Annotated in this window: 49 protein-coding genes and 2 tRNA genes (1 of these 51 only partly in view); 32 read left to right on the forward strand and 19 right to left on the reverse strand. The window is 63.5% G+C overall.

All coding sequences use genetic code 11. The features are described from left to right. Window positions 1–7 precede the first annotated feature (7 nt). A complete protein-coding gene (locus tag A9K66_RS26405) occupies window positions 8–505 on the forward strand; it encodes a MaoC family dehydratase (RefSeq protein WP_066999871.1) in 498 nt (165 codons plus the stop codon). Here A9K66_RS26405 and A9K66_RS26410 read toward each other — a convergent pair. Further along, window positions 502–1,947 (reverse strand): PLP-dependent aminotransferase family protein, encoded by a 1,446-nt coding sequence (locus A9K66_RS26410; protein ID WP_067329459.1) that lies wholly within the window; start codon window positions 1,945–1,947, stop codon window positions 502–504. The genes A9K66_RS26405 and A9K66_RS26410 overlap by 4 nt on opposite strands. A 102-nt stretch (window positions 1,948–2,049) precedes the next feature. On the opposite strand from A9K66_RS26410, the gene A9K66_RS26415 reads away from it, so the two are divergent. Further along, entirely contained in the window at window positions 2,050–2,913 is an 864-nt protein-coding gene (locus A9K66_RS26415; protein WP_067329640.1) for a DMT family transporter, read from the forward strand. A 9-nt stretch (window positions 2,914–2,922) separates the two neighbouring features. Here the strand turns inward: A9K66_RS26415 and A9K66_RS26420 are convergent, their stop codons facing one another. From A9K66_RS26420 to A9K66_RS26435, 4 genes are read right to left on the reverse strand one after another with little or no spacing between them, the layout of a single operon-like run. Next, on the reverse strand, window positions 2,923–3,963 hold the full coding sequence (locus A9K66_RS26420; RefSeq protein ID WP_067329463.1) for a zinc-dependent alcohol dehydrogenase family protein: 1,041 nt from the start codon (window positions 3,961–3,963) through the stop codon (window positions 2,923–2,925). Window positions 3,964–4,019: 56 nt separating this feature from the next. Then, a complete protein-coding gene (locus A9K66_RS26425) occupies window positions 4,020–4,499 on the reverse strand; it encodes a DUF4262 domain-containing protein (protein ID WP_067329465.1) in 480 nt (159 codons plus the stop codon). Next, window positions 4,489–5,139 (reverse strand): maleylacetoacetate isomerase, encoded by a 651-nt coding sequence (maiA, locus tag A9K66_RS26430; RefSeq protein ID WP_067329469.1) that lies wholly within the window; start codon window positions 5,137–5,139, stop codon window positions 4,489–4,491. Before maiA ends, A9K66_RS26425 begins: the two co-directional genes overlap by 11 nt. Beyond that, window positions 5,136–5,834 carry a fumarylacetoacetate hydrolase family protein gene (locus A9K66_RS26435; protein WP_067329472.1) on the reverse strand — a complete coding sequence of 233 codons (699 nt, stop codon included), beginning with the start codon at window positions 5,832–5,834 and terminating at the stop codon, window positions 5,136–5,138. The genes maiA and A9K66_RS26435 overlap by 4 nt, the downstream gene beginning before the upstream one ends. Before the next feature lie 292 nt (window positions 5,835–6,126). On the opposite strand from A9K66_RS26435, the gene A9K66_RS26440 reads away from it, so the two are divergent. Further along, the gene (locus tag A9K66_RS26440) at window positions 6,127–7,149 is read left to right on the forward strand and encodes an acyltransferase (protein ID WP_067329475.1); all 1,023 of its coding nucleotides are present in this window, start codon (window positions 6,127–6,129) and stop codon (window positions 7,147–7,149) included. Between the two features lie 5 nt (window positions 7,150–7,154). Here A9K66_RS26440 and A9K66_RS26445 read toward each other — a convergent pair whose 3' ends face one another. From A9K66_RS26445 to A9K66_RS26460, 4 genes are all read right to left on the reverse strand, one after another. After that, complete coding sequence (locus A9K66_RS26445; RefSeq protein WP_067329478.1) at window positions 7,155–7,643, reverse strand: SRPBCC family protein; 489 nt, start codon at window positions 7,641–7,643, stop codon at window positions 7,155–7,157. A gap of 125 nt (window positions 7,644–7,768) precedes the next feature. Then, entirely contained in the window at window positions 7,769–8,263 is a 495-nt protein-coding gene (locus A9K66_RS26450) for a GNAT family N-acetyltransferase (RefSeq protein ID WP_067329643.1), read from the reverse strand. A gap of 14 nt (window positions 8,264–8,277) precedes the next feature. Then, on the reverse strand, window positions 8,278–9,036 hold the full coding sequence (locus tag A9K66_RS26455) for a copper homeostasis protein CutC (protein WP_067329646.1): 759 nt from the start codon (window positions 9,034–9,036) through the stop codon (window positions 8,278–8,280). Window positions 9,037–9,221: 185 nt separating this feature from the next. Further along, a complete protein-coding gene (locus A9K66_RS26460) occupies window positions 9,222–9,653 on the reverse strand; it encodes a cupin domain-containing protein (RefSeq protein WP_067329481.1) in 432 nt (143 codons plus the stop codon). Between the two features lie 545 nt (window positions 9,654–10,198). Here A9K66_RS26460 and A9K66_RS30875 point away from each other — a divergent pair. Then, complete coding sequence (locus A9K66_RS30875; RefSeq protein ID WP_067329484.1) at window positions 10,199–10,558, forward strand: hypothetical protein; 360 nt, start codon at window positions 10,199–10,201, stop codon at window positions 10,556–10,558. A 77-nt stretch (window positions 10,559–10,635) separates the two neighbouring features. Here the strand turns inward: A9K66_RS30875 and A9K66_RS26470 are convergent, their stop codons facing one another. The 3 genes from A9K66_RS26470 to A9K66_RS26480 all read right to left on the reverse strand — a co-directional run bounded on the left by A9K66_RS26470 (window position 10,636) and on the right by A9K66_RS26480 (window position 14,429). Beyond that, window positions 10,636–12,846 (reverse strand): hypothetical protein, encoded by a 2,211-nt coding sequence (locus tag A9K66_RS26470; RefSeq protein WP_067329487.1) that lies wholly within the window; start codon window positions 12,844–12,846, stop codon window positions 10,636–10,638. Between the two features lie 441 nt (window positions 12,847–13,287). Continuing rightward, window positions 13,288–14,022, reverse strand: coding sequence for an isoprenylcysteine carboxylmethyltransferase family protein (locus A9K66_RS26475; protein WP_245307695.1), 735 nt, complete (start codon window positions 14,020–14,022; stop codon window positions 13,288–13,290). Continuing rightward, a complete protein-coding gene (locus A9K66_RS26480) occupies window positions 14,019–14,429 on the reverse strand; it encodes a hypothetical protein (protein WP_156751155.1) in 411 nt (136 codons plus the stop codon). The genes A9K66_RS26475 and A9K66_RS26480 overlap by 4 nt, the downstream gene beginning before the upstream one ends. A 699-nt stretch (window positions 14,430–15,128) precedes the next feature. On the opposite strand from A9K66_RS26480, the gene A9K66_RS26485 reads away from it, so the two are divergent. Further along, window positions 15,129–15,593, forward strand: a complete 465-nt coding sequence (locus tag A9K66_RS26485; RefSeq protein WP_067329496.1) for a hypothetical protein — start codon at window positions 15,129–15,131, stop codon at window positions 15,591–15,593. A gap of 153 nt (window positions 15,594–15,746) precedes the next feature. Here A9K66_RS26485 and A9K66_RS26490 read toward each other — a convergent pair whose 3' ends face one another. Further along, window positions 15,747–17,054: a hypothetical protein gene (locus tag A9K66_RS26490; protein ID WP_245307697.1), complete on the reverse strand. Its 1,308-nt coding sequence runs from the start codon at window positions 17,052–17,054 to the stop codon at window positions 15,747–15,749. A gap of 440 nt (window positions 17,055–17,494) precedes the next feature. Between A9K66_RS26490 and A9K66_RS26495 the strand changes: the two genes are divergently transcribed. The 4 genes from A9K66_RS26495 to A9K66_RS26510 all read left to right on the forward strand — a co-directional run bounded on the left by A9K66_RS26495 (window position 17,495) and on the right by A9K66_RS26510 (window position 26,567). Then, the gene (locus A9K66_RS26495; protein ID WP_067329499.1) at window positions 17,495–20,599 is read left to right on the forward strand and encodes an efflux RND transporter permease subunit; all 3,105 of its coding nucleotides are present in this window, start codon (window positions 17,495–17,497) and stop codon (window positions 20,597–20,599) included. Further along, window positions 20,586–21,464 (forward strand): hypothetical protein, encoded by an 879-nt coding sequence (locus tag A9K66_RS26500; protein ID WP_127214972.1) that lies wholly within the window; start codon window positions 20,586–20,588, stop codon window positions 21,462–21,464. The genes A9K66_RS26495 and A9K66_RS26500 overlap by 14 nt, the downstream gene beginning before the upstream one ends. A gap of 78 nt (window positions 21,465–21,542) precedes the next feature. After that, window positions 21,543–24,689, forward strand: a complete 3,147-nt coding sequence (locus tag A9K66_RS26505) for an efflux RND transporter permease subunit (protein ID WP_067329506.1) — start codon at window positions 21,543–21,545, stop codon at window positions 24,687–24,689. 987 nt (window positions 24,690–25,676) lie between these two features. Continuing rightward, window positions 25,677–26,567, forward strand: a complete 891-nt coding sequence (locus tag A9K66_RS26510) for an FHA domain-containing protein (protein WP_197507524.1) — start codon at window positions 25,677–25,679, stop codon at window positions 26,565–26,567. A gap of 92 nt (window positions 26,568–26,659) precedes the next feature. Here A9K66_RS26510 and A9K66_RS26515 read toward each other — a convergent pair. Further along, window positions 26,660–26,734 (reverse strand) — tRNA-Asn (locus A9K66_RS26515). A 14-nt stretch (window positions 26,735–26,748) separates the two neighbouring features. On the opposite strand from A9K66_RS26515, the gene A9K66_RS30590 reads away from it, so the two are divergent. The 10 genes from A9K66_RS30590 (at window position 26,749) to A9K66_RS26560 (ending at window position 38,326) form a co-directional block, all read left to right on the forward strand. Beyond that, window positions 26,749–26,949, forward strand: coding sequence for a hypothetical protein (locus A9K66_RS30590; protein ID WP_095780750.1), 201 nt, complete (start codon window positions 26,749–26,751; stop codon window positions 26,947–26,949). Then, the gene (locus tag A9K66_RS26520) at window positions 26,950–27,210 is read left to right on the forward strand and encodes a hypothetical protein (protein WP_066999931.1); all 261 of its coding nucleotides are present in this window, start codon (window positions 26,950–26,952) and stop codon (window positions 27,208–27,210) included. It abuts the gene before it with no gap. 177 nt (window positions 27,211–27,387) lie between these two features. Further along, a tRNA-Cys gene (locus tag A9K66_RS26525) sits at window positions 27,388–27,461 on the forward strand. Between the two features lie 126 nt (window positions 27,462–27,587). Next, window positions 27,588–28,262, forward strand: coding sequence for a protein-L-isoaspartate O-methyltransferase (locus tag A9K66_RS26530; protein WP_067329513.1), 675 nt, complete (start codon window positions 27,588–27,590; stop codon window positions 28,260–28,262). 181 nt (window positions 28,263–28,443) lie between these two features. After that, entirely contained in the window at window positions 28,444–29,838 is a 1,395-nt protein-coding gene (locus tag A9K66_RS26535) for a TolC family outer membrane protein (RefSeq protein ID WP_067329516.1), read from the forward strand. 233 nt (window positions 29,839–30,071) lie between these two features. Further along, the gene (locus tag A9K66_RS26540) at window positions 30,072–30,878 is read left to right on the forward strand and encodes a PopZ family protein (RefSeq protein ID WP_067329653.1); all 807 of its coding nucleotides are present in this window, start codon (window positions 30,072–30,074) and stop codon (window positions 30,876–30,878) included. Between the two features lie 218 nt (window positions 30,879–31,096). Then, a complete protein-coding gene (locus A9K66_RS26545) occupies window positions 31,097–33,880 on the forward strand; it encodes a valine--tRNA ligase (protein WP_067329519.1) in 2,784 nt (927 codons plus the stop codon). Window positions 33,881–34,241: 361 nt separating this feature from the next. Next, a complete protein-coding gene (locus A9K66_RS26550; protein ID WP_067329523.1) occupies window positions 34,242–35,519 on the forward strand; it encodes an OmpP1/FadL family transporter in 1,278 nt (425 codons plus the stop codon). Window positions 35,520–35,787: 268 nt separating this feature from the next. After that, window positions 35,788–37,512 (forward strand): dihydroxy-acid dehydratase, encoded by a 1,725-nt coding sequence (gene ilvD / locus A9K66_RS26555; RefSeq protein ID WP_067329526.1) that lies wholly within the window; start codon window positions 35,788–35,790, stop codon window positions 37,510–37,512. Continuing rightward, complete coding sequence (locus tag A9K66_RS26560) at window positions 37,499–38,326, forward strand: tetratricopeptide repeat protein (RefSeq protein ID WP_066999951.1); 828 nt, start codon at window positions 37,499–37,501, stop codon at window positions 38,324–38,326. Before ilvD ends, A9K66_RS26560 begins: the two co-directional genes overlap by 14 nt. Window positions 38,327–38,341: 15 nt before the next feature. On the opposite strand, the gene A9K66_RS26565 is transcribed toward A9K66_RS26560, so the two are convergent. The 4 genes from A9K66_RS26565 to erpA all read right to left on the reverse strand — a co-directional run bounded on the left by A9K66_RS26565 (window position 38,342) and on the right by erpA (window position 40,248). Beyond that, on the reverse strand, window positions 38,342–38,617 hold the full coding sequence (locus A9K66_RS26565; protein ID WP_066999955.1) for a hypothetical protein: 276 nt from the start codon (window positions 38,615–38,617) through the stop codon (window positions 38,342–38,344). Window positions 38,618–38,696: 79 nt separating this feature from the next. Continuing rightward, window positions 38,697–39,491: an exodeoxyribonuclease III gene (xth, locus tag A9K66_RS26570; RefSeq protein WP_067329529.1), complete on the reverse strand. Its 795-nt coding sequence runs from the start codon at window positions 39,489–39,491 to the stop codon at window positions 38,697–38,699. A 7-nt stretch (window positions 39,492–39,498) separates the two neighbouring features. Beyond that, on the reverse strand, window positions 39,499–39,891 hold the full coding sequence (locus A9K66_RS26575) for a VOC family protein (protein ID WP_067329532.1): 393 nt from the start codon (window positions 39,889–39,891) through the stop codon (window positions 39,499–39,501). 9 nt (window positions 39,892–39,900) lie between these two features. Continuing rightward, the gene (erpA, locus tag A9K66_RS26580; RefSeq protein WP_067329535.1) at window positions 39,901–40,248 is read right to left on the reverse strand and encodes an iron-sulfur cluster insertion protein ErpA; all 348 of its coding nucleotides are present in this window, start codon (window positions 40,246–40,248) and stop codon (window positions 39,901–39,903) included. Between the two features lie 70 nt (window positions 40,249–40,318). On the opposite strand from erpA, the gene A9K66_RS26585 reads away from it, so the two are divergent. The 12 genes from A9K66_RS26585 to A9K66_RS26640 all read left to right on the forward strand — a co-directional run bounded on the left by A9K66_RS26585 (window position 40,319) and on the right by A9K66_RS26640 (window position 55,089). Then, entirely contained in the window at window positions 40,319–41,536 is a 1,218-nt protein-coding gene (locus tag A9K66_RS26585) for a deoxyguanosinetriphosphate triphosphohydrolase (protein WP_067329538.1), read from the forward strand. Between the two features lie 60 nt (window positions 41,537–41,596). Continuing rightward, complete coding sequence (gene argS / locus A9K66_RS26590; protein ID WP_067329540.1) at window positions 41,597–43,354, forward strand: arginine--tRNA ligase; 1,758 nt, start codon at window positions 41,597–41,599, stop codon at window positions 43,352–43,354. Between the two features lie 103 nt (window positions 43,355–43,457). After that, a complete protein-coding gene (locus tag A9K66_RS26595; RefSeq protein WP_067329543.1) occupies window positions 43,458–47,306 on the forward strand; it encodes an SPOR domain-containing protein in 3,849 nt (1,282 codons plus the stop codon). Window positions 47,307–47,536: 230 nt separating this feature from the next. After that, window positions 47,537–48,556: a beta-N-acetylhexosaminidase gene (gene nagZ, locus A9K66_RS26600; protein WP_066999978.1), complete on the forward strand. Its 1,020-nt coding sequence runs from the start codon at window positions 47,537–47,539 to the stop codon at window positions 48,554–48,556. 63 nt (window positions 48,557–48,619) lie between these two features. Then, complete coding sequence (locus A9K66_RS26605; RefSeq protein ID WP_067329546.1) at window positions 48,620–49,420, forward strand: ScpA family protein; 801 nt, start codon at window positions 48,620–48,622, stop codon at window positions 49,418–49,420. Continuing rightward, complete coding sequence (gene scpB / locus A9K66_RS26610; protein WP_067329549.1) at window positions 49,417–50,172, forward strand: SMC-Scp complex subunit ScpB; 756 nt, start codon at window positions 49,417–49,419, stop codon at window positions 50,170–50,172. The genes A9K66_RS26605 and scpB overlap by 4 nt, the downstream gene beginning before the upstream one ends. Before the next feature lie 179 nt (window positions 50,173–50,351). Next, window positions 50,352–50,570 (forward strand): twin-arginine translocase TatA/TatE family subunit, encoded by a 219-nt coding sequence (locus A9K66_RS26615; RefSeq protein WP_066999984.1) that lies wholly within the window; start codon window positions 50,352–50,354, stop codon window positions 50,568–50,570. A gap of 83 nt (window positions 50,571–50,653) precedes the next feature. Then, window positions 50,654–51,397 (forward strand): Sec-independent protein translocase protein TatB, encoded by a 744-nt coding sequence (gene tatB / locus A9K66_RS26620; protein ID WP_067329552.1) that lies wholly within the window; start codon window positions 50,654–50,656, stop codon window positions 51,395–51,397. Beyond that, on the forward strand, window positions 51,394–52,281 hold the full coding sequence (gene tatC / locus A9K66_RS26625; protein WP_067329556.1) for a twin-arginine translocase subunit TatC: 888 nt from the start codon (window positions 51,394–51,396) through the stop codon (window positions 52,279–52,281). Before tatB ends, tatC begins: the two co-directional genes overlap by 4 nt. Window positions 52,282–52,371: 90 nt before the next feature. Continuing rightward, a complete protein-coding gene (serS, locus tag A9K66_RS26630) occupies window positions 52,372–53,676 on the forward strand; it encodes a serine--tRNA ligase (RefSeq protein WP_067329559.1) in 1,305 nt (434 codons plus the stop codon). A 4-nt stretch (window positions 53,677–53,680) separates the two neighbouring features. Next, complete coding sequence (surE, locus tag A9K66_RS26635; RefSeq protein WP_067329562.1) at window positions 53,681–54,439, forward strand: 5'/3'-nucleotidase SurE; 759 nt, start codon at window positions 53,681–53,683, stop codon at window positions 54,437–54,439. Continuing rightward, the gene (locus A9K66_RS26640) at window positions 54,436–55,089 is read left to right on the forward strand and encodes a protein-L-isoaspartate(D-aspartate) O-methyltransferase (RefSeq protein ID WP_067329565.1); all 654 of its coding nucleotides are present in this window, start codon (window positions 54,436–54,438) and stop codon (window positions 55,087–55,089) included. Before surE ends, A9K66_RS26640 begins: the two co-directional genes overlap by 4 nt. 60 nt (window positions 55,090–55,149) lie before the next feature. Here A9K66_RS26640 and A9K66_RS30595 read toward each other — a convergent pair whose 3' ends face one another. Next, the gene (locus A9K66_RS30595; protein WP_156751157.1) at window positions 55,150–55,341 is read right to left on the reverse strand and encodes a hypothetical protein; all 192 of its coding nucleotides are present in this window, start codon (window positions 55,339–55,341) and stop codon (window positions 55,150–55,152) included. Window positions 55,342–55,740: 399 nt separating this feature from the next. Here A9K66_RS30595 and A9K66_RS26645 point away from each other — a divergent pair, with 399 nt between their 5' ends. After that, window positions 55,741–57,149 carry the 5' portion of a LysM peptidoglycan-binding domain-containing M23 family metallopeptidase gene (locus tag A9K66_RS26645; RefSeq protein ID WP_067329568.1) on the forward strand. It continues 115 nt past the right edge of the window, so only the first 1,409 of its 1,524 coding nucleotides appear in the window; its start codon is at window positions 55,741–55,743; the stop codon falls past the right edge of the window.

A 57,149-nucleotide genomic window follows, 5' to 3' on the forward strand; every position in this document is an offset into this window, starting at 1 on the left:
AGCAGGAATGACGGAAAATCGGCCGAGGACGCCGCCGACCTTCGAACAGTTGCGGACAATGGCCGGCCAGGAGATCGGCGTGTCGGACTGGACGACGGTCGACCAGCAGCGCATCGACCAGTTCGCCCAATGCACGGGCGACCACCAGTGGATACATGTCGATCCGGAGCGCGCGAAGCGGCAGAGCCCGTTCCGCACTACGATCGCGCATGGCTATCTGACGCTGTCGATCATCGGCGCGCTGGCGCTGGAGATGGGCATCGTGCCGGAAAACACGCAAGCCGCCTTCAACTATGGCTTCGACAAAGTGCGCTTCCTGGCGCCGGTGAAGTCCGGCGCACGTATCCGGCTGCGCACGACGCTGCTCACCATGGAAGACCGCGGCCCCGGCCAATATCTGATGAAGGCCGCGAACACCGTCGAGATCGAGGGCGAGCAGAAGCCGGCGCTGACTGCCGAGACGCTGGTGATGATGTATGAGCGCCGCAAGCGGGCAGGCGCCTAAGCTCTGCCGCTGCCGGGCTGCGACGCGCCTTTGCGGCGGGACGCGGCCATTGCCCTTTCAAGCACTCTGAAGTTGCGCTTATCGGCGCATTGGGCGACGTTGAAACGCATGAAGCGGCCGGCGGAGTGCGACAGGCTGAAGGCGTTGCCGGGCGCCAGCACGACATTATCCGCCAGCGCATGGCGGGCGACATCGGCGGCGTCGATGGCGTCGGGCAGGCGGCACCACAGGAACATGCCGGCCCCCTGATCGATCCAGGGCATAACGTCCATTGCTTTCAGCCTGCCGGCTGTTTCGGCCATTGCGCGCGACAGGCGGGTGCGCAACTGCTCGACATGCTTGCGGTAGCTGCCGTCCTTCAGCAGAGTCAGCACCAGTTCCGAGGAGAGCCTCCCGCCGCCGAAAGTCGTGGCGATCTTGAGGTCAATCAGCCGTTCCATCCAGTCGCGGGGCGCGGCGATGAAGCCGCATCGCACCGAAGCCGACAGCGTCTTGGAGAAGGAACCGATCTGGACGACGCGGCCGAGGCCATCGAAGGCCGCCAGCCGCGGCGCCGGCGCGTGCTCGAAATCGGCGAAGATGTCATCCTCGACGATGGCGAGATCCGATTGATCGGCAAGCTTGAGCAGCCGGTGCGCTATAACCGGCGAGAGCACCGCGCCGGTTGGGTTGTGAAGCGCGGAATTGGTGATGTAGAGGCGCGGCCGGTGCTCGGCGAGCGCTTGCGCGAAGAGGTCGATATCGGGCCCCGAGGGTGTCATCGCGACACCGACCACTTTGGCGCGATGCGCGCGCAGCAGCGCATGGAAGTTGAAATAGCAGGGATCGTCGACCAGCACCGCATCGCCCGGCTCGAGGAGCAAGCGGCACAGCAGGTCGATCGCCTGCGTCCCGGACTCGGTGAGCATGATCTGGTCCGGCGAAGCCTCGACGCCGTGCGCCGACAGGCGGCGGGCAAGCAGCTGCCGCAGTGCCGGCAGGCCGAGCGGCGTGCCGTAGTCGGCAAGCGTCGCATCGTCGGCTCGGGCGGCGCCGCGCAGTGCTTGCCGCAACGCGGCCTGAGGCATCCAGGAAGCCGGCAGCCAGCCGCAGCCCGGTTTCAGCATATCGTCGCCTGCCTCCAGCGCTTGCCGCGAGACCCAGAGCGGGTCGACGGCGCGGTCGAGCCGCGGGCCGATCTCGGCCAGCGACAGCGGCGCAAGCGGGCCGGCAGCAAAGAAGCCGGAGCCCGGCCGCGAGCGGATCGTGCCTTCCGCCGCAAGCCGCTCATAGGCCTCGACCACGGTAGACTTCGACACCTGCATCGTGCCGGCGAAGGCGCGGATCGAAGGCAAGCGCGCGCCCGGCGTCAGGATGCGCGCGGCGATCCGCTGCCGGATTGCCGACATGACGGCTTCGACGAGCGTTCCGGCATTCGTGGCTTTCGGGTCGGGCGTGTCCATCTGTACTTCCCTGTCGACCAATACAGTTTTACGGAATTGTACCCCATTGTCTCTGGCAATGCCATGCGCTCTGCCGGTACAGAAGCGCAAACGGAGCGGATGATGGATAAGAGTTTCAACGGCTGGCTCAACGGCTTCATCGGCGTGCTGATCTTCAGCGGCTCGCTGCCGGCGACGCGCGTGGCCGTGGTTGATTTCGACCCGACCTTCCTGACGTCGGCCCGTGCGGCGATGGCCGGTCTGCTCGGCATCGCGGTGCTGTTCCTGTTCCGCGAGAAGCGCCCGGATCGCGGCGATCTGGTCTCGCTGGTCGTCGTTGCGCTAGGCGTCGTGGTCGGCTTTCCCCTGCTGACGGCGCTGGCGCTCAAACATGTCACGGCGGCGCATTCCATCATCTTTGTCGGCCTGCTGCCGCTGGCGACGGCGATCTTCGGTGTGCTGCGCGGCGGCGACCGTCCGCGCCCGGCCTTCTGGCTGTTTTCCTGCCTGGGCAGCACGCTAGTCGCGGGTTTCGCGCTGTCGCAAGGCGTGACCGCCTCACCGGTCGGCGACGGGTTGATGCTCGCAGCCATCATCGCTTGCGGGCTGGGCTATGCGGAAGGTGCGGCGCTGTCGCGCAAGCTCGGCGGCTGGCAGGTGATCTGCTGGGCCTTGGCGCTGTCGCTGCCGGTCATGTTAGCGCTGAGCTTTGCGACCCTGCCGCCGTCTTTTGCCGCTGTCGGCTCCGGCGCATGGATCGGCCTCGGCTATGTCTCGCTGTTCAGCATGCTGATCGGCTTCGTGTTCTGGTATCGCGGCCTGGCGCAGGGCGGCATCGCCGCGGTCGGGCAATTGCAACTGCTGCAGCCCTTCTTCGGCCTGGCGCTCGCGGCGAGTCTGCTGCACGAGCAGGTCAGCCCGCTGATGGTGGTGGTCACGCTCGGCGTGGTGGCCTGCGTGTTCGGGGCGAAGAAGTTCGCCAGGTAGGGAGCCTACTCAAAACTTCGTCACCACGCCGATGCCGATGCCCTCGAAGCCGCCCATCGCCATCAATGCGGCTGGCGCCTCATCGAGGCTGATCCTTTTGCCGACCAACAGTTCGGGCTTCAGCTTGCCGGTGCGAATCATGTCCATCATGGCGGAATAGCGGTAGGCCTGCATGCCGTGGCTGCCGAGGATTTCGAGCTCGAAGGCGATGACCTTGTCCATCGGCACTTGCGGGCGGGCATGGTCGCCCAGCATCAGCCCGACCTGAACATGGCGACCGCGCCGGCGCAGATTGGCGATCGAGTTGAAGCACGTGGTTGGATGGCCGAGCGCGTCCATCGACATATGCGCGCCGCCGTTGGTGATCTGCTTGACGGCCTTGACGACATTGGGCGTGGTCGAAGCGTTGATGGTCGCGACCGCCCCGATCCTTTTCGCAAACTCCAGCTTCTCGTCGGTGAGGTCGATGGCGATGACATTGGCGCCCATGGCGCTGGCGATCATGATCGCCGAGAGACCGACACCGCCGCAGCCATGCACCGCCACCCACTCGCCGGGCGTAACCCGGCCCTGGTCGACGATGGCGCGGAAGGAGGTGACGAAGCGGCAGCCGAGGCTGGCGGCAGTGGCGAACTCCATCTCGTCCGGCAGGCGTACGAGATTGGTGTCGGCATGCTCGATGCCGACATATTCGGCGAACGAGCCCCAGCCCGTGAAGCCAGGTTGGGTCTGGTGCTCGCAGACCTGATGGTTGCCGGAGTTGCATTCGAAGCAGCGGCCGCAGCCGACGGCGAAAGGCACGGTGACGCGGTCGCCGGCCTTCCAGCGGCTCACCTGCTTGCCGGCGGCGACGACGACGCCCGCCAGTTCATGGCCGGGGACATGCGGCAGCGTGATGCCGTCGTCATGACCCATCCAGCCATGCCAGTCGCTGCGGCAAAGACCGGTCGCCTCGACCTTGATGACGACGCCATCCCCCGCCGGCTTGGGGTCAGGCACGGTCTGGATCGTGGGAGCTTCGCCGAATTTTTCGAAGACGACAGCTTTCATGGGAGTGCTTTCTATCCAGTTCAAAGGCAGTGCGGTTTTGGGTAGTAGGTCCCAAGCTAGGTCGGCAATGGTGGTTGGTCGAGCGATGGTTGCCGCTTGCAAAACCACTCGCCGGCTTCGGCATCCCATGGCCAAACACCGGAGGTTGTCGGAAAGATAAGCTGCATAATCCGGAAAACGGGCCCGTCGTAAAACCATATGCCCCAACCGAAATATTCAGGGTAGTGGGCGGGATGGACCGCACCGAATTGACAGTCGAAGCCACCTCCCAGGAAACCCGACGCCCGCTCTCCAACCTTGAACCTCTCGCCGCTGCGCACTCGTCGGCAATACTCGTTGATGATGGTCTGCGAAAGCTCCGGCTTGAGCCCGATGACGACCAGCTCAGGGGCTTTGAAATTGTACTCTATCCCCACCGAGTAAGCGAATGGCGGGTGCTCGTCGTCCTCCAGCACGTAGAGAATATGACAGCCATACTCCTCGATATCGGCGAGCGTCTTAGCCTCGTCGGGATCCCTTGCTTCCCTATTCGGCATCGATCTGGTTCTGCGGCGCAGCCTTCTGGAACGCCGGCAGCGCCATGCAGGCGGCGTGGATGCGCGAGATCACCGGATAGGCCGCCATGTCGACGCCGAAGCGGGCATTGTTGGTGACATGCGCGGCGAGGCAGATATCGGCGAGCCCCGGTGTATCGCCATGGCAGAACTTGCCGGTCTCGGGCGAGGCGGCCAGAATCTTTTCAAGCGGCTGGAAACCTTCATTCACCCAATGCCGGAACCAGTTGACGACATCCTCGTCGCCGGCGCCGAACAAAGTGCGCAGCGAGGTGAGCACGCGCAGATTGTTCACCGGATGGATGTCGCAGGCGATCATCTGCGCCAGCATCCGGACCCTGGCGCGTCCCAGCGCATCCTTGGGCAACAACGGCGGCTCGGGCTCGATCTCGTCGAGATATTCGATGATCGCCAGCGACTGGGTTAAAAGCGTTCCGTCGTCGAGCACCAGCGCCGGCACCAACCCTTGCGGATTGACCGCGAGATAGGCGGGCTCGAGATGCTCGCCATGGCGCAGATGGTGGGGCACATAGGTGTAGGCACGCCCCTTCATCTCCAGCGCGATCCGCACCCGGTATGAGGTGGAGGATCGATAATAGTTATGGAGGACGAGGTCGCTCATCGCCTCGGCTGCCCGATGGTGACCTCGACGGCGCCGATGCCGTCGACGCCACCAGTGATCTTGTCGCCCGCCTGAACCGCGCCAACACCGGCCGGCGTGCCGGTGAAGATCAGGTCGCCGGGCTGGAGCTCGACCGACTCGCTGCAGATCGAGACGACATCGGCGACGGGCCAGATCAGCTCGGCGAGGTCGCCGTCCTGTTTTACGTCACCGTTTACAGCGAGCCAGATGCGACCCGTTTCGGGATGGCCAGACCTTGCGACCGGAAGTAGCGAGCCGCAAGGCGCGGAGAAGTCGAAGGCCTTCGACCAGTCCCAGGGGCGGGCCGCTTTCTTTGCCTGGTCCTGCAGGTCGCGGCGAGTGAGGTCCACGCCGACGCCATAGCCCCAGACATGCGCGAGCGCCTCGGTGCGAGGGATGCGGAAGCCGGCCTTGCCGATCGCCACGACCAGCTCGATCTCGTGGTGGAGATTGCCAGTCAGCGGCGGGTAGGGGATCTCGGCGCCGCTGTCGACCACGGCGTCGGCCGGCTTGGTGAAGAAGAAGGGCGGATCGCGCTCGTCATTGCCGAGTTCTCGCGCATGCGCCGCGTAGTTGCGGCCAACGCAGAAGATGCGGCGCACGGCAAACCGTTCCGCCGAGCCGGTCACCGCGACCGAAGCGATCGCGGGCGGAGGGAGGACGAAGTCTGCCATAGGCGGTCTCTGCGTTGGAAATGAATCTATCCGCACATTCGGCCGATTTCGGCAGGCGGGCAAGGGATGAGGCCACGAAACATTGCCGACCATGGCGGGTTCACCAAGCGGCGGCAGGACCCGCCGCGGCCCCTTTTTCTTTTGTGTTCGCAATCGGTTGGCAGGAACTGCCTGTGAATTCGCTGCTTCGCACTTGCACAAGATTATCCCGCACTGCAAAATAACTGCGGCGGGGAAAACGAAGCGGTTCCAGGCACGGCTATGCCGGGACCTCGAGTTGCGAGGGACGGGCATGACCGACATCTCCGCGACGGCCGGCGTCCTGCCGCGGGCCGCAGCCGACAAGGCGGCACGGGCAAGGCTGGCCTATCTCGACGGCTGGCGCGGCCTGTCGATCGCCTTCGTGCTGATCGGCCATGTCTTTCCGATTCGCGGCATCAATCTCGGCGTGCTCGGCGTCGAGTTCTTCTTCGTGCTGAGCGGCCGGCTGATGGGGGAAATCCTGTTCGTCGAGCGCTTTCCGCTGAAGAAGTTCTTCAAGCGCCGGTTCGCCCGCGTCTATCCAGCCCTGCTGGTGTTCGTGGTTGCCGTCATGATCGGGCTCTCCGGCACCTTCATTGCCTTCAAATGGAAGGCGGCGCTTACCGCGCTGACATTCACCTACAACTATGCCGGCATTCTCATCAATCGCGCGGGCGCGCTCGACCATATCTGGTCGCTTGCCATCGAGGAGCATTCTTATGTCATCCTGGCGCTGATCAGCGTGGCGGTTTCCAGGCGCGCGAATGTCGTGCGCCTGCTTGTCATGCTGTCGCTGCTCGCTATGGCCAACGGCGCTATTTCCTACTGGGTCTTCGGCATGGACTACGAAACCAGCTATTGGCGAACCGACGTGCATATCGCCTCGATCCTGCTGTCGGCGGCGATCTGCCTGCTCAAGGCCGATGGACACCTGCCGGCATTCCTCAGGAGCCGGCATCTGGCGCTGGCGGCCGCGGTGGGGGGAATCTTGCTGTTCCTCGATCCGGTGCCGACGCCCTTGCACTATCTGCTGGGCGTGCCGCTGCTGGCGCTCGCCGTCAACACGCTCGACTTCGCCGGCGGTTATCTGACCGGCCCACTGTCATCGCGGCCGATGGTGATGCTGGGGCTGTGGTCCTACTCGCTCTATCTGTGGCAGCAGCCCTTCTACAAATTCGTCCATGACCGCGACGTGGCGCCGATCCCGATGCTGGGCGCGGTCTTCGCCTGCGCCCTGGCGAGCTACTACATCGTCGAGAAACCGGCGCGCGGCTGGCTCAACCGCAATTGGTGAGGAGGTCAGGCCTTGCCGGTTTTTTGTGCGGCGAGATAGCGCCGAAGCCCGGCTTCGCCGCGAGGTGTGGTCCAGCGGTGATTCCACGCGAAAGCCGGTCTGAGCAAGGGTGCCAGGAGTTTGAGGATCGGCCTCTCCACGATGACCTGCCAGGTGAGCTTCACATGCGTTCCGCTTCCGGCTGGCGACAGCTCAGCCCGCCACAGGCCGTCGAAATCGCCGAAGGTCTTCACCACCACCACCAGCCGGCCAGGCTCGAGCTCCGCGGCCTCGATGATGAAGTTCAGCTCGTAGGGCAGGGCGCCTCGCGCCCTGGCTCTTGCCCGTGACCCGACGACGGCCTTGCCTTTCTTGTCGAGCGGCTCGACTTCCTTGTAGGCGTCGCCCCACCAGAGCGGCAGCAACTCGGCGTCGGACAGAACGTCCCACACTTCCTGCGGCGTGGCATCGGGAATGTTCCAACTCTCGTCGAAGCGGAAGACGTTGCTTGGCATGATGTCACGCCCCCGGCACGCGAAGACGATACATTAGCTGCAGCTTCTGTTTGTGGCCAGTGCGGCGGCCGCATGAGACCTTGTTTGGCTGATGGTTGAAAGCCTCTGGCTTCTAGGGCCATGCGCTAGTCGATCGGCTTGGCGTAGTAGCGCACCGACTTCCTGCCGCCGTGGATCACGGCATCGCCGACCTCGGCAAAGCCGAGCGCCGCGTGAAAGGCATCCGATGTGGGGTTCGGGGGATCGGCATTGACCTCGCAGGTTACGATCGTGTGGCATGCGCGCCTGACATGCGCGAACAGATCCTCGTAGACACGGCGGGCATGGCCACGGCCGCGCGCTTCGGCCGCGACCACCACCCGGTCGACATAGACGAAGCGGGGGTAGCGCTCACGAAACCAGAGGAAGTTCGGGCTTTCGTAGCTGGCATCCTGATCGAAGCACATGATGAAGGCTTCGAGCGCCCCGATGCGGCGCGTGTAGAAAGCCTGCCCGATCAGGAATGACAGGCGCTCCGGCTCCAGCCAGGACAACTCGGCGGCATGCTCGTTGTTGAGAGCGAGAATGGCGGCCTCGTCGGCAGGCGAAACGCGTTCGATCGGCGAGCAATCTTTCGACATCGTCACTTCCGGCATCAGACCCTCGCGGCCGCGATCGTTGCCGCCGCCAAGTCCTGGTCGGTCACCGTGTTGCGGTACTCGCGATCGAGGTCGGTGCCGCCGATGCCGACATGTGGGTTGCGGTATCGCATGGCGCTCGGCACCTCGGCAAGCGCGGCGAAATGCATCTCGGTCAGTCCGGTTTGCCGACGGACCTCGCCGATATTGTCGGGCGCCAGCCCGCCGCAGCCGAGAATGATGATGCGTGAGCCGGCCTGGCGAACCAAGCGCGCGAGCAGATCGACGCCCTCCAGCGCCGTGTCGTGTTGCCCGCTGGTCAGCACGCGGCCGACCTTGCAGCGGATCAGCGCTTCGAGCGCCTCGGCCGGGTCACGCGTCATGTCGAAGGCGCGGTGGCAGGTGACATTGAGGGGACCGGCGGCGCGCACCAGTTCGCTCATCCTCGCTTCATCGATTGCGCCGTCAGCGGTCAGGCAGCCGACGACGATGCCGGCCACGCCGAGATCGCGCAGCGCGCCGATATCGGCCAGCATCGATCGGTATTCCGCCTCGCTGTAGAGAAAATCGCCGCCGCGCGGGCGCACGATAACATGAAACGGGATGGTCGCACGTTCGAGGGCTACGCGCACCGTGCCGAGGCTCGGCGTAATGCCGCCTTCGACGAGGCTGGCGCAAAGCTCGACCCGGTCGGCGCCGGCGGCCTGCGCGGCAAGCAGCCCGTCAATGCCTTCGACGCAGAGTTCGATCAGGGGCCTTTGAGCGTCGGTCACCATCATCCATCCATGTTGAAGAGAAAGCGCAGCCCTAGCATTGGGGCGATCGAGGCGAAAGCCGCATCAATCGGTCCAGCAAGCGAAGCGGTCACTTTGCGCTTCCGGTTTTGTTCGGCGCGCAGTATTGATTGCTCAAGACTTGGAGCGCCCGCCCTACCGCGGAACAGCTGAGCCCCGTTGCCTCGCTACTGCTTCAGGATTGTGTTCTTGGCGCCTTGTTCGACCTGGTCGATCACCAGCAGCTTCACCGGATCGCTGCCGATATTGGTCGCCTGATGCCACTGGCCGATCATCTCGACGATGAAATCGCCGGTCTTGTAAGTGTTGCTGCTGCCGGTCTCGACATTGGTGACCTTGAGGGTGCCTGCCTCGACATAGGCATAGCGCGGGAAGGGATGTTTGTGCACCGGCAGCGTCGCGCCGGGCGCGATCTGATAGGCCGAGACCTGGACCTCGACATTCTTCTGCGGCAGCTTGATCGGTTGGCCGGATGCCGTCGTCGTCTTCGACGCCAATGGCGTCACGACAACAGGTGTGGCCGAACTGTCCAGAGCGTCGGCGGTGGTTGCATAAAAAGCGGCCGCCAGCAGCAGCGCCGATGCCGGAATGTTTCGCACGATTTCCTCCCGAAATGATCGGCAAAATCGCCTAAGCGCTGTCGACTCGCAAGGAGAAAGGATTTGGGGCTTCCCGGGCTGTATGAACTATCAGCTGCCAGGTCCTTCAAATCTGCCCCCCACTTGGGTGCTGCCGCACCCAGTCCCTTGATAGACCGGAATCATCCCCTAGTTAGTTTCCCTGGCGTAGTCGCGAGTTGCCTGGGGGTGCTGCGCCGTTCTGACGGCATGCGGCGGAAGGACGGCCGGCCGAAGCGCCTTTGGAGGGTGCCGTGCGTCAATATCTGGGATCCAGCTTGGTCCGTTTCGCGTTCGCGTGCTCTGTCGCGATAGCTTGCGCGGGAGCCGCGGCCGCCGGCGAGCGCGGCCAAGGTCATAACGCTGGTGGCGATCACGGGAATAACGGAGGTCATGGCGCTGGCAGCAACAACGGTCAGCACAACGGAACTAGCGGCGATCCCGGTGGCTCCGGCGGCAGTCCGCCGTCTGACCCACCGTCCCCACCGTCTAACGATGACGGAAGCAGCCCCACCACAACCGGGTCAGTGACGTCAAGGGCGGGCGTAGCCGGCAACGGCGGAAGGTCGCTCGACCTTCCGCCCGCCCTGCTGCCCTTCGAAGACAGCGCCATTCCACTGGCAGTCCATCCAATCGAAGTGCTGCCGGGTGTCCCGGACAACATCGTTCGTGCCTGCCGTGAGGCAATCGAGCAGGCCGCAGCTCAGTTTGGCGCGACCAGTGTGCGCGTCAGCAGTGCAGGTTCCGTACGGCGGTTGAGCCGACAGAGGATATCGGCTCCCGTCCAGGTCAGCATCGACTACGGATATCAAGGCGGCGTCGAGACGCGCCAGGCGCCGGTCGGCTGCGAATTGAACGCGAAAGGCAGCGTGATCGGGCTGACATAGCGCACAGTGGGAGCCCTCGCCGTAGACGTCGAGTTCATGCCGCCCAGCGGCAGATTTTCCAGGGCAGTCGTTCCAGCTCAGTCCAACGTCGAGTGGCTTGGCCGGAGGGAAAACGGAAGCGTAATGGCACGCACACGGATTTCGCGCGACGGTTTGCGAACCTTGCTGGACGTAGTCTTCTTTTGGCTGACAGCTTTCGTCTGGCCTGCGCCGGCCGATGCGCGGCCAGTGCGCGGCTTCAGCGGCGGCTCTATCTGAGCGTCGCGGCGCTGAGCCCGAAGCTTATCATTATCGGCACGTGCGGCGGCCAGCTCGCGGGCGAAAGAAACCGTCGCTTCACGTTGCTTGTCCAGAGCCTCCTTCAGCCTCATGGCGGCCTGTTCCAAAAGTTGGCGGGCTGTGTCACGCTCGAGGCGGGCTTTGTTGAGGTTCTCTCCGACCGACACTGCTGAAGCGCGTTCTCGTTGCAGAGCCTGCGCCGTCTCGGCAGCACTCTGCTCCGCGCGCTCTTTCACTGCGACCGCCTTGGTGCGCTCCTGTAACGCCGCGTCGCGCTCCAGCCAGGCTTTGTCGAGGTCCTCCCGGGTCGAGACTGCCGAAGCGCGTTCGCTCTCCAGCGCCTGCGCCGTCTCGCTAACAGTCTGCTCCGCATGTTGCTTCGCTGCGACAGCCCTGCCTCGCTCCTGCAACGCCGCGTCGCGTTCCAGCCGGGCCTTGTCGAGGTCCTCACGGGCCGCGACTGCCGAAGCGCGTTCGCGCTCCAGCGCCTGCGCTGTTTCAGTTGCAGCCTGCTCGGCATGCACTTTCGCCGTGACAGCCTTAGCTCGCTCCTGCTCAGCCGCGTCGCGCTCGAGGCGGGCTCTGTTGACGTCCTCTTGGGCCGATATTGCTGAAGCGCGTTCGCGTTCCAGAGTCTGCGCCGTCTCGGCGGCAGTCCGCTCGGCACGCTCTTTGGCTAAGACGGCGTTGGCTCGCTCCTGTTCGGCCGCGTCGCGCTCGAGCCGGGCTTTGTCGAGGTCCGCACGGGCCGCGACTGCTGAAGCCTGTTCCCGTGCCAATGCCTGCGCCGTCTCGGCAGCAGTCTGCTCAACCCTTGCTCGCGTCGCGGCGGCACCGGTCCGTTCCCGCTCAGCCGTGTCCGCGATCGCGGCCTTGGACTGCTCCATTTCAGCGATGTCGGCACGAAGGTCCTCCGACTTCCGGCGCTCCTCGTCAAGCATTCCGCTCGCTTGCGCCAGCGAAGCCTCGGCTTTGGCGCGATCCCCGGCGGCTTTGGCTTCCAGCTGTTCAATTTGCGCTCGCGCTTGCGCTAGGTCGCGCGCCATCTGTTCGGTTCGCTCCCGTTCGAGGCGAGCAGCGGGCATCTGTATAAAGACATGGTCAATGGTTTCGCTGATCCGCGCGCGGATATCTTGCGCAATCCACCGCAATGCCTCGAGCGTGCGGGCTGCCACAAGTTCGTTGCGCAAACGCTCCTCGCTGGCGTCGTCCGCGACTGCCATGCTTGTCTTCAGCACCTCGATCTGCTTGCGCGTCTCAGCGAGCGCACTCTCCAGAGCGGCACTCCTGGCGCGCTCCTCCTCCATCGCTCGGTGCTCTTGGCCAGCCAATTCCGTTGCAGCTGCTGCCTGAGCACGAGCTGCCTCGACCTGTGCTTCGGCAGCGTTGAGATCCGGTTTGGGCAATTCGCCGTTCGTGGGTGCGTCGGTTGATGCCGTGCTGGCAGGAATCTCCAAAGGGCGTGAAAGATCGGGAAGGGAGTAGCTATCGGCCCGCGAAACAGCGGGGGCGCTTTCGACCGGCTTTTGTTTCGTCAACGCATAGCCAAGCGGCACGGCCAGACAAATTGCGGCGACGCTCAAGCGTAACAAGGGGCTCGTCGGCCTGCGAACACGGGGAGGTAAGGCCATGGCGAAGCTTGTCGCCGGAGCGAAAGCATCGGGCAGGTCCTCGCGCGAGTTCTCGCCCGCTTCGGGCGTCGTGTTGAGATAATCCTTTCGCACCCCGGACTTACCGGAGTTTAGACCCTGAACATCCGGGGCCGGGGGCACGGCGGCCCGGGAAGAAGCCGCCTTGGCTGCAAGATTGCGTGGGCGATCCCAGGCCCAAGAAGCCTCATCGAGGGGAATAGGCGTGCTTTCGCTCAGGTAGCCATACTGGTGACGCCGTCTCGCTGCGATGAGGATACGCCGGACCACAAGAAAGAAGCCTACCAACACAAATATTGTCATCCCGCCCAGGAGAGCGAGACCTGTGTCGTCTGCGTAAAACCCGGCAAGATCTGACATCGCCGTACCTGCGCGGTTTCCGATGTAACTTTAAGCTCGTGAAGCGGTGTGTGGCTCCTCGCCCTGGCTAACTTTGCTGCCTGCCTTCGAAGCTGTCACCGCTTCGGCCCCAGTACTGGGGGAATTTTGTCGATGCATGGCTGGGCGCCGGTCGAAAGCCAGCTCGCGCCTCTCCATCCTCAACGTCCCGGGAGTTCTCCCACGGTGCGCGCCATGCCACCATTTCGGAGTCTGGACGCTCCATCGTAAAGCTAGGTCACAGACCTCGGTGGTCAACCATCCTGGGCGACAGTTCGGCCATGCAAAATGGCCATCGCGGTGCCGGCACGAGCGCCAAGACTCCCGCGGCTACCTCATCAAGCTCGACGAACTGGTGACGATCCCGAAATCGGCAGGCCATTTGGTCCTGCTGCCGAGACAGGATCTGGCACTTGGCGGATCTCAGTAGATCGTCATGAGGATCGGCAGGTAACTGCCTGCTCGCAGTTGTTCGATTGCTTCAATGGCGGGAAAGGCTGCGGGGAAGTACAGTCCATCCTGGAAGTTGCGCTTGAGCGCTTTCGGGGAGAAGACAACTTCGGCAGAGTCCGTATATTGGGACAGTTTCGGCCAGAACAGCGGCGTATAGCGCGCATAGGTATCGTATTGCGAGCCGAAGATCGTCTTCAGGTGTTCGGCCTCCTTGGCTGCCGTGATGACCAAGATCCAATAGCTGAAAAATCCCAGCGCCAGAGCGACGGCGATCGATCCATGGATCAATCCGATCCCAGCTGCTCCAAGCGTAGAAAAGAGATAGAGCGGGTTTCTGGTCAACGAGTAGGGGCCGGAGGTAATCAACTCCAGATTCTTCTTTGAACCGATATAGAGAATGCTCCACATCCTGCCAACGAAGCAGGTGAGGACCAGGCCGAGACCCGCCATCTGGATCAGTTCATGTACGCCCCCACCCAATCCGGGGTGCGAAAACAGGATAACAGTTGCAGCAACCAGCCCCGCTGCCCGAGCGGCGTTTATTCGCATCCTTTGATTGACTGGTTGAACTCTCATCGAGGCCCCCGGGAATGAAGAGGCCGCGTTTCTGGGCTCCGCATTTTGACGGCACCCCCCGATATGCGGCTCGCTTGCGCTTGCCAGGCTTTGCTGGCCGTGCGGTTGAACAGGAGGGGTATCCATCATTGGATCGTCTCCTCGGTAAGCTGAAGGAAGACGTTCTGGAGCCGCCCGCCCTCGGCCTCGAAGGCGAGGATCGGCATCTCGGCGCGGATCAGGACGTTCGGGATTTCGTTGTTGAGATGGCGGCTTGGAGGTGTTTTGGTCGGATCAAGAAGTTCGACGCGCGGCCGGCCCGCGTCCCCGTTGAGGAAATATCCCCTGCTAGGCTGCAGAATGGTCGTCAGGATGCGGATGGAGGTCGCTTCTGTGTCGATCGTTCCCCCTGCGCGCCGGCCGGGTTCTTGGCTTCCTCGGCCCAAACGGCGCTGCAGGCAAAACGACTTTCGTGACCCACAGGACTTGTTAGGGTCTTCGGGCGCGAAGACGTGAGCAGATGAGCCGGGCGCTACGGCGACACTTCCGCGAGACATTCAGTGCAGGCTCCCTCGTGCCTGCCAGCACGCTTTCAGGTTGACGCGCCTATTTATCCCTGCAGTCGTTAGGCTTTACGATTCGGCAGTTGAGCTGACTCGCTTGCGACGGGATTACCCCTTTTTGCGAAGGGCCCTCGTCCGTGATGTCCGACATCAACGCCAGAGTGGGCTTAACTGAGAGAGCGAGATTTCGGCTCATTATAGCGCTTGAAGGAAGTCGTCGCCGAGCAGGCGCTGGAGCTGCGGCTGCAAAAGAGCATGATCGCGACGGGAGCGACGACGGTCCCCGGAACGGCGCCACCTCCCGCTGGGGACGTCCGGAACCTCGCATGAGCCGCTACGGCTTTCGGTTAGGCCGGCAAAGCCGTTTTGGGCTATCGGTCCGCCGGCGCGCTTTGTCCTATCTTGGGTTTCCAACGTCGGGCAACGGTCGTTCAGGCTGCCTTAGCCAGCCTACCCTCCGCTGGGTAGCGCGGCGCGTGGGTTGCGCAACACTTGTCAACTTGGTGGGTCGCAGTGCTGCAGGCGAAGCTCGCGCAAATACGTACAAACCGCACACCGCCAGCAGAGCCATAAGCGAGGAGTACGCGAACTCGGCGCCGCGGCAGAGGCGGCAAAGCGGCACTGCGTGCTTGTCTGGTCGAGGCCAGTGTTGGTGCTCCGAAAGCCGATGAGATCATATGAAGGAGGTCCCTCATGAAACCTGTTCGTTACTGCCTGGCGCCCGGCGCGTTCGTCCTCGTGCTTGCCGGGGCGACCGGCGCGTCGGCCGCGGAACAGCCGATCGCCTGCAAGAAGGTGCCGTTGGTGGTGCGGGACAGGTTCCACAAGGATTTTCCCGTCGCTAAGGTCAAGGCATGCGCCCGCGAGGTCGAGAACGGAGAACTGGTTTTCGAGATAGCAAGCGTCGAGGGCGCAATGACGCGCGATGTGCTCTACCATCAAGACGGTAAGATCATCGTCGTCGAGGAATCAATTCCGATGGAAGCGGTGCCTCAATCGGTGCGTGCGGCCGTTGATACGAAATTCGCAGGTGGAAAGATCAAGCTTGCGGAGAAGCTGATGCGCGACGGCAAGGTGAGTTACGAGTTCCAGATAAGCTTCAAGGGCAAGAACGTGCAGCCCGTCTTCGATCCGGATGGAAAGGAAGTGAAGGGCTGATGGACGCAACTTTTGTGCTGAAGGGCCGCTGAAATAGCTTCAATCAGCCTGAGGGAAGGAACAAGTTCGGCGCATGCAGACGGGCTTGCGGACCTCATTCGAGTTCAGCAGAAGGCATCTGTCAACAAGCGCCGGACATCCGGACGATCGAACCTACCTGCCTAACTTCACGTGTCCACCGAATTGGAGCGTCGCGCGCACACTGAAGGTGTGCGTTCTCTCGTCCTCAGCATTCTCCGCGAATGTGTAGGCGGCGCCGAGGTTCCATTTCGCCGCGCCGGACGGCGCGTCTTCTTCTTCCCCAGACGCATAAATCACTTCGAAATCCGCCAATTGCTCGCGGGTGTCCGGACCGTCGGCGACAAAGTTCCGCTGATGCGTGTAGGTGGCTATGTAGGTCATAGGTTGCACTTCCAGCGCGACAGATCCGGTGAGAAGCAGAGCGTCGTCCGGACCGCCATCGAAATGCTTAAGGTAGGCCGATTCGCTGAGAAGCCTCAGTGTGTTCCCGTTGAGGTCGAAGCTTCCAGTGGCGGCAGCAAGGTAGGCCAATTCATTGCCGGTCCCCGGCAGCGGTTCCTCTTCTTCTTCCTCCTCCTCCTCCCCTGTGTCGACGGCCAGCCCGGGCTTCTGGTATCGGATGCCAAGGCGATAGCCGAATTCACCGTCCTTGTAACAATCGCCCTTTTCCGCCCCTTTGCAGCCATCAAGGGTAACTGAGAATGAGGATAAACCGGTGGTGTTGCCGGCACCGCCATCCGCCAGCGCGAGCCGTCCACGGTTGGTAAAGAGCGACTCGCTGAGGAACGTCCGGTCGGTCGTAAATACCGTCGCGGCCAGGGCATGGTTCAGCCCAAAGCCCTCGAAGCCAACAACAGCTTCGCCACCCAGACGTTCGTCAGCGTCGAAAACAGACGCCAGATCCGGGGCGTGTATCCCCGGCAGGGCTTCGCTGGCCAGGCTGAACACCGTGTCGAACTTTCCGGCCCTCACGGTCAGGGGATCGACCTTAGCGAGAGCGTAGAGCTCACCGACATAGGTGCCGATCCCTTGAAAGGCCGCATCCTCCCCGGGTTCCGGGTCGACCACGGGCTCGGTAACGATGGCACTCACGAACCGAAGATAATCCGTCGGCGCGTAGAAAAGATCGAGTTCGAACTTCGGAAACAACACATTGGATCTCAGGAAAGACGGATGTGCGCCAAATATCCAGTCGTTCTGCAACTCCGCGGTAGCCTCGTACCCCGCGCAGGGCGCGGCGCATTCTTCGGCCAGAGCCGGTATCGTTTCTTCGGCCAGAGCCCGCTCGTGCTCCTCCGCCAGTGCAGAAGCCGAAGAGTACAGCAGCCCTATGCCACTAAGCGCTAAGATAAAAAGGCGAATGACCGGCGAGCCCCCATGAGATGCACCACGCGTCGATGATATCCGCTGATTCCACTGTGGCAACTGCGATTTCGTCATTTTGTCCCTTACAAACGCGACTTGTCTCATACAAACGCAAACGTGTCGCATCTCTACAACACTGCTTCGCTGTTCCGCGCCCGGTACGCTCCCCCGAGGACTGCCGGCGCAGCAAATTGGCGGTCCCGCTTCGCCTTCCTCGAATCAATATTCGGGCACTCCCCGACCGAGGCAAATTGCGCCAGAGCACGTCCAGCCTTTCGCTGGAAACAGACACACGCGCATGCAACCGACGCGAGCACTCACGGCGTGAGTGGCTATCCTAATAAATTTGTATGAACTATTTCTCTACTCCAAAAGTTAGAGACCCGCCGGATATACGGTAATAGCGCCTTGCAATATTGATTAATTATGCGGCGCCCTCCCTCATGATACGCTTTGGGACTATCTGATCTGTCGCAGGCGCGCTTTCGCGCGCCGCGGAATCGCGGGGGGTTGCCGTGCTGCAAACGCTCGTCAAGCTGAGTCTCGAATTTCGGCATCTGGTCCTAGCAGCCGCGCTACTCTTGGTAGCGGCGGGTGCCGTTCTGCTTCCCAAAGCCAAAACCGATGCTCTTCCCGAGTTCGGGGCGCCGGTCGTGGAGGTGCAGACCGAGGCGCTCGGCTTGTCGACAGGCGAAGTGGAAAGCCTGGTGACCATCAATCTCGAAGAGATTCTGACCGCGACGCCCTTCCTCAAATCAATTCATTCCAAGTCGGTGCCGGGAATGGCTTCGGTGTTGCTCACCTTCGAGCCCGGCATGGATCCGATGAAAGCCCGACAAATGGTGCAGGAGCGTCTTACGATGGCTTGGGCCCTGCCCAATGTCTCGAAGCCGCCCACCATGCTGCAGCCGAAGTCGGCGGCAGGCCGCGCCATGATCGTCGGACTGTCGTCCAAGACCGTGTCGCTGATCGACATGTCGGTGCTGGCCCGGTGGACGATGACGCCGAAGCTGCTCAGCGTGCCGGGCGTCGCCAACGTCGCGATCTGGGGCCAGCGCGCTCGCCAGCTTCAGGTGCAAATCGAACCTCAGCGCCTCGAATCGGCAGGCGTCTCGCTCGATGAAGCCGTAGAGAGCGCCGGGGATTCGCTCTGGGTCTCGCCGCTCAGTTATCTGGAAGCGTCAGTACTCGGAAGCGGAGGCTGGATCGACACGCCGAACCAGAGGCTCGGCATCCAGCATGTGCAACCGATCAGCAAGGCCAGCGACCTGACGAAGGTTGCTGTCCCGTCTTCCGCGCTCAGGCTAGGAGACGTGGCCGAGGTCGTCGAAGGCCATCCGCCGCTGATCGGCGATGCGATGATCAACGGACAGCCTGGCCTCATCCTCGTCGTCGAGAAGCTTCCCAACGTCGACACCAAAGCGGTCGTAGCGGGGGTCGAAGCTGCGCTCGCGGAGTTGAGCCAAGGCATGCCGGGCATCGACATCGACGCCTCCCTCTACCGCGCCTCCGACTATGTCGACAGCGCCTTGGCCAATCTGGTCCGGATGGTGATCGCCGCCATGGTGGTCGTGTCCGTAGCCCTCTTCCTGTCCTTGACGCCGGTCGGCACGGCGAGCGTCGCCGTCGTCGCGATCGTCCTGTCGTATGTCGCGGCACTTGTCGCTCTCTATTTCAGCAGCCCGATCTTCAACCTGATCCACCTGGCCGGCCTCGCGGCCGCGCTTTCCCTCGTGGTCGACACTGCGGTAGTGGCTGCCGAGGCCCTCGGGCGACGCCTTCGCGCCGGTGGCGGCCGTCCGCTCGCCGCGCCTCTATTCGATGCGATCGGCGAAATCGGCAAGCCAATGATGTATGCAGCGGTGATCGGTCTGCTGGCGGTCGCTCCGATACTCGGACTCGACGGCGAAACCGCGGCATTCTTCCGGCCGCTGGCTCAGGCCTATGGCGTCACGGTGGCCGCTGCCATGGTCGTCGTGCTCTTGGCGGCGCCCGCCCTCGCGATGGTTTTTTTCCGTTCGGGCAGCGCAGCAGGAAACAGGTCCGAACCTGTGGTGGCGCGGCTGTTCGGTGCGGCCTATGGGCGGCTGCTGGGGAGGTTCTCGGCGACGACCGGTCCTGCCTATGCGATCGTGGGTCTCGGAGCGTTGGCGCTACTCGCGGCGACGCCCGCCCTGAAGTGGTCGCCGTCGCCGTCCTTTGACGAAGGCACCGTCCGCGTTTCGTTCAAGGCCGCGCCGGGTGCATCCTTGCCCGCCATGATCCGCACGATGGCGCGACTGGAATCCGAAGTCCGCGCAATCGATGGAGTCAGCTCTGTCGCTGGCCATCTCGGCAGGGCCATCACGGGCGACCAGGTCACCGGCATCGAATCCGGGCAGCTCTGGATTGGGCTCGACGAGCGGGGGAACCGAGCCGCCGCACTGTCGCAAATTCGCGACACGATGGAAGGCTTCGCGGACCTCGAGGTGAAGGTTGAAGGCTATCTGGCCAGTACGGCCGGGCGGATCTTCGCCGACGCCGGCGAACCAGTGGTGGTCCGCATCGAAGGGGCCGAGACGGCCGTGCTTGAAGAGCAGGCAAAGCTCGTCGCGGCGAGAATCGCCGCCGTTGACGGCATCAACTCCGTACGCATCGACAAGAACGCTTTCTCGCCCGAAATCGAGGTCAAGGTCGACGTTGCGGAGGCTGCCGCACGTGGACTGAAACCGGGAGACATCCGGCGCGCGGCAGCGACGGTCTTCGCCGGGCTCGAGGTTGGCAATCTGTTCGAGCAGCAAAAGGTCTTCGAAGTGGTCGTTTGGGGGGCTCCCAACGCACGAAGCAGCATCGCCGACGTCGAGAATCTTCTGATCGAAACGCCTGATCGCCCGCATACACGCCTTGGCGATATCGCCGAGGTGCGGATGGTGCCGCAGTTGAGCACCATCGAGCGTGACGGCGTCACGCGCAGCATGGACGTTCACGCCAGCGTCGCAGGCCGCAGCGTCACGGCAGTGGCGGAAGACGTGGCGGCAGAGCTCAAGAAGGTGCAGCTCCCCTTCGAATACCATGCCTACGTTCGGGGCGAGTATGCCGAGAGCCGTGCAGCCATGCTGCAGGTGACGCTCTTCGCAGCGTCGGCGGCAGTGCTGATCTTCTTCCTGCTGCAGGCGGCGCTGCAAAGCTGGCGACTGGCGACCGGCATGTTCCTTTCGCTGGTGGCAGTGTCGGGTGGCGTCGCGGCGATCCTCGTGGTGGTAACGGGCACCGTTTCGGTTGGGGCGCTTGCCGGACTTCTCACCGTCCTCGGGCTTGCACTCCGCAACGGTCTGGTTCTGGCCAGCCGCGCCGATCAGACCGGGGAGGGTGACGAATCCTGGCCGGACCGTGTCGCGGCGGCCGCGCGCGAGCGCTTTGCGCCCATGCTGACGAGCACGCTGGTCACCTGCCTCGCCTTCCTTCCCGCAGTGGTCATGGGCAGCGCCGCCGGTCTGGAGATTTTGCATCCAATGGGATGGGTCGTGATCGCAGGCGCAGTCATTTCAGTCCTGATCAATCTGTTCGTCCTACCGGCCATGATGCTCCATTCCGGCCCGGTTTCACGACGCCTTGGAGGAGTTGCACATGCTTCGCAATAGGCTTTTTCTTAAGTCATCCCTCGTCGCCGGTGTGGCTTTCGTCGTGGTTGCCACGGGACCCCTCGCGGTCGCGGAGTCGCCCGCAGGCGCGCCTGCCAAGCTGGTAGAGGTCGCAGGTTCCCCATTTCCACGCGTGGTTCTGACCGAACAGGCTGCCAAACGACTGAGCATCCAGACCGAAGCGCTGCGGGAGGAGACGGCCAAGCGGTGGATGATGATGAACGCCCAGGTCGAGATTGCGAGCGGTGAACCGTCGGTGAATGCAATTACGGAGACGGCTTCCATCGCGCCGGCCGGTGAAAGCGGCCAAGCACGGCAATCCCTGATCAAGGTGCCTGTGGACGCGGCGAGCCAGATGTTGATCGCGGTTGTCGACGACGAGGATGACGAGGACGAGACCGGCGACCACGACGAGTTTGCCGAGATTTTCGGCGTCGCCAACCCGGCGGACGAGGATAAGGACGGTCTAGTGGTCGTGCTGCTGACCGGCCAAGGCCGCTCCGGTAAATATTACACGGCGCGGCCGGTGGCGGTGAAGGACCGGGACGACGGGCGGTTCTTTGAATTCCTGGAGGCAAGCAGCGGCGTCAAGCCAGGCGATCATGCGTTCGTGGCGATGAAGGCGCCGGAGAGCGGCAGCATGGCGAAGATCGTGCCCTACTCGTCGGTTGTCTATGACGAGCACGGGGACAGCTGGCTCTACTCCAATCCGGAGCCGCTCGTCTTCGTCCGCCAAAAAGTGGCTGTCGAGCGCGTCCTTGGCGACATAGCAGTGCTGTCGGACGGACCAGCGCGCGGTACGCCGGTCGTGTCGGTCGGCGCGGTCGAGCTGATGGGGGTTGAATTGAAGTTTGGCGGCCACTGAGCGGGCGTGAAAGACATTCCGTCGCTTGCGAACGCCTGAGTTAGCCGGCGTCCAATCATCCGAACAAAGGACAGGGCCATGTTCCGCTGGATCATCGGCACGAATCTGAAATACCGGTATCTGGTACTGGCCGCGGCAGCGCTGATGGTGCTGCTGGGTCTGGACGTGTTCCGCAAGATGCCCGTGGACGTCTTCCCCGAATTCTCCCCGCCGCTGGTGGAGATTCAGACCGAGGGTATCGGCATGTCGACCGCCGAGGTCGAGGAGCTGATCACCATTCCCCTCGAGGATGCACTGCGCGGCACACCGGAACTCGACGTCATCCGCTCGAAGAGCGTGATGTCGCTGTCCTCCATTGTCATGATCTTCAAGCGGGGAACCGACATCATGCACGCCCGGCAGCTCGTCCAGGAGCGAGTGCAGCTTGCGTCGGCCAGACTGCCGTTCGGCTCGAGCCCGCCCGTCATGCTGCAGCCCTTGTCGTCGACCAGCAGGACCATGAAGATCGGCCTTTCGTCGAAGGAGCTCACTCAGCTCGACCTGTCGATGACCGCCTATTGGAAGATTCGCTTCCGCCTGCTGCGCGTGCCCGGCGTCGCCAACGTGGCGATGTGGGGCGAAAAGCTCAAACAGCTGCAGATCCAGGTCGATCCCGCACGCATGCTGAAACACGGCGTGACGCTGAACGAGGTCATGGAGGCTTCGGCCGATGCGCTGGACTTCGGCCTGCTGCCGATGTCGAGCTCAGCCAAGAGCCAGACCGTAGGCTTCATCGACACCGACAACCAGCGATTGTATGTCGGCGCCGACATAGCGTCCAGCGTGAAGCTGGAGGACGTCAAGAGAATTCCGGTCGAGTCAAAAGCCGGCGAGCGACTGGTACTGGCGGACTTTGCCGACGTCACCTGGGGGGAACCGCTGCCGATCGGCGACGCTGTGATCAATGACGGTCCCGGCATGATGCTGATCGTCGAGAAGTTCCCGTGGGCGAATACGCTGGAGGTCACGCGCGGCGTCGAGGCCGCCTTCGCCGAAATGAGGGACGGCCTCAAGGGCATCGACGTCGACCTGCAGATCTTCCGCCCGGCGACGTTCATCGAGCTCTCGATCCATAATCTGACAATGGCCTTGCTGGTGGGATCGGTCCTGGTGGTCTGCGTTCTCGGCGCCTTCCTGTTCGAGTGGCGGGTGGCGCTCATCAGCCTGCTGGCGATCCCGCTCTCCCTGGTCGCGGCGGGACTTGTTCTCTACTGGCTCGGAACGACCATCAACACGATGGTGCTGGCCGGCTTCGTCGTGGCGGTGGGATCGGTGGTGGACGACGCTATCATCGACGTTGAAAACATCACGCGGCGATTGCGCGAGAATCGCCGCAGCGGCGCTGGCAAATCGGTGGCATCAGTTATCCTGGAAGCATCGCTCGAGATCCGCAGCCCGATCGTCGCCGCGACCCTCATCATCGTCATCTCGGTCGTCCCTGTGTTCTTCATGGGTGGTCTGTCGGGCACTTTCTTCGTACCGCTGGCGACGTCCTATTCCATCGCGCTCCTCGCTTCGATGGCCGTGGCGCTGACGGTGACGCCGGCACTCTGCCTTATCCTGCTTCAAGGAGCGCCGATCGAGCGCGTCTCGCCGCTTGTCGGGCGGTTGCAGCGAGGCTATGCCGCCATGCTGTCGCGGATCATCGCGGCTCCTCGCACGATCTTTGGGATCACCGCGTTCGTCGTGGTCGCGGGATTGGCCGTTTGGCCGCTGCTCGGAACCTCGCTCCTGCCCTCCTTCAAGGAACGTGACTTCCTCATGCACTGGCTGACGCCGCCCGGGACATCGCATGCAGAGATGTACCGGATGACGGTGGCTGCCAGCAAAGAACTGAGATCCATTCCCGGGGTGCGCAACTTCGGCGCTCACATCGGCCGGGCGCTGGTGGCCGACGAGGTGGTGGGCATCGACTTCACGGAGAACTGGATCAGCGTCGATCCGAAGGTCGACTATGACGAGACCCTGAAAGCGGTTCAGGACACGGTCGGCGGCTATCCCGGTATCTATCGCGACGTCCAGACCTACCTTCGCGAGCGCGTGAAGGAAGTGCTCACCGGGTCGGGCGAGTCGATAGTGGTTCGGATTTTCGGGCCTGACGCGGCGATGTTGCGGGAGCAGGCGGTGAGGGTCCGCGACGCCCTGACCGGCATCGAGGGCCTGATTGACCTACACGAGGAGCCGCAGAAGACGGTACCGCAAATTCAGGTCACCGTGGATATCGCCAAGGCGGCTTCCAGGGGTCTCAAGCCCGGCGATGTTCGTCGCGCTGCTGCCGTGATCTTCGCCGGTCACGAGGTGAGCGACGTTCATCGCATCGGAAAGGTGTATGACGTCATGGTATGGTCGACGCCCAAATCGCGGCGCGGCCTTGACGACGTACAGAACGTTCTCCTGGATACCCCCGACGGCGGTCAGGTCCGGCTCGGCGACGTTGCCGAAGTCAAGATTGCCCCGGTGGCCAGCACCATAAAACGTGAGAACGCCTCGCGCCGCCATGACGTGCATGCCAACGTGCGCGACCGCGACCTGGGCTCGGTCGTCCATGAGGTTGAGGAGCGCCTGGCCAAGTTCGAGTTTCCGCTCGGCTATCATGCCCAGCTGCTGGGCGAGGCGGCGGAACGCAGGGCTGCGCAAAGCAGGCTCGTCTATGCCTCTGTTGTCGCCGCGGTCGTAATCTTCATGCTGCTGCAGGCCTCCTTGAGAAGCTGGAGGCTCGCTGCCCTGGTTTTCCTGTCACTGCCGGCCGCTATGGTCGGCGGGGTCATCGCCGCGTATCTGGGCGACGGCATCATCTCGCTAGGCGGCCTCGTGGGGTTCCTGACGGTGTTGGGCATCGCGGCCCGCAACGGGGTGCTTCTGATCCACCATTTCCTGCATCTGGAGCGCGAGGAGGGCGAGCCCTTTGGACCGGAACTTGTCCTGCGCGGCGCGCGTGAACGCCTTTCGCCCATTCTCATGACGACGCTGGCGACCGGCCTTGCGCTCGTCCCACTGGTTGTTACCGGCAACATTCCCGGGCAGGAAATCGAACATCCGATGGCCATCATCATTCTGGGCGGGCTGATCACGTCAACGCTTCTGAACCTCTTCGTCGTGCCCGCCATCTATCTCAGACTCGGTTCGCTGCAGGCGCGATCGCCGGCGCGAACCACAGGGCTCGGCCTGGAACCATCTCCCCTTTGATGCAAGGCCCGAGATCTAGACCAGAACGTTCGTGACTCTACCGCATCCAATCCACCGGCTATACCGTTGGCGATCTCGATCGCGCAGCGAAACAGCATGACAACTTACAAAACTCGGAGGACTTGGAGCAGCAAGGAACGCGTCCGTGATTTCGTCTTCACAAAGCGGGCAGGCCAACAGGGCTGGGCCTAGCCGGCGGGCCTAGGAAACGAAATACGGCACCGGCTATACGCTCCTGCCGCTATGATGGGGCACGAATCCATAAGTGAAGCAGCGTCGCTAATTCCCGCGCGGTCTGGGTTTTGGTCCTGGAAGGCTTTCGCACGGATTTGCGGCCAATCTGGCGATTCGCGGATCTCTTAGCCAGACAGTCTTCTTTCTTCTTTCCAGAATCTCGTTGCGGCCCACATCGACGGCCGATTGGCCTTTCGCGGCAAGGGCATAGTCGGCTCGGTTCGTGCGATAGTCTTCCTTTTGGATGGACATCTTTTTCCTCCCGGTCCGCGGCTCCCTCCACTAGCCTGGACGGAGAACACTAGCTGCCGATGCATGGCAGGAGTCTACAAATTGAGGATTGTATTAAAATGATACACTCCACCCGTTCGTCTCACGCGGGCGCCACCCAGCATTGCCCTGAGCCGGCCCGTATGCCGCGCCTATTATCCTCGTCCTCGCTTTCGGGATGCCGTTCCGGACCGCATCATCTGCCTGCTCCTCAACGCACGCTTGGCAGCCTTCGTCGAACGATTGGCTATCACCATCGCAATCTCGCTCATCGGCGATAGCGCCCCTTGCCGCTCAATCATAGCCGGCCTCGTGGCCCGAGCAGTCATCCGTGCAATCATAGCCGTGGAAAGTCTCTTGTGCAGTTGCCGAGGCGGCAACAAGGCCTGTCCGTGCAAGATGCTCACGCCACAGCACCGGCTCCCAGGCGGGCAAGGAGGGCGACTTATGCTATACGTTGCGTTCTTGGTCGGATACGAGCCGATGGATCAGGAAAGACTTCTGGCCGCAGTCCTCCTAGCTGATGTCGTGGGCAGCACGCCGCTTTATGAGCGCATCGGCGACGATGCAGCTCTGCAGCAGATCTCGGATTGCCTCGACGCGATACGCGAGATCGTCGCCCGGCACGGCGGTGACTTCATTTACTCGAAGGGCGATGACGTGCTCAGCCTGTTCGACAGTTCGGAGGCGGCGCTGAGGGCCGTCTTCCAAATCAGCAGCGAACTGACGAAAGGGCCGTTGCACGCCCGGATCGGATTGCATTTCGGGGCGGTCATTCGCGCGCGGGGCGCGGTATTCGGAGACGTTATCAATGTCACAGCAAGGTTGTCCACCACGGCCAACCCCGGGGAGGTGCTGATCAGCCAGAGCTTCTTCGAAGCCCTTTGCGCGGATAGCCGCAGTGCCCTGCGGCTCCTCGACAAAATGGCTTTCAAGGGAAAGCAAGAACTGTTCGATGTCTATACCCTGGGGAGCGAGGATCGGGCCCTCAGTACGCAAATCGTCAGCCGGGGCACGGTTATCGAGAGACGCTCCGCCCCGCCGCGGCAGATCAATCTGGTCATCCGCTATGGAGATCAGTTGCGATCCTGCCGAAACAACGAATTGGTGACGATCGGCCGATCCCCGGAATGCAACATGGTCATCCAGCGGCCCTGGGTCTCAAGGCACCACGCGACCTTCACCATTTCGAATGGCAAGGCCGTGCTTATCGAGCGAAGCTCGTCGGGCACCTTTGTGTCGATGGGACCCGACCATGAGGTATTCGTGCGCCGCGAAGATATTCTTCTCTTCGGCTCCGGCGTCATCTCGCCTGGACGGAGATCGTCCCTCGACGACGCCGAAATCCTTTACTACGAAATTTTCTCAGACTGACCCGGCCCGGCTTGACCGTTGCCGCATGCTGCCGGATCCAGCGCCGCGCGCTTGCAGAATCGGAAGTTTATTCAGTGAAATTCAATGGCGATTGGCTCCCCGGGCCGGATTCGAACCAGCGACCAACCGGTTAACAGCCGGTTGCTCTACCACTGAGCTACCGGGGAACGGAGGCTCTGACGTGAGTGGCGCAGCCTATAGCAAACACCTTTCGGCTTTGCAAAGCAGCAATTCGCAATTTTTCTGCAGTTTTTCGTGCGGCGATTTGTGGCATCGCTTCGGCGTGCCCACATATGAGCGGCTTGACACCGGCATGGAACAATGCGGCTGGTCGTCCTTTGGTATTTATGACATCGGCCGCGCAGATGGGATCTGGCTTTGAATGACGGCAACTGACGACGATAACCCACCGGCGCGCAAGATCACGGTCTTCGGCCGCGACTTCTCCATGCCGCGCTCGCGGGGATTGCGGATCGCGATCGGCGTGCTGCTCACAATCGGCGGGATTCTGGGCTTTCTGCCGATTCTCGGTTTCTGGATGGTTCCGATCGGCCTGCTGGTCCTGTCCTACGAATTCGCACTGGTGCGTCGTCACAGGCGCCGCTTCGTGGTCTGGTGGGAACGCCGCCGCCGGCCGGATTGAGAGCTTTGCAGGGAGAGAGTCCGGCAGGTGCCGCCGACACCATCGGGATCGGCCGCAAGCAATCGGCAACCACTGCCTTCGATGACGAATGGGAAAGCATCGGGAATGACTTGCCGATGCTTGACGACCTTTCACCGCCAACATATTGAGTTGCCCCGGAACGCCGGGAGCATGGAAGGCCTCGTGGCGGAGTGGTTACGCAGAGGACTGCAAATCCTTGCACCCCGGTTCGATTCCGGGCGAGGCCTCCAATGCCCGGGCTCCGGCGCTGTCGCGCCGGGGCGCTAGGTTCCGGTCGAATTGGCCCGCGTCATTTGCCTGGAAATCGGATCGGGCGCGGGCAGCGAATTGGGCGCGGGAAGCGGGTTGGTTGGGACATGAACGCTGATTTCTCCGAACGCCGCGTGAAGATGGTCGATGGCCAGATCCGCACCACCGATGTGACCAGCGCGCCGCTGATCGAAGCGATGCTTTCCGTGCCGCGCGAGGCTTTTGTCAGCGCCGGGCAGCGGGACCTAGCCTATATCGACGAGGACATCCGCATCACCGATGGCGTCAGTGGCGGCGGTGCCCGCTATCTGATGGAACCGTCACCGCTCGCCAAGCTTTTGCAATTGGCCGAAATCAGCGACACCGATTCGGTGCTCGATGTCGGCTGCGGCACCGGCTATTCGGCCGCGCTGCTTTCCCGAATCGCAAAATCGGTGGTTGCGCTCGAAAGCGACCCGGCGCTTGCCGAAGCCGCGAAGTCGACCCTTTCCGCACTGGATTGCCAGAACACCACCGTAGTGATCGGGCCGTTACCGCAGGGTCATGCCGCCGCGGCGCCCTATGACGTCATCTTCATCGGCGGCAGCGTCGAGGAGGTGCCCGCGGCATTGCTCGGCCAGCTCGCCGAGGACGGACGGCTGGTTGTGGTCGAGGGGCAGGGCAACTCCGGCGTTGCGCGTCTTTTTGTCAAGGCCGGGGGGGTTGTAACCGGCAGACGCGCATTTAATGCGGCAATTAAGCCACTACCGGGGTTCGAACGTGCTCATGCGTTCGAATTTTGAGCGGTTTTGCCTTGCAGCGAAGGCGCTGACATGATCGCTTGCGCTTGAACAATCGTTGCTGATTTGCTTCACGTGCATTTTCGGGGGCTGTCAGCGGGGGACGATAAACACGCGGCGCTAGCTGATCCGGAAGGAAAAGGTGCGCGGCGTGGTTCCCATGCAAACGAATGAGGGATAATACGTGCCGCCCCTACACAAGACTTTTCTATCAGCCATACTTGTTTCGGCGACCGCGCTTTCGCCGCTGGCAGCATCCGCCGAAACGATCACCGGCGCGCTCGCCAAAGCCTATCAATACAATTCCCAGCTGAATTCCGCCCGCGCGGGCACCCGTGTCACCGACGAAGGCGTGGCCATCGCCAAGTCCGGCTACCGCCCGACGATCAGGGGATCGGCTAGCATCGACTATACGAGCAGCCGCAACAACAACCTTGGTCAAACCTTAAATATCACTACGGGCAATTTCGGGGTTGAGATCGACCAGACGCTGTTCGACGGCTTTCAAACCAAGAACAATGTCGCCGCCGCCGAAGCGCAGGTCAGGGCCTCGCAAGAAAGTCTCCGCAACACCGAAGAGAACATCCTGTTCAACGCGGCAAGCGCCTACATGGATGTGATCCGCGATCGCCAGATCGCGGTCCTGACCGCACAGAACCTGCAATTCCTGACCGAGCAGGCGCGCGCCGCGCGGTCGCGCTTCGAGGTCGGAGAGGGCACCCGCACCGACGTCGCACAGGCCGATGCCTCGCGGGCGACCGCGGTGGCGCAACTCGCCAGCGCTCGCGCGACGGCGCTGGCGAGCGCTGCGACCTACCACCAGATCATCGGCGACGAGCCGGGCAAGCTCAAGGCGGCCGCGCCGGTTGGAAAGCTGCTGCCGGGAAGCCTCGATTCGGCCTTCGCCATCGCCGCCGCGGAGCATCCGGCCATCCTTGCCACCGAGCATCTCGTCGACGCCGCGGCCTTTTCGGTTAAGTCGGCCGAAGGGGCGCTATTGCCGCAACTTTCCGCCAGTGCCGGAATTTCGAGCCAGTATCGCAACACCTCGCCCGGCGTTTTTGCATCGGCGGGTTCCGAAGGAACGACCAATTCGGCCAATATCGGTGCAACGCTTACCGTGCCGATCTATTCGGGCGGGCGCACCTCTGCGCTGGTCCGCCAATCGAAGGAATCGCTCAGCCAGGCCCGCATCGAGGTCGACGTCAGCCGCGACCAGGTGCGCCAGGCCGTGGCTTCGGCGTGGACGCAATACACCGCCGCGCGCGAAAGCGTGGATGCCAACAGGCAGGTGATCGCCGCCGCGCAACTGGCGCTCAACGGCGTCATCGAGGAACGCAATGTCGGCCAGCGCACCACGCTCGACGTGCTCAACGCGCAGAACGCCGTCATCACCGCCAAGATCAACCAGGCGAGCTCCGAGCGCGATGTCGTCGTGGCGAGCTACGCCATCCTGTCGGCGATTGGCCGCCTGTCCGCCGGCCAACTCGGCCTGGCGGTCACGAAATACAACCCGGAAGAGCACTACAACGCCGTCAAGGACAAGTGGATCGGGCTGCGCACGCCGGACGGCCGCTGAATCTTTGGCATTTCCAAAAGCGCCGCGTGTCCAATGGATGCGCGGCGCTTTTGCATTGGAACCAGACGGTCGGCGGCCGGCGGCGTAGCGAGCTAATCTGTTGAAATCCAACGTCTCCCCAGATTGGGGATTCTCGGATGACGATCGGTCGGTTACGCTGTTCGCATTGATTCGAATTCCGGTCTTGCCGGAATGGAAATCTTGAACAAGTCACAAGGGCGGCGGATGTGACGATGGCGACAGCGAGCAGCGCGCAGCGCGAACCTTCCATGGAAGAGATACTTGCTTCCATCCGAAGGATCATCGAGGACAGCGACACCGGCCGCAAGCAACCGGCGGCGGACAACGGTGACGTTCGCCAGGACCTCCGGCCGACGCCGGCGGCGCAGACGGCCGACCTTGATGACTTCCGTTCCGAGCTCAGCGCCGGATCCGCTCCCAGCAAGCCGGTGAGTTTGGCGGAGATACAGGCCCAGCTTGCGGCGTCCGATCCGACGATCGCCGAGACCGGCCCTGAACCGGTGAAGACCGCGCCCGCTCCCACCACCCTGGCGGAAGTCGGGGCCAGGGTAGCCGCCGAGCCGGACACCCCGGCGGTCGCGAGGGCGGCGGAGAGCGTGCCGCAAGGTGCCGATACCATCGTCGCCGAATGGCGGCGCGAGATCGCCGCCGTTGGCGGAAATTCCGTCAAGGCGAAGGTAGCAACTCCGGAAGTGGCGCGCGAAGTCGAGATCGACGACGAGGATCTTGCCGCGCCAACGGCCGAAACCGCGGCGCCCGGCAACCTTTCGGCGCCATCCTCGTCCGACCTGCCGCCAGCCCGGCCGGCAATCCTGTCCGAGCATACGGGCCGTCAGGTCGCGGCGGCCTTCGGCGAGCTTTCCGATGCCTTCGCCAGCCGCAGCAAGAAGAGCTTCGACGAGATGGCCGAGGAGATGCTGCGGCCGATGCTGCAGGACTGGCTCGACAACAACCTGCCGACCCTGGTCGAACGGCTGGTGCGCGAGGAAATCGAGCGCGTGGCGCGCGGCGCGCAGTGATTTCGTCTGGGCTTCCAGCGTAAAAGGCGCCGCCGTCGGGCCATGCTTTTTATCTCCGCGAAAATGCGGCCGCGCGATTTGTCTGCGATGAGTCGTGGGCTTGCCGCTGATCGCCGCAAGCCTATCTGGGCAAGGCGGCTCATCCTTCTCGCGGTTGACTCGGCCAAGAGCTTCCGATTTACACCGGACGCTTGTTCCCGACAGTTCGGACTTCCTCCATGCTTGATAAAACCTACGACGCCAAAACCGTCGAGCCGAAGATCGCCAAAATCTGGGAAGAGACCGATGCGTTCCGCGCCGGCACCGGCGCCGAGGAAGGGGCGGAAGCCTTCACCATCGTCATCCCGCCGCCGAACGTTACGGGCTCGCTGCATATGGGGCACGCGCTCAACAACACGCTGCAGGATATCCTGGTGCGGTTCGAGCGCATGCGCGGCAAGAATGTGCTGTGGCAGCCGGGCATGGATCATGCCGGCATCGCCACGCAGATGGTGGTCGAGCGGCAGCTGATGGAGAGGCAGATCCATCGCCGCGACCTGTCGCGCGAGGAGTTCATCGAAAAGGTCTGGGAGTGGAAAGCCGAATCCGGCGGCGCCATCTTCAATCAGCTGAGGCGGCTCGGTGCCTCGGCCGACTGGAGCCGAGAGCGCTTCACCATGGACGAGGGTCTGTCCAAGGCGGTGCTGGAGGTGTTCGTCACCCTCTACAAGGAGGGGCTGATCTACAAGGACAAGCGCCTTGTGAACTGGGATCCGAAGCTGTTGACGGCCATTTCCGACCTCGAGGTCGAGCAGCATGAGGTCAACGGCAATCTCTGGCATTTCCGCTACCCGGTCGAAGGCCTGGCGTTCGATCCCGAGAATCCGCAGACATTCATCACCGTCGCCACGACGCGCCCGGAAACCATGCTGGGCGACACGGCGGTGGCGGTGCACCCCGACGACGAGCGGTTTCGCGACCTGGTCGGCAAGAACGTCATCCTGCCGATCGTCGGCCGCAGGATACCGGTTGTGGCGGATGAGTATTCGGATCCGGAAAAGGGTTCCGGCGCGGTCAAGATCACCCCGGCGCATGACTTCAACGACTTTGAGGTCGGCAAGCGCCACAAGCTGCCGGCGATCAACATCCTGACCGTCGAAGCCTACATCAAGCTCAAGGATAACGAGGAGTTCCTTGCAGGTCTTGAAGTGACGCCGCAGCGCCAGGCCGTCTGGGATGAGCTCGACGGGCTGGATCGCTTCGTGGCGCGCAAGAAGATCGTCGAGCTGATGGAAGCGGGCGGCTTCCTGGAAAAGGTCGAGCCGCATCGCCACACCGTGCCGCATGGCGATCGCGGCGGCGTGCCGATCGAGCCGTTCCTCACCGACCAGTGGTACGTCAACGCGGCGGAGCTCGCCAAGCCGGCCATTGCCTCTGTGCGCGAGGGCCGCACGGACTTCGTGCCGAAGAACTGGGAGAAGACCTATTACGACTGGATGGAGAACATCCAGCCCTGGTGCATCTCGCGGCAGCTGTGGTGGGGGCACCAGATTCCGGCCTGGTACGGGCCGGACGGACGCGTCTTCGTCGAGAAGACCGAAGAGGAGGCGCTGGCCGCGGCGGTCGAATATTACTTGGCGCTGGAGGGCCCCTGGAAGGCCTGGGTCGAGGACAAGCTTGAGAATTTCAAGCCGGGCGAGATCCTGATGCGCGACGAGGATGTTCTCGACACCTGGTTCTCCTCGGCGCTGTGGCCGTTCTCGACGCTCGGCTGGCCTGACCAGACGCCGGAGCTGAAGACCTACTACCAGACCGACGTGCTGGTGACCGGCTTCGACATCATCTTCTTCTGGGTGGCCCGGATGATGATGATGGGCCTGCATTTCATGAACGAGGAGCCGTTCCACACGGTCTATGTTCATGCGCTGGTGCGCGACAAGAACGGGCAGAAGATGTCGAAGTCGAAAGGCAACGTCATCGACCCGCTCGACCTGATCGACGAGTATGGCGCCGACGCGCTGCGCTTCACCTTGACCGTGATGGCGGCGCAGGGGCGCGACGTGAAGCTCGACCCGGCGCGTATCGCCGGATACCGCAATTTCGGCACCAAGCTCTGGAACGCCACGCGCTTCGCCGAGATGAACGAGGTCGCCAGGAACGACGATTTCTGGCTGCACGACGCCAAGCTCGCGGTCAACCGCTGGATCCTGACCGAGCTGACGCGGGCGGCGCGGGCGATCACCGAGGGCATCACCACCTACCGCTTCAACGAGGCGGCTGGCGCCGCCTATCGCTTCGTCTGGAACTTGTTCTGCGACTGGTATCTCGAACTGCTCAAGCCGGTGTTCATGGGCACGGACGAGGCGGCCAAGGCGGAGAGCCGGGCCTGTGTCGCCTTCGTGCTGGACGAGATCTACAAGCTGCTGCACCCGATGATGCCGTTCATGACCGAGGAGCTGTGGGCGCAGACCGCGGGCGAGGGGAAGGTACGCACCTCCCTGCTTTGCCACGCCGCCTGGCCCGCGCCCGATTTCGAGGATGACGAGGCTGCCGCCGACATCAACTGGCTGGTCGAGCTCGTCTCCGGCATTCGCTCGGTGCGCTCGGAAATGAACGTGCCGCCCGCGGCGATCGCGCCGCTGGTGGTGATCGGCGCCAATGCCATCACGCAGGAAAGGCTGGATCGCCACGCCCAGGCTATCAAGCGGCTGGCGCGCGTCGGCGACATCGCGCTGGTCGATGCGCCGCCGAAAGGCTCGGCCCAGATCGTTCTGAACGAGGCGACCGTGTGTCTGCCGCTCGGCAGCCTGATCGACCTTCAGGCCGAAGCAACGCGGCTGCAGAAGGAACTGGCCAAGGTGACCGAGGAGATCGCCCGCCTGCACAAGAAGCTTTCCAACGAGAAGTTCGTCGCCAACGCGCCGCAGGAGGTGGTCGAGGCAGAGCGCGAAAAGCTCGCCGAATATCGCGAGGCTCAAGAGAGGCTTTCAGTCGCCCTGACCAGGGTCCGAGACGCCGGGTGACCGGCAAGATTCGGCTTCACTGGAGGGCGCTTTACGAAGCGTCACCACGCTCGTATACGGGCCTCCGTTGGGTTAATTTTGACGTAAACGGAAAGTTTTGGCCCCATTGTTGCCGTAATGTAACAACAGGGCCCGGTCCGATCAAAATGGCCCGTTTTTGAGCTGTTTCGGACCGTTTTTGTAATTTTTTCTCTCGCGCCGATGCCGAGTGGGCCGCTTTTAAGGCTCAATGGGCGGTCGATGACCATGGCGGAAATACGAGCTGTCAAGGTGTACATGTACAGCTCACGAATTCGTTGTTGCGCCGTTAACCTGAATTGGTTCTAGCTTGCCCCACTTCGTGTTTCGGGGAGGGATTTCCATGAACATTTTGCGGCTCAAAGCACTGCTGGGGGCAGGGTGCTTTTCGCTGGCTTTGGTCGGAGCGGCGATGCACCCGGCGCATGCCGGTGGCTTGGAGCGCGGTTGGTACGACATCGACCTGCTTTTCGATCCAGCGCAGATCACGGGGGAAGTCACGGGTACCTACGTGATGCCGCAACGAGACCTCAAGAATGCAAGGGACGCCGATCCGTCTGACGGCGACCTCACCGCGCTAGGAAGATCAAGCACTGCCCGTGATACCGAAAGCTATTGGGTGCCGAACGTGGGAATCAAGATTGGGATGGGACCAGTCGATTGCCTTGGCGACTACTCTCAGCCAATCGGTGCATTCAGCAACCCTGGTGCCAATTGGGCCGGTGCGCAAAGCAACGTTGAGACAAAGGTCGAGAGCGAGGCGTTCGGCGCAACCTGCTCGTACAAGATGGACGTAGGCAAAGGTCAGTTTCGTCTTATTGGGGGCGTCTTTCACGAGGATGTTTCTGGCTTCAAAGAACAATTGGTGGCGCCTATTCCTGCAATGTTTGGCACAGGCATAGGTCGTCTTGATCTGGAGGGCGACGGATGGGGATGGCGGGCCGGCGTTGCCTACGAGATTCCGGAAATCGCTCTGCGCGCCAGTTTAGTTTATAACTCGGCAGTCAAGCTTGACAACTTGAGCGGGACGCTTGATCTGACCCAGGTTCCCGGATTTATCAATCCCGCAAATCCGCTTCTGGGTAGCGTGACCGACGTATACGGCTCCTCCGAGGTGCCCGAGTCCGTGGAATTGAAGCTCCAATCAGGTATAGCACCGGGCTGGCTTGCCTTTGGATCCATCAAATGGGTCAATTGGAGCGTCCTGCAAAGCATTCCGTTCTGCCCGACATCGACCCAGGGCGTGCTCGCCTGTACGACAACGAGTCCTGCGCGTGCAACCTCGCTTGATTTGCTCTACCGTGACGGGTGGACAGTCGCAGCCGGCATCGGCCACAAATTCAACGAGCAGTGGAGTGGTGCGGCCGGTATCGCTTGGGACCGCGGAACGACGACCGGGCTCAGCACTCAGACCGACACATGGACAGTTAACGCCGGCGTCGCTTACACGCCGACCAAGAACGTCGAGCTTCGTCTGGGCGGTGCGCTTGGCGTCTTGACGAGCGGGCACATCCATTCGGTCGTCGGCTCCGACGGCGTGACCTACGGGACCGATTACACCGCCGACTTTGGCAACGACCTCGTTTCGGCGATTTCGGGATCGGTTAAGGTCAAGTGGTAACTCCTTCAACTTGAACGAAAAGGCCGGCATTGCCCGGCCTTTTTTATTGCGGCGGCCCTGACCGCTGACTCGAACTGCAGATTCGCCTCACGACCGAGCGAGTGTGACGTTTCAGCAACAGTTTATGAACAACCCCGACGCTAAAAGGCTAGCCCAGGGAACTGCCCATTTCCCGCCATAAACCCGGAGCAACTCGAATAGGTCTCGGGACGCGTGCCAGCTTGGCCCGGCGATGGGACGGGCCGCGGGGTGTGCGGCAAGGACGACGATGGACGCCACGGCAATCTCCAAGGCCAAGCTGCCCAGCCGCTACGTGACCGAAGGTCCGGCGCGCGCGCCGCATCGTTCATACCTCTACGCCATGGGACTGTCGGCGGCCGAGATCGCGCAGCCGCTCGTCGGCGTCGCCAGTTGCTGGAACGAGGCCGCACCCTGCAACATCTCGCTGATGCGCCAGGCGCAGGTGGTGAAGAAGGGCGTCGCGGCCGCCAATGGCACGCCGCGCGAATTCTGCACCATCACCGTCACGGACGGTATCGCCATGGGCCACCAGGGCATGAAGTCGTCCCTGGTGTCGCGCGAGGTGATCGCCGATTCAGTCGAGCTCACCATGCGTGGCCATTGCTATGACGCGCTGGTCGGGCTTGCCGGCTGCGACAAGTCGCTGCCCGGCATGATGATGGCGATGGTGCGGCTCAACGTGCCGTCGATCTTCATTTATGGCGGTTCGATCCTGCCCGGCAGCTACCGCGGAAGGCAGATCACCGTGCAGGATGTGTTCGAGGCGGTCGGGCAGCATTCGGTCGGCACGATCTCCGATGCCGAGCTGCTCGAGATCGAGCAGGCCGCCTGTCCGTCGGCAGGGTCGTGCGGCGCCCAGTTCACCGCCAACACCATGGCGACGGTCGCCGAGGCGATCGGGCTGGCCTTGCCCTATTCCTGCGGCGCGCCGGCGCCCTACGAAATGCGCGACCGGTTCAATTTCGCCTCCGGCGAAAAGGTCATGGAGCTGATCGCGAAAAACATCCGGCCGCGCGACATCGTTACCCGCAACGCTTTGGAGAATGCCGCGACGGTCGTTTCGGCCACCGGCGGCTCGACCAACGCGGCGCTGCATCTGCCGGCGATCGCGCATGAGGCGGGTATCAAGTTCGACCTCTTCGACGTGGCGGCGATCTTCGAAAAGACACCTTATATCGCCGACCTCAAGCCCGGCGGCAAATATGTCGCCAAGGACATGTTCGAAGCCGGCGGCATTCCGCTCTTGATGAAGACGCTGCTCGACCACGGCTATCTTCACGGCGACTGCATGACGGTCACTGGCCGCACTTTGGCCGAAAACATGGAGCACGTTGCCTGGAATGAGAGCCAGGATGTTGTGCGTCCCGCCAATCGGCCAATCACCAAGACAGGCGGCGTTGTGGGCTTGAAGGGCAACCTCGCCCCCGAAGGCGCGATCGTGAAGATCGCCGGCATGTCGGAGCTGAAATTCTCAGGCCCGGCGCGCTGCTTCGATTCGGAAGAGGAGTGCTTCGAAGCGGTCACGCAGCGCAATTACCGGGAGGGCGAGGTTCTCGTCATCCGCTACGAGGGGCCGCGCGGCGGTCCGGGCATGCGCGAGATGCTGTCGACGACGGCAGCGCTCTACGGCCAGGGCATGGGCGGCAAAGTGGCGCTGATTACCGACGGCCGTTTTTCCGGAGCTACACGTGGTTTCTGCATCGGCCATGTCGGGCCGGAGGCGGCGGTCGGCGGGCCGATCGGGCTCATCAAGAATGGCGACGTGATCTCAATCGATGCCGTTAATGGCACGATCGAGGTGGCGCTGTCGGATGCCGAACTGGCGGCCCGGGCCAAGAAATGGAAGGCGCGCAAGACCGACTATAAGTCCGGCGCGATCTGGAAATATGCGCAGACCGTAGGGTCGGCCCGCGACGGCGCGGTCACCCATCCGGGCGGCGCAAAAGAAACACACTGCTATGCGGACATTTGAGGTGTTGAGGTCATTTGTCTTGCCGGCACTGGTCGCGGTGGCGACCTTGGGCGCCGTCGGGCAGGTCATGGCCTTCGATGACAAGGTGTTCGACGACAAGACCGGGGTCAAGCCGCAGTCGAGCCCGTGGGCGGTGTTCCAGTTCGGCTTCTCCGCCTACAAGAACGGCCACAAGGACCAAGCGGTCGAGGCCTATAAATATGCCGCCGAGAACGGCCAGATCGGCGCCACCTGGAAGCTTGCGCGCATGTATGCCCAGGGCGACGGCGTGGCCCGCGACGACTATGCGGCCTTCAAGTTCTTCTCCGAGATCGTCGATCAGGATGTCGAGCCCGGCTCGCCCGAGGAAAGCTATGTCTCCGATGCGCTTGTCGCGCTCGGCGACTATCTGCGCAAAGGTATCCCCGGCAGCCCGGTCGAGGAGAACGAGGTTGCGGCGCAGGAATACTACATGCGCGCCGCCGCCAACTACCGCAACCCGAACGCGCAGTTCGAGATCGGTCAGATGTTCCTGAAAGGCGAGGGCGGCGTGAAGGCCAGCGTCAAGCAGGCCGGGCGCTGGCTGCAACTCGCGGCCGAAAAAGGCCATGCCGGCGCGCAGGCGACGCTCGGCAATCTGTTGTTCCAGAGCGGCAAGATCGTGCGCGGCCTGGCGATGATGACGGCTGCCTTGGAGCGTGCCCCGCCGGCGGATCAGCCCTGGATCCGTAGCATGCAGGAAGAGGCCTTCGCCGCGGCTGGCGAAGCCGACCGTCGCACGGCGATTTCGCTCGCCGACGACATCCTGACCAAGGGCAACAACGGCGACCAGTAGGCCGCAGCTTCGGCTTCAATTTTCGGTAGGTTCCGTCGGCGCCGTGATTGAGGTCGGGTGCAGTTTCGGCGCCTGATTCTCGCCGGGGCAGTCGTCCTGGACCTTCGTCCAGGACGTGTTGTTGAGAACCATATCGCAGCGGGCGAGGTGACTTTCGCCGGCAATGGTCAGGCAGGCCGTCTCACCGAGCTTGAACGATTTGCCGTTGGCAAGACACTCCGGGGCCGCGAGCGCTGGCGCGGCAAATGCCAGCGCAAGGCCGACCGGGCAAAGAACAAATCGGATCGCCATCGAACCCCGCAACAATCCCGCATCAGACACACGATTTGTGGCGACATCAGGGTTCGGCAAGAGTCCGCAAGCAGCGCCTTCAGGCCGGCTGCAAGCGCAGATCGATGGCCACTGGCACGTGGTCGGAAGGTTTTTCCCAGGCGCGGACGTGCTTTTCAACCGAGGCCGACGAGAAGCGGTTAGCGGCTTCGGGAGACAGCAACAGATGGTCGATGCGGATGCCGTTGTTCTTCTGCCAGGCGCCGGCCTGATAGTCCCAGAAAGTATAGACATCCGGCGAATCGGTCACGGCGCGCACGGCCTCCGTGAAGCCGAGATTCTTCAGGCGCCGGAAGGCCTGCCGCGTCTGAGGCTGGAATAGCGCGTCACTGCGCCAGTTTTCGGGGAACCTGGCGTCGGCGGGCTCGGGGATGACGTTGTAGTCCCCGGCCAGCACCAGCGCTTCCTCGAGCCTCAGCCGCTCTTCCGCCCAGCGCTCTAGCCTCGCCATCCATGACAGCTTGTAGGAAAACTTCCGCTCGTCATCGACTGGGTTGCCGTTCGGCAGATAGAGGGAGGCGACCCGCAGCGCGCCCTTATCGGTCGAGAAGACGCCTTCGATGAAGCGCGCGTGGTCGTCGGCATCGTCGCCAGGCAAACCGCGATTGACCTCGTCGAAGGGCAGCTTCGACAGGAGAGCGACGCCGTTGAAGCTCTTTTGGCCGTTGGTCTCGACATTATAGCCCAGCGCCTCGATCTCCGCCCGCGGGAACTGGTCGTCGACCGTCTTGATCTCCTGCAGGCACACGATGTCCGGCGCGCTCTCGGTAAGCCAGTGGGTGAGGTTGCCGATGCGGGCGCGAACGCCGTTGATGTTCCAGGTGACGATCTTCATGCGGACCTCAATGTTCTTCCGGCGCAAGGCGCTCGACGAGGCCGATCGTATTGCCTCCCGGATCCTTTAGAAAGGCCATCCATTCGCTTTCCCCCGCCGGACCGAACCGGCCCTCGGTGTCGCGATGGACCAGCGCCGGCGACGCGGTGAAAGGAACACCGGCGGCTTTCGCCTCGGCATGGAAGGCCTCGAGGCCGGCAATATCGAGATAGACGGTGCCAGGGGGCACGCCGTCGCCAAAGAACAGCCGCACGCCGCCCGCGATGATGAAGGCGATGCCCGGCGGATCGTAGCGCGCATGCACGCTCATGCCGAGCACATCGTGCCAGAAAGCCAGCGTTCTATCCAGATCGCGCCCGGCCGACAGCGCGACCTGACGGACCGCGCCGACCGTGGGCATGGCGGCCCGCTAGACGGAGAAGCTAGTGCCGCAGCCGCAGGAGGCGACGGCGTTCGGGTTTCGGATCTGGAAAGACTGACCCATAAGGTCATCGACGAAATCGATCACCGAGCCGCCCATATAGACCAGCGAGAGGTCGTCGATGAGGATCGTGGCGCCATCCTTCTCGATGGCTACGTCGTCGTCGTTGCGACTATCGACGAGATAGAACTTGTAGGAGAAGCCGGAGCAGCCGCCGCCTTCGACGGAAACGCGCAAGGCATTCTTGCCCGGCTCGCCGGCCAGAATCCTGGCGATCCGCTTCGCGGCCGCTTCGGTCATTTCGACCTTCATGGCAGTCTTGGCATCCGCGCCCATCGGCGTCACCTTGCTTTCGGTTTCCCATGATAGGTATGAAGCGGACGGGGGCAAGTCAACTGGTGGGCGAATGGGCAAGGATGCTCTCGGTGAGATCGGTTTCGGCTACCGGCCGCGCGCCGTTTACGCGAGCGATCCGGCGCGCTCGCGCGGCCGCCTGTTCGATGAGCCGGAAAGTCCGACCCGGACGCCATTCCAGCGTGACCGCGACCGCATCATCCATTCCACCGCCTTCCGCCGGCTGAAGCACAAGACGCAGGTGTTCATTGCGCATGAGGGCGATCACTACCGCACCCGGCTGACGCATTCGATCGAGGTGGCGCAGATTGCCCGCGCCCTGGCACGCGCGCTGCGCGGCGACGAGGATCTGGCGGAGGCAGTGGCCTTGGTGCACGATTTCGGTCACACGCCTTTCGGCCATACCGGCGAGGAGGCGCTGAACGAAAAGATGGCCGGCTGGGGCGGCTTCGACCATAACGCGCAGTCGTTGCGCGTCGTCACCCGGCTCGAGCGGCGCTACGCCGAGTTCGACGGGTTGAACCTCAGCTGGGAGACGCTGGAAGGGCTGGTCAAGCATAACGGGCCGCTTACCGATGCAAGCGGGAAGGGGCTCAAGGGCCCCGTGCCGCAGGCGATCCGCGACTATTCCGCACTGCACGACCTCGAGCTCGACCGCTTCGCCGGCATCGAGGCGCAGTGCGCCGCGATCGCCGACGATATCGCCTACAACACGCATGACATCGACGACGGCCTGCGTGCCGGCCTGCTGACGCTGGACATGCTGGAAGACATCGGCCTGCCGGGCTCGATCCTGAGTGGCGTGCGCGCCCGCTACCCACAACTCGACGACGTTCGCACCGGCCACGAGCTGATGCGGCGGCAGATCACGCTGATGGTGGAGGATGTTATTGCTGCCGCTACCGACAATATCGAGCGCCTCAAGCCGGACAGCGCCGATGCGGTGAGGGCCGCGGGTGAGACGATGGTCACCTTCTCGGCCGAAATGGCGGCAGCCGAAAAGGAGCTGAAGGCCTTTCTTTACAAGCATCTCTACCGGCATGCCGAAGTGATGCGCGTGCGGGCCGACGCCGAGCAGATCGTCCGCGACCTGTTCGATGTCTATTTCGCCGACCCGCGCGCCATGCCGGACGGCTGGCGCGAAGGGCTCGACAGGGCGCAGGATCGCATCAAGGCGCGCAGCGTCGCCGATTTCCTGGCCGGAATGACCGATACCTATGCGCTCAAGGAGCACAGGCGATTGTTTGACCATACGCCGGATTTGGGCTAGGGCGAGCCACGATTTTGTCGGCCAAGCAGCCGGTCCCTCTTAAAGCCCAGAGCATACCCGATGAATATCTTCGCCGATTTCAACGCGCGGATCGTAAGAGCCGTCGAAGCCCTTGATCTGAAGGACAAGGATGGCGGAGCGCTGGATCTGTCGCGCATCGCGGTCGAGCCGCCGCGCGACGCCAGTCATGGCGACCTTGCCACCAATGCGGCGATGGTGCTGGCAAAGCCCACCGGCCAGAACCCGCGCGCGCTGGCCGAGCAGCTGACCGCAGCGCTGCGCAGCGATGCCGACATCGCTTCCGCCGATGTTGCCGGCCCGGGCTTCGTCAATCTCCGGCTGAAGGACGGCTTCTGGCAGGCGCATTTGGCAGTGCTGCTCGGCGAGGGCCGCAACTATGGCCGCTCCAAAATCGGCGGCGGCCGCAAGGCCAACGTCGAGTATGTCTCGGCCAATCCGACCGGCCCGATGCATGTCGGCCATTGCCGGGGCGCCGTCGTCGGCGACACTTTAGCCAACCTGATGGCCTTCGCCGGCTACGATGTGACCAAGGAATATGTCATCAACGATGCCGGCTCGCAGATCGACGTGCTTGGACGTTCGGCCATGCTGCGCTATCGCGAGGCGCTCGGCGAAGCCGTCGGCGAGATTCCGCCAGGCCTTTATCCAGGCGACTATCTGATACCCGTCGGCCAGGCGCTGGCCGAACAGTTCGGCCTCGGCCTGCTGGAGATGCCGGAAGACGAGGCGCTGGCGATCGTCAAGGATCGCACGGTCGACGCGATGATGGCGATGATCCGAGAGGATCTGGCGCTGCTCAACGTGCATCACGACGTGTTCTTCTCCGAACGCACGCTGCATGCCGACAACGCCAAGAAGATCCGCGCGGCAATCGCCGACCTGACGCTGAAGGGTCATATCTACAAGGGCAAGCTGCCGCCGCCGAAGGGCGAGAAGCCGGACGACTGGGAAGACCGCGAGCAGACGCTGTTCCGCTCGACCGCGGTCGGCGACGACATGGACCGGGCGCTGGTGAAGTCGGACGGCTCTTTCACCTATTTCGCCGCGGACGTCGCCTATCTCAAGGACAAGGTCGAGCGCGGCTTCGTCGATCTCATCTATGTGCTCGGCGCCGACCATGGCGGTTACGTCAAGCGGCTCGAAGCGCTGGCGCGCGCGGTCGCCGGTGACACGGTCAAGCTCACGGTGCTGCTCTGCCAACTGGTGAAGCTGTTCCGCGACGGCGAGCCGGTCCGCATGTCGAAGCGGTCAGGGGATTTCGTCACGCTGCGCGACGTGGTGGAGGAGGTCGGCCGCGACCCGATCCGCTTCATGATGCTCTACCGCAAGAATGATGCGCCGCTCGATTTCGACTTCGCCAAGGTCACCGAGCAGTCCAAGGACAATCCGGTGTTCTACGTGCAATACGCTTCGGCGCGCTGCCACTCGGTGTTCCGGCAGGCGAGCGAGCAATTGGGCGAAGCGAATTTCGACCGCGACCGGCTTGTGGCTTCGGTTGCGTCGCTGACGGACGAGGGCGAAATCGGCCTGATCCGGAAACTCGCTGAATATCCACGGCTAATCGAATCCGCGGCGCTTGCGCTGGAGCCGCACCGGCTGGCATTCTACCTCTACGATCTGGCGTCGAGCTTCCACGCACACTGGAATCGGGGCACCGACAACCCAGACTTACGTTTTGTTAAGGTTAACGACCCACAATTGACGTATGCCAGACTGGGGCTGGTGCAGGCTGTTTCGGATGTTTTGACCTCCGGCCTGACGCTGATAGGAGCTGATGCGCCTACCGAAATGCGTTAGGTTTGACTAAAAAGCCTGTCACCTTTTGCCCACATTGCGCTGGTAAGGGCCAACCCTGCGCGACGTCCATGGCGTCCGACTGTGTGCGAGTTCGGGAACAATAATGGCAGACAGAACCCAGCTGAAAGTAGCCGCAAGCAATCATATCGCCGACGACGATCCGTTCGCCGAACTGACCCGCATCATGGGTTTCGATCCGCGTCAACCGGTCAGGCCGCAGTCGCCGGCGGCCGCAAAGGCTGCGCCCGCGAACCAGGCTGCCGATGGGGCCGACTTCGACATCGACCTCGAAAAGGAGCTGATGGGCGACTTCGACATTGCCGAGGAAAGCGAGCCGGTGGCGCAGCAGGCTGCCCAGGCTGCGCCGGCTTACTGGGCTGCCACTCTCAGCGACGACGAGCTCGCCGCTTCTCTCGAACGGGATTTCGTCTTTGACGATGCGGCGGATCACGCCCATTTTGCCACGCCCGCTGTTGCCACGCCCCCAGCGCCGGAGCCGGCCGCGGACACGGCATACGACGATGATTTCGAGAAGGCGGTCGCGCGTTCGTTGGAAGTCTCGCCCGTGCAGGACGAGCTTTCCGTCGACCAGGAAATGGCGGCCTCGCTGGATGAGGGCTTCTGGATCGACGACCAGCCTGACACGGACGAGAGCGCCGCCGCGGCCGCCGAGCCTGCGGCTGTCGAGCCTGCTGTCCTTGAGCCTGCGGACGAGACGGCGTTCGACGCCGATTTCGACACTGCGGTACAGATGTCGCTCGAGGACGAGTTGGCCTTCGATGACCGTGATATTGAGCCCGAAGGCGCCGACGTGCAGCCGATCGAGGCTCACGCCGCTGTCGACCAGCCGATCGCCGCTAAAGACTACGAGAGTGGGTCCGATCAGGCCGAATTCGTTCGGGCCGCAGTTGATCAGGCCCATCTCGATCAGGCTCATTTTGATCAGGCCCAATTTGAGCAGGCGACGGCTGATATCGCGATGGATATCGATCAGCCGCAGCACCTGATCCTGGAACAGGAACTGTCGGTCGACGACGAGCCATCGCCGGCCCTCGAGGCGCCTGTCGAGGCCGAGCATTTCGCCGCCGATCCCGAGCCCGCCTTCGATCCCCAACCCGATCACGGACCTGTAGCCGATCAGGTCTTCGAAGACGATTTCGAGCTCAGCTTCCGTGACGCGCTTGCCGAGGAGCCGGAAGGTCCGGCTGTCGATCCTGAACCGGTCGCCCGTCACGAGGCCGCGGCCGAGGAGGTCTTCGGAGACGATTTCGAACTCAATTTCGACAACGTGCCGTTCGGGGATCCGGAACCGCCGGCTGCCGAGGCCGTCGGCGCGGCGGAGCCGCCATTTGCCGAGCCTGCTCCTTCTGCATCGGCACCGGTTCCGCCGGTTGCGGCAGTCGACCCGGCTAAGCCGGCCGCAGGCGAGCGCAGCCTGGAAGACGAACTCAATGCGCTGCTTGGCGCCATGACGGCGCGGCCAATTCCGGTTGCGCCGGTCCCGGTTGCTCCCGTGCCGGCCGCCGCATCGGCACCGCGGTCGGTCGTTCAGCCGGCTGGCGACACCGACCAGAAGGCTGGCGTGGGCGATGAGCTCGATTGGGACCTCGACGCACGCAACGAGCCCGCCTACGGCACGCAGATCGCCCAGTCCGCCGATGCCGATCTCGATAGGCTGCCCGCCGGCGAACTCGACCGGCAGGGCTTCGAAGGCGCGGCTTCCGAACAGGATGCCGAACCCAGCATAGATTTCGATGACGAGGCTTTCGACGCCGCCTTCGCCAAGGGCATCGAGATGGACGCGCCTGTCGCGCCTGCCGAACCGCCAAAGTCGTGGAGCCGCGTGACCCCGGTCGCAGCGCCGGTGCACGCCTCTTATGCCACGCAGCCTGCGGCTACGGCGCCGCAAACCGCGGCCCCTGCCTACGAACCGGTGAAGGATTATTCCGCATACGCCAAGCCGGCGCCGCAGATGCCGACGCCTGCCTATCGTGCGGAGCCGGCGAAGGACTATGCCGGTTACGCCACGCCGGCCCCGGCGCCGCAGATGTCGGCGCCTGCCGATCGTGAGGAGCCGGCGAAGGACTATGCCGGTTACGCCACGCCGGCCCCGGCGCCGCAGATGTCGGCGCCTGCCTATCGTGAGGAGCCGGCGAGGGACTATTCCGCTTACGCCAAGCCAGCCGCGGCGCCGCAGTCTCGCCAGCAGGAGGAAATGCCCGATGTCGAGACGGTCGACGTGCCGGAGCGCGTGGTGGCGTTGGCCGACGACCTCGACATTCCGGAGCTCAGCTTCGAGGAGGATCAGCCTGCGGCGCCTGCCTATGACGATCTCGATGCCGAGTTTGCCGGCCTGCTTAGCGAGATGAACGCAACCGAGATCGCTCAGGCGCCTGTGCAGAGCCGGGGCTATGAGGACGACTCCCACAATGCCGGACTCAAGACCGGCTACGACCGCCGCGAGTTGCGGGCCGAGACGGCCGCTGCACCGGCGACCCTGTCCTATGCCGCAGCTGCAAGCCAATTCGATGCAGACGATTTGCCCGGCAGCCGGCCGGTCTCGCAGGCGGACGACTTCGCCGTCGACGAACTTGACTACGATCCTGAGCTCGACGAAGCGATGACTGTGCCCGGCTTTGCCGAGCGCGAAGCCGCGAAGCCGCGAAGCCGTGGCATGATGCTTGCCGCGCTCGTCGGCGCCGTTGTGGTCGCGGGCGGTCTCGGCGCTCTCGCCTTCTCCTTTGGCGGCAAGGGCGGCAGCGAAGCGCCCGTGATCGTGAAGGCGGACAATTCGCCGATCAAGGTCAAGCCGCAAAACCCGGGCGGCACCGTGGTGCCGAACCAGGACAACAAAGTCTATGACGCCGTGGCCAAGGGTGGGGCGGCCAAGCCCGCCGAACCGGCGCAGCAGAAACTGGTGACCAACACCGAGGAACCTATCGACGTGGCGTCGAAGGAACCGGCGCAGAGCCGGATCGTCGACCTTTCGCCTGACGACACCGACGCCGCGCCTGGCACCAACTCAGCCGGCAATGCGGCCGCGGCAGCGCCGGTTCCGGACACAGCAGCTCCGGCCGCAGCCGCGCCGGCACCGGCCGCAGCCGCGCCGGCACCGGCCGAAGCAGCGCCGGCTCCGGAAGCCGCAGCGCCGGCACCGGAGGCCGCAGCGCCCGCACCGGACGCAGCAGCGCCGGCTGACGCCCAGGCCGCCGCCCCCGCAACCCCACAGCAGGCCGCTCCGGCGCCGAAATCGGAAGACCGCATCGCCCAGGTTCTGCAGGAGGCAGACAAGGGGACCAACAACGATGTCGTCGCCGTGGCGCCGCGCAAGGTGAAGACCATGATGGTGAAGCCTGACGGCTCGCTGGTTCCGCGCGAGGATCCGGCTCCCGCGCCGCAGGTCGCGGCAACCGAACCGACCGATCCGGCGCCGCAGCACGTCGCTTCCGCCGGGCAGGGCGATGCCCAGCCGACAGGCGCCGTCACGCCGGCAACCGATCAGGCTGCCGACCAGGGCGGTGATGACCAAAGCGCTGCCGCCGCGGTGAAGCCAGCCGCCGCGGCGAAGACCGAAGCCAGGGTCCAGTCCGCCAACACTCCGGCGAAGGTGCCGGTGGCGCCGCCGCGTCCGTCCGATCAGCCGGTCGATATCGTCGGCGAGGTCAAGCCCGACCAGGTCGCCTCCATCGATCCGGCGGCGGCAGGCGGCGGCTCGTGGTCGATGCAGATCGCTTCGCAGCCGACGGTTGAAAGCGCCCAGTCCACCTACCAGGACCTGCAGCGCCGTTACGGAAGTGTGCTCGCCGGACGCACAGCCAACATCGTCAAGGCGCAGATCGCCGGCAAGGGCACTTTCTACCGAGTCCGGGTCCCGGCCCAGTCGCGCAACGACGCGATCAATCTGTGCACCAACTACAAGGCGGCCGGCGGCACCTGCTTCGTGTCGCGCTGATCATTTACCACCGTTCAGAGCCGGCGTCGCCGCGAGGCCGGCTTTTTCGTTGTGGACGGCTGTCGTCATTCATGCGGCACCGGTCAGGGGTGATTCCCCTTTGGTTCGCAAAATCTTAGAGCGGTTCAGCGCCGGCAGAATCACCGAACCCGCATAACTCCTTGTTTTTACGGAATTCCGGACGCAAAACCGTTACACACTTTTCCTGGAATTGCTCTAAGCTTCGATCCATGACCGAATCAAAATCCATGATCCTCGGCTGCGCCGGGAAATCCCTCACTGAAGATGAAATCCGCTTCTACGGCGACGAACGTCCTTGGGGCTTCATCCTGTTCGCGCGCAATGTCGGCGAGACCGAGCAGATCCGCGACCTGGTCGCCTCGATGCGCGAGAGCGTCGGACGCCCGGATGCCCCGGTCTTCATCGACCAGGAGGGCGGCAGGGTGCAGCGCCTGCGACCGCCGCTGGCGCCGAACTATCCTGCAGGCGGAGCGCTCGGCGCGCTTTGGCGCGACGATCGCGAGGCCGGCCGCCGTGCCGCGTGGCTGCTCGCGCGCCTTCACGCCTTCGATCTGCTGCGCCACGGCATCACCGCCGACTGCCTGCCGGTGCTCGACGTGCCCATTGCGGGCGCCAGCGATGTCATCGGCGCGCGCGCCTATGGTATGGAACCAAATGCCGTGATCGAGCTTGGCCGGGCTTCGGCCGAGGGCCTGATGTCGGGTGGCGTCCTGCCGGTCATGAAGCATATTCCCGGCCACGGCCGCGCCTTTGCCGATACGCATTTCGCGCTGCCGACGGTCGACACGCCCCTCGCCGAGTTGCGGCAACATGATTTCGCCCCGTTCAAGGCGCTCAACCACCTGCCGATGGCGATGACGGCACATGTCGTCTACAGCGCGATCGACCCGGACAATCCGGCGACGACCTCGGCCAAGGTCGTCAACGAGGTGATCCGTGGCGAGATCGGCTTCGACGGGCTCCTGATGAGCGACGACACCTCGATGAAGGCACTTTCTGGGGATTTCCCGACAAAGGCGGCCGCGATCCTTGCGGCGGGCTGCGATCTCGTCCTTCACTGCAACGGCGTTTTCGAGGAAATGTCGGGGATCGCGTCGCGTACGACGGTGCTCGAAGGCAAGTCCTTGGCGAGAGCGGAGCGGGCGCTGGCCTATATAAAGGACCGCGACGTCGCGGACGAAAGCACCATACGCGCGGAATTCGCCACCTATTTCGACGCGGTGGCCTGAACCGAAGGGTAAGAGAGGCAAGTGGCGGAAACATTGGACAGCAAGGCGGCGAAGGCCGCACCGATGGACCGTCTGTGGGCCGAGAACGACGAGTCACGTCTGACTAGCGATCCGTCGCTGGTGGTCGATGTCGCCGGCTTCGAGGGCCCGCTCGATCTTCTGCTGCATCTGGCGCGCAACCAGAAGGTCGATCTCGCCCGCATCTCGATCCTGGCGCTCGCCGAGCAATATCTGGCCTTCATCGAGAAGGTGAGGGCGCTGAGATTGGAACTCGCGGCCGACTATCTGGTCATGGCGGCATGGCTTGCCTTCCTCAAGTCGAAGCTGTTGATCCCGAAACAGCCGGGCGAAGAGGGCGAGAGCGGCGAGGAACTGGCAGCGGTGCTGCAGTTCCGGCTGAAGCGGCTGGAGGCGATGCGTGATGCCGCTGCGCGGCTGGTCAACCGCAACCGGCTCGGCCGCGACGTCTTCGCGCGCGGCATGCCGGAAATGGTGATCGTCGAGAAGCGCAATGCCTATTCGGCCTCGCTCTACGATCTGCTGACCGCCTATGCGCAGCAGCGCCAGCGGCAGGCGATCAGCAACGTGACGATCGCCAGGCGCGCCGTATGGTCGCTGAAGGACGCACGCGACGTGCTGGCACGGCTGGTTGGAACGATTGGCGACTGGACGGCGCTCGACAGCTTCCTGATCCAATATCTGGCCGCGCCGGAAGAAAGGCGCACGGCAATCGCCAGTTCGTTCGCCGCGACACTCGAAATGGTGCGCGAGGGCAAGCTGGATCTGCGGCAGGATCAGGTCTTCGCGCCGATCTATCTGCGCGGCCGCGCACGAGGGGTCAAGGCAGTCGAGGTGGCATCATGAGTGAACGCGCCAACGCTTCGGTCATCCCGTTCAAGGTCGAGGTCGAACCGGAAGCCGAGATGGCCGAGCAGGGTTCTATCGAGAACCCCGCCGAGCGGCTGCAATTGTCGGAAGCAGTCCGCATGGCCGAGGCGATCATCTTCGCCAGCGCCGAGCCGGTCAGTGACAGGCAACTGGCGGCGCGCCTGCCCGAGGGCGTCAACATTGCGGCCGCAATGGCCGATCTGCAGGAAATCTACGCCAAGCGGGGGGTCAACCTGGTGCGGGTCGGCGACGCCTGGGCGTTCCGCACCGCCGGCGACCTGGCTTTCCTGATGAGCCGGGACTCGGTCCAGCAGAGAAAGCTCTCGCGCGCGGCGCTCGAAGTTCTGGCGATCATCGCCTATCACCAGCCGGTCACCCGCGCCGAGATCGAGGATATCAGGGGGGTCGAGACCTCGAAGGGCACGCTGGACACGCTGCTGGAGACGGAGTGGGTCAGGATGCGCGGCCGCCGCCGCACGCCCGGCCGTCCCGTGACCTACGGCACGACCGACGCTTTCCTCGATCACTTCGCGCTGGAGGAGATCCGCGACCTGCCCGGCATGGAAGAGCTGAAGGGCGCCGGATTGCTTTCGACGCGCATGCCGTCCAATTTCTCGATGCCGGTGCCGCCGGCCGATCCGGACGCGCTGGCCGAGGACGAGGATGCGCTGACCGATATCGACCTCGAGGAGCTCGGATTGCTCACGCCGCGCGTCACCGAAGAGTGAGTGCGAAACCGATACGAATGGTTTATTAGCAGGGGCTGCGCGGATTCGTAGCAAGGCGCTCACGCCGAAAGTGCGTGACATCCGCTAGCCATTTTACCAACTTCATTGCGGTTGTGTTTGAATCCCCGAGCGAAAACGCATAGATCATCGCCGAGGGAAAACATTCGAGAGAGATTGTTATGGGTTCACTATCGATATGGCACTGGCTGATCGTTCTGGTCATCGTGCTGCTCCTGTTCGGCCGCGGCAAGCTGCCGGAGCTGATGGGCGACATGGCCAAGGGCATCAAGAGCTTCAAGAAGGGCATGGCTGAGGACGATACCGACGACAAGCGGACCGTCGAGCACCGCGCCGACGAGACCGTATCGCCGGGCAAGGAAAAGGTCAGCAAGAGCTGAGTCCGGTAGTTGCTTTGAGCATGTCGTTGTCCCAGAACCGTTTCGTGTTTTTGGGCGACAGGCTCTCGTTGGAATAGTTTGCCATGTTCGAAGTCGGCTGGAGCGAACTGCTGGTGATCGCGGTCGTCATGATCGTGGTCGTCGGGCCGAAGGATTTGCCCAATATGCTGCGCACGTTTGGCCGCACCGCGGCCAAATTGCGCGCCATGGCGGGCGACTTCCAGAAGCAGTTCAACGACGCCCTGAAGGAAGCCGAGCTTGACGATGTCAAGAACTCGGTCGACAGCCTTCGTGGCCTCAGCCCGATCAACGAAATCCGCAAGCAGCTCAATCCGTTCGAGCAGGCGGCGGCCGACGTGCGGGCCGGCGTCGATACGATGATGAAGCCCAAGCCGGCTTCCGATCAGGCGTCCTCGGATGCAACGACCCCGCAGCCTGCCGAGCCGCTGAAGAACGGCGCGACGGAGATCCCAGGCATCAACGGAACTGAGGTCGCCCCGGCCGTGCCGATCTCCCCGCCAGCTGCGCCGATCTCCCCGGCCATGACTGAGGCCTCCGTGACCACGCCCATTGCGGAGACCGCCGCGTCCACCCAGCCGGCGAAAAAAGTGGCCGCGTCGAAGACGAAAGCCGCCGGTGCAGCGACGAAAGCGGCATCGGCCAAGGCTCCGGCGCCTAAAGCCCCAGCAAAATCTGCGCCGGCGGCGGCAAAGGCCGCAGCGCCTGCTAAGAAGGCGGCACCCAAGGTTGAGGCCAACCCCGCGGCGAAGAAGCCGGCCGTGAAAAAGGCCGCCGATGCCAAGAAGACGGCAGGAGCCGCCAAGTGAGCGTCTCGGACAAGGAGAGGGAAGAGATCGAGAAATCCTCGGCGCCGCTGATCGAGCACCTTGTCGAGCTGCGCCGGCGGCTGATCTGGTCGCTGGGCGGCTTCTTCATCGCTTTCCTAGCGTGCTTCTTCTTCGCCAAGCGCCTGTTCAACCTTCTGGTCGTCCCGTTCAAATGGGCGACGCAATGGGCTGGGCTCGACCCGCACAAGGTCGAGCTGATCTACACGGCGCCGCAGGAGTTCTTCTTCACCCAGGTGAAGCTCGCCATGTTCGGCGGCATGGTCATCGCTTTCCCGCTGATCGCCACGCAGATCTATAAATTCATCGCGCCGGGTCTCTACAAGAACGAACGCAGCGCCTTCCTGCCGTTCCTGATTGCGTCGCCCATCCTGTTCCTGATGGGCGCCTCGCTGGTCTATTTCTTCTTCACCCCGATGGTGATGTGGTTCTTCCTCGCCATGCAGCAGGTCGGCACCAACGACCAGGTGCAGATCTCCTTGCTGCCGAAAGTGTCGGAATATCTCAGCCTGATCATGACGCTGATCTTCTCCTTCGGCCTGGTGTTCCAGCTGCCGGTGGTGACCAGCCTGCTGACGCGCGTCGGCCTTCTGTCGTCGCAGGCACTGGCCGAGAAGCGCAAATGGGCGATCGTCATTGCCTTCGTCGTCGCCGCGGTGTTGACCCCGCCCGATCCGATGAGCCAGATCGGCCTCGCTCTTCCGACCATCGTGCTCTACGAGGTCGCGATCTTCACTTCGCGCCTGATCGAGCGCAGCCGGGAGCGCGACCGGCTGGCGCGCGACAGGCAGGAAGAGGCAGGCAGCGCTGTCGCCGGAAAGACGCCGGACGCGCCGTCAACCCCTAGCGCCAAAACCCTGTCCTAGGCCTGAAAAACACGGCTGCCGGCTGCTGCTGTCTTGCATCGATCAGGGATGCGGTTTACGCCCTCGAACCTTACTCGAGGACGGAAAGCCATGCTTGACATCAAATGGATTCGCGACAACCCGAAGGCCCTTGTCGAAGCGCTGGTGAAGCGCTCGTGGTCTGCTGACGACGCCCAGTCCGCCGTCGAGGATCTGATCGCCAGGGACGAGGAGCGGCGCACCCACCTCAGCGAATTGCAGGTCAAGCAGGAGCGCCGCAATGCCGCTTCGAAGGAGATCGGCAATGCCATGCGCTCGGGCGAGGCCGCGCTTGCTGAAAAGCTCAAGGCCGAGGTCGGCGAGATCAAGGCGTTCATCCAGAACGGCGAGGCGCGCGAGCGCGAGCTCGACCAGGCGCTGAACGACTCGCTTGCGGTCCTGCCCAACGTGCCGCTCGACGACGTGCCGGTCGGCAAGGACGAGCACGACAATGTCGTCAAGCGCGTCGTCGGCGATGTGCCGACCCGCCCGAACTGGGTGAAGGAGCATTTCGAGATCGGCGAAGCGCTCGGCATGATGGATTTCGAGCGTGCGGCGAAGCTGTCCGGCTCGCGCTTCACAGTGCTGAAGAGCCAGCTGGCGCGCATGGAGCGCGCGCTCGGCCAGTTCATGATCGACCTGCACACGACAGAGCACGGCTATGAGGAGATCCAGCCGCCGCTGATGGTGCGCGACGAGGTTCTCTTCGGCACCAACCAGCTGCCGAAATTCGAACTGGACCTGTTCTTCACGCCGCATGGCGACGGACGGCTGGGCCTGATCCCAACCGCGGAAGTGCCGCTCACCAACCTGGTGCGCGAGGAGATCACGCCGCATGAGAAGCTGCCGCTGCGCTACACGGCGCTGACGCCGTGCTTCCGCTCGGAAGCGGGCTCGGCCGGCCGCGACACGCGCGGCATGCTGCGCCAGCACCAGTTCTACAAGGTCGAGCTGGTGTCGATCACCGACCAGGAAAGCTCGCTCGCCGAGCATGAGCGCATGACGCAATGCGCCGAGGAGGTGCTGAAGCGGCTCGGCCTGCCGTTCCGCACGGTGACGCTCTGCACCGGCGACATGGGCTTTGGCGCACGCAAGACCTACGACATCGAGGTCTGGCTGCCGGGCCAGAACGCCTATCGCGAAATCTCGTCCTGCTCCGTCTGCGGCGACTTCCAGGCGAGGCGCATGGATGCCCGCTACAAGGACAAGGACGGCAAGGGCAACCGCTTCGTGCACACGTTGAACGGCTCCGGCACCGCGGTCGGCCGTGCTCTCATCGCCGTGGTCGAAAACTACCAGAATGAGGACGGCAGCGTAACCATTCCTGAAGTGCTGCGGCCTTACATGGGTGGTCTCGCCAAGATCGAATCGAAATGAGTTCATGCGCATCCTGCTGACCAATGATGACGGGATCCACGCCGAAGGCCTTGCGTCGCTCGAACGCATCGCCCGAACGCTCTCGGATGATGTCTGGGTGGTGGCGCCCGAGCAGGACCAGTCCGGCTACGCGCATTCGCTTTCGATTTCGGAACCGCTCAGGCTGAGGAAGGTCGGCGAGAAGCATTTCGCCGTGCGCGGCACGCCGACCGACTGCGTCATCATGGGCACGAAAAAGATCCTCCCCGGGCCGCCTGACCTCATCCTTTCGGGGGTCAACTCCGGCGCCAACATCGCCGACGACGTTACTTATTCGGGCACGGTGGCCGGCGCCATGGAGGGGGCGCTGCTCGGTATCCGTTCGATCGCGGTCAGCCAGGCCTATTCCTATCTCGGCGAGGACCGCGTCGTCCCTTACGAGACGACCGAAGCGCTGGCACCGGCGCTGCTCGAAAAGCTGATCGCAACGCCGCTGCCGGAAGGTGTGCTGCTCAACGTCAATTTCCCGAACTGCGCACCCGACGAAATCGAGGGCACGGTCGTGACCGCGCAGGGAAAGCTCGTGCACAGTCTTTGGGTCGACGAGCGCCGCGACGGCCGCGGTCTGCCTTATTACTGGCTGCGCTTCGGCCGAGAGCCGGTCGAAGGCAAAAAGGGCACCGATCTTTACGCGTTGCGTAACCGGCTGGTGTCGGTGACGCCGCTGCAGCTCGACCTGACCGCCCATGAACTCCGCGACCAGCTGACCAAGGCGCTGTCATGACCATGGCTATCGACGACCGTGAAGGTTTCGCCGCTTTCCTGCTGCGGCTGCGCGGCAGGGGCGCGGCGCCGAAGGCACTGGTCGCCGCCTTCGAGGCGACGCCGCGGCGCGGCTTCCTATCCGCGCAGTTCCATTCGATGGCCTGGTCGGAAGGCATGCTGCCGATCGAATGCGGCGAGGCGATCGAGGGCGCGGACCTTCAGGCGGCGGTGATTGCGGCTTTGGCCATCGAGCCGGGCAACCGCGTGCTCGAGATCGGCACCGGGTCGGGTTATACGGCAGCCGTGATGTCCAGGCTCGCCGCGCGCGTCGTCAGCGTCGACCGCTACAAAACCTTGGCCGAGCAGGCAAAGCAGCGTTTCGAGGCGCTCGGCATCAGCAATGTCATCGTACGCCAGGCCGACGGCTCCAACGGCCTGCCCAACGAAGGGCCGTTCGACCGCATCATTGCCTGGGCGGCCTTCGATAGCCTGCCGCGCTTCCTGCTCGATCAATTGTCGAGCGGTGGCGTCGTCATCGCGCCGATCGGCCCGGAGGAGGGCGAGCAGGTGCTGGCCAAGCTCACCAAGGTCGGCAGCCGTTTCGAGCGCGAGGACATCGGCTTGGTCAGGCTGCAGCCGGTCCTGCGCAGCGTTGCTGCGGTGATCTAGCGCGCCAGCCCTGCGATCGACGGCTAACCGCGTCGAACGCGGCTGCGACCATCACTCCAGTCAGCCACCGCAGCGGTAGTTCAGGTGCAAACCAACGAGATCGACATCCTGATCGATGTGCTCGGTGCTGAAGGGGCCCCCGCGCGCGCCAACGACCGTGACGGTGGTGGTCTTGTCGGGCATGAACAGGTGATCGTATTCGATCGCGAGTGACCAATTCGGGGCAAAGCCATATTCAAGACCGGCACCCAAGGCACCCCCCCCCAGCGGGTCTGATCGTCTGTCTCGCCGGCGGTCGTGTCGGGTGAAAAGAGAACATCGAAACGGTCGTGAGTCACGGCCGCGCCTCCCTTGACGTAGAAGAGGGCGTTGTCGACGCTGTACCCGACTTGGGCGGTCAGCAAGCCAAACCAAGCGAAGGCGTGGTCGTGTGAGGGTGGTGCCGCTGCTCGCCCGGTCTCATTTCGTGCGATTCGCCGGTTCCCGAGACGTCCGTCTCGTCTCGGCCGGCACGATCTGTCCGGACTTCGTCGCGCCTGTCGAAAAATGTTTTAAGAAAATTTTCGGCGGATTCTAATGGGTTAACCGGCCAGTAACATTAACGCGCTTTAATCATGACCAGTTTGTACCGGGTCTGTGCGGGTTAGTGCGATGCAATTCAATGGTTTGAAGGCAAACGGACGCAATCTGGCGCGCGGCTGCGCCGTCCTCATGATCGCCGGTGCCGCGGCAGGCTGCAGCTCCCAGGCGATGCGCTTCAATGGTGTCGACGACGTCTTCACATCGTCCACCAACAATCAGCGCGCCATCATCAACAAGCAGAATGTCGACCAGCCCTATCCGGGCGATACGGTCGCGCCGGCCCCAGTCGACGGCAGTCACACCCAGTCGGTGAGCCGCTCCAGTCTCGAACCGGTGACGTCCCAGCAATTGCCGCCGCCCTCGGCGCCGGCCGCCGCCAAGCCGATACGCACCGCCTCGGCCCCGGCACTTGCGCCGGCTCCTGCCGCGCCGCATCTCGACAGGACGGCCACCAACACAGTCGCGCCGGCCAAGCCGTTCAAGACCGCCGAGCCCGACGCGGTGCGCAACGCAAGCGCGGCGCCACACGCGACCGAGATCGTGGTGAGGGAAGGCGAGACGATTTCCGGTCTCGCTCGGCAATATCATGTGCCGGCCGATGCGATCATCAAGGTCAACGGGCTCGATGCCAACAAGGGCATCAGAACCGGCCAGAAGATCGTCATTCCGGCCTATGCCTATTCGAGCAAGGGCGGGCCGAAGGTTGCCGACAGCACCAAGCCCGCCAACACACCGAAGCAGCCCGCCGGCGCGCCGGAGAAGGTTGCCGTGCTGCCGCAGCAGCCAAAACTCAAGGACGGCAAATCCGCCGCGCAGGTCGATGCATCGGCGGCGGCCAGCGGTTCGAAGAGCGCCACGCCCGCCCAGATGGCCGAGGCAAAGCCGGCCGGCGCCGGCGGTACCTACACCGTTCAGCAGGGCGATTCCCTGTCTTCGATCGCCCGCAAGACCGGCGTCGGCGTCACGGCGCTCAAGCAGGCCAACGGCATGAAGGACGGCCTCTTGAAGATCGGCCAGACGCTCAAGGTTCCGGCCGGCGGCACCGTTGCCGTCGCTGCCGCGAAGCCTGTCGCGACCAAGCCGACCGTCGATCCGGTGACGACGGCAACCACGCAGCCGCCGGCAAAGACCACACCGTCGGAGACGCTCGCCTCCTACACGCCGCCGAAGAAGGACGCCAAGGTCATCCAGCAGGCCGAGGACGACGATGCAGTGGCGCCGGATGCGACCGGCATCGGCAAGATGCGCTGGCCGGTGCGCGGCCGCGTCATCTCCGGCTTCGGCTCCGGCAAGGACGGCGTCGACATCGCGGTGCCGGAAGGGACGCCGATCAAGGCGGCCGAAAACGGTGTCGTCATCTATGCCGGCGACGGCCTCAAGGAGTTCGGCAACACGGTGCTGGTGCGCCACGAGAACGGCCTGGTCACCGTCTACGGCCACGCCAGCTCGATCGAGGTGCAGCGCGGCCAGAAGGTCAA

Origin of the sequence: Mesorhizobium sp. AA23, assembly GCF_001672435.1 — a bacterium.
Lineage (GTDB): Bacteria > Pseudomonadota > Alphaproteobacteria > Rhizobiales > Rhizobiaceae > Mesorhizobium.

What these genes read in the sequence shown, in the direction of transcription:
- A9K66_RS26405 (WP_066999871.1), top strand. Translation starts at nt 8, where the DNA reads ATGACGGAAAATCGGCCGAGGACGCCGCCGACCTTCGAACAGTTGCGG.
- A9K66_RS26410 (WP_067329459.1), bottom strand. Translation starts at nt 1,947, where the DNA reads ATGGACACGCCCGACCCGAAAGCCACGAATGCCGGAACGCTCGTCGAA.
- A9K66_RS26415 (WP_067329640.1), top strand. Translation starts at nt 2,050, where the DNA reads ATGGATAAGAGTTTCAACGGCTGGCTCAACGGCTTCATCGGCGTGCTG.
- A9K66_RS26420 (WP_067329463.1), bottom strand. Translation starts at nt 3,963, where the DNA reads ATGAAAGCTGTCGTCTTCGAAAAATTCGGCGAAGCTCCCACGATCCAG.
- A9K66_RS26425 (WP_067329465.1), bottom strand. Translation starts at nt 4,499, where the DNA reads ATGCCGAATAGGGAAGCAAGGGATCCCGACGAGGCTAAGACGCTCGCC.
- maiA (WP_067329469.1), bottom strand. Translation starts at nt 5,139, where the DNA reads ATGAGCGACCTCGTCCTCCATAACTATTATCGATCCTCCACCTCATAC.
- A9K66_RS26435 (WP_067329472.1), bottom strand. Translation starts at nt 5,834, where the DNA reads ATGGCAGACTTCGTCCTCCCTCCGCCCGCGATCGCTTCGGTCGCGGTG.
- A9K66_RS26440 (WP_067329475.1), top strand. Translation starts at nt 6,127, where the DNA reads ATGACCGACATCTCCGCGACGGCCGGCGTCCTGCCGCGGGCCGCAGCC.
- A9K66_RS26445 (WP_067329478.1), bottom strand. Translation starts at nt 7,643, where the DNA reads ATGCCAAGCAACGTCTTCCGCTTCGACGAGAGTTGGAACATTCCCGAT.
- A9K66_RS26450 (WP_067329643.1), bottom strand. Translation starts at nt 8,263, where the DNA reads ATGTCGAAAGATTGCTCGCCGATCGAACGCGTTTCGCCTGCCGACGAG.
- A9K66_RS26455 (WP_067329646.1), bottom strand. Translation starts at nt 9,036, where the DNA reads ATGGTGACCGACGCTCAAAGGCCCCTGATCGAACTCTGCGTCGAAGGC.
- A9K66_RS26470 (WP_067329487.1), bottom strand. Translation starts at nt 12,846, where the DNA reads ATGTCAGATCTTGCCGGGTTTTACGCAGACGACACAGGTCTCGCTCTC.
- A9K66_RS26475 (WP_245307695.1), bottom strand. Translation starts at nt 14,022, where the DNA reads ATGATGGATACCCCTCCTGTTCAACCGCACGGCCAGCAAAGCCTGGCA.
- A9K66_RS26480 (WP_156751155.1), bottom strand. Translation starts at nt 14,429, where the DNA reads ATGTCTCGCGGAAGTGTCGCCGTAGCGCCCGGCTCATCTGCTCACGTC.
- A9K66_RS26485 (WP_067329496.1), top strand. Translation starts at nt 15,129, where the DNA reads ATGAAACCTGTTCGTTACTGCCTGGCGCCCGGCGCGTTCGTCCTCGTG.
- A9K66_RS26490 (WP_245307697.1), bottom strand. Translation starts at nt 17,054, where the DNA reads ATGACGAAATCGCAGTTGCCACAGTGGAATCAGCGGATATCATCGACG.
- A9K66_RS26500 (WP_127214972.1), top strand. Translation starts at nt 20,586, where the DNA reads ATGCTTCGCAATAGGCTTTTTCTTAAGTCATCCCTCGTCGCCGGTGTG.
- A9K66_RS26505 (WP_067329506.1), top strand. Translation starts at nt 21,543, where the DNA reads ATGTTCCGCTGGATCATCGGCACGAATCTGAAATACCGGTATCTGGTA.
- A9K66_RS26510 (WP_197507524.1), top strand. Translation starts at nt 25,677, where the DNA reads ATGGATCAGGAAAGACTTCTGGCCGCAGTCCTCCTAGCTGATGTCGTG.
- A9K66_RS26520 (WP_066999931.1), top strand. Translation starts at nt 26,950, where the DNA reads ATGACGGCAACTGACGACGATAACCCACCGGCGCGCAAGATCACGGTC.
- A9K66_RS26530 (WP_067329513.1), top strand. Translation starts at nt 27,588, where the DNA reads ATGAACGCTGATTTCTCCGAACGCCGCGTGAAGATGGTCGATGGCCAG.
- A9K66_RS26540 (WP_067329653.1), top strand. Translation starts at nt 30,072, where the DNA reads ATGGCGACAGCGAGCAGCGCGCAGCGCGAACCTTCCATGGAAGAGATA.
- A9K66_RS26545 (WP_067329519.1), top strand. Translation starts at nt 31,097, where the DNA reads ATGCTTGATAAAACCTACGACGCCAAAACCGTCGAGCCGAAGATCGCC.
- A9K66_RS26550 (WP_067329523.1), top strand. Translation starts at nt 34,242, where the DNA reads ATGAACATTTTGCGGCTCAAAGCACTGCTGGGGGCAGGGTGCTTTTCG.
- ilvD (WP_067329526.1), top strand. Translation starts at nt 35,788, where the DNA reads ATGGACGCCACGGCAATCTCCAAGGCCAAGCTGCCCAGCCGCTACGTG.
- A9K66_RS26560 (WP_066999951.1), top strand. Translation starts at nt 37,499, where the DNA reads ATGCGGACATTTGAGGTGTTGAGGTCATTTGTCTTGCCGGCACTGGTC.
- A9K66_RS26565 (WP_066999955.1), bottom strand. Translation starts at nt 38,617, where the DNA reads ATGGCGATCCGATTTGTTCTTTGCCCGGTCGGCCTTGCGCTGGCATTT.
- xth (WP_067329529.1), bottom strand. Translation starts at nt 39,491, where the DNA reads ATGAAGATCGTCACCTGGAACATCAACGGCGTTCGCGCCCGCATCGGC.
- A9K66_RS26575 (WP_067329532.1), bottom strand. Translation starts at nt 39,891, where the DNA reads ATGCCCACGGTCGGCGCGGTCCGTCAGGTCGCGCTGTCGGCCGGGCGC.
- erpA (WP_067329535.1), bottom strand. Translation starts at nt 40,248, where the DNA reads ATGGGCGCGGATGCCAAGACTGCCATGAAGGTCGAAATGACCGAAGCG.
- A9K66_RS26585 (WP_067329538.1), top strand. Translation starts at nt 40,319, where the DNA reads ATGGGCAAGGATGCTCTCGGTGAGATCGGTTTCGGCTACCGGCCGCGC.
- argS (WP_067329540.1), top strand. Translation starts at nt 41,597, where the DNA reads ATGAATATCTTCGCCGATTTCAACGCGCGGATCGTAAGAGCCGTCGAA.
- A9K66_RS26595 (WP_067329543.1), top strand. Translation starts at nt 43,458, where the DNA reads ATGGCAGACAGAACCCAGCTGAAAGTAGCCGCAAGCAATCATATCGCC.
- nagZ (WP_066999978.1), top strand. Translation starts at nt 47,537, where the DNA reads ATGACCGAATCAAAATCCATGATCCTCGGCTGCGCCGGGAAATCCCTC.
- A9K66_RS26605 (WP_067329546.1), top strand. Translation starts at nt 48,620, where the DNA reads ATGGACCGTCTGTGGGCCGAGAACGACGAGTCACGTCTGACTAGCGAT.
- scpB (WP_067329549.1), top strand. Translation starts at nt 49,417, where the DNA reads ATGAGTGAACGCGCCAACGCTTCGGTCATCCCGTTCAAGGTCGAGGTC.
- A9K66_RS26615 (WP_066999984.1), top strand. Translation starts at nt 50,352, where the DNA reads ATGGGTTCACTATCGATATGGCACTGGCTGATCGTTCTGGTCATCGTG.
- tatB (WP_067329552.1), top strand. Translation starts at nt 50,654, where the DNA reads ATGTTCGAAGTCGGCTGGAGCGAACTGCTGGTGATCGCGGTCGTCATG.
- serS (WP_067329559.1), top strand. Translation starts at nt 52,372, where the DNA reads ATGCTTGACATCAAATGGATTCGCGACAACCCGAAGGCCCTTGTCGAA.
- surE (WP_067329562.1), top strand. Translation starts at nt 53,681, where the DNA reads ATGCGCATCCTGCTGACCAATGATGACGGGATCCACGCCGAAGGCCTT.
- A9K66_RS26640 (WP_067329565.1), top strand. Translation starts at nt 54,436, where the DNA reads ATGACCATGGCTATCGACGACCGTGAAGGTTTCGCCGCTTTCCTGCTG.